At 71.5% G+C, this 50600-nt stretch carries 48 protein-coding genes and 1 pseudogene; 15 read left to right on the top strand and 34 right to left on the bottom strand.

The window, feature by feature from the left end; genetic code table 11:
• The 7 genes and pseudogenes from CCL05_RS19665 to CCL05_RS19695 form a co-directional block, all read right to left on the bottom strand.
• Nucleotides 1-1306: pseudogene (locus tag CCL05_RS19665) on the bottom strand (nicotinate-nucleotide--dimethylbenzimidazole phosphoribosyltransferase); the annotation flags it as partial.
• A gap of 367 nt (nt 1307-1673) precedes the next feature.
• On the bottom strand, nt 1674-2891 hold the full coding sequence (cbiE, locus tag CCL05_RS19670; protein WP_086561805.1) for a precorrin-6y C5,15-methyltransferase (decarboxylating) subunit CbiE: 1218 nt from the start codon (nt 2889-2891) through the stop codon (nt 1674-1676).
• A gap of 156 nt (nt 2892-3047) precedes the next feature.
• On the bottom strand, nt 3048-3680 hold the full coding sequence (locus CCL05_RS19675; RefSeq protein WP_086561806.1) for a GNAT family N-acetyltransferase: 633 nt from the start codon (nt 3678-3680) through the stop codon (nt 3048-3050).
• A gap of 141 nt (nt 3681-3821) precedes the next feature.
• Nucleotides 3822-4640, bottom strand: a complete 819-nt coding sequence (locus tag CCL05_RS19680; protein ID WP_086561807.1) for a MetQ/NlpA family ABC transporter substrate-binding protein — start codon at nt 4638-4640, stop codon at nt 3822-3824.
• Between the two features lie 61 nt (nt 4641-4701).
• Nucleotides 4702-5409, bottom strand: coding sequence for a methionine ABC transporter permease (locus CCL05_RS19685; RefSeq protein ID WP_086561808.1), 708 nt, complete (start codon nt 5407-5409; stop codon nt 4702-4704).
• Complete coding sequence (locus CCL05_RS19690) at nt 5406-6440, bottom strand: methionine ABC transporter ATP-binding protein (RefSeq protein WP_167409586.1); 1035 nt, start codon at nt 6438-6440, stop codon at nt 5406-5408. The genes CCL05_RS19685 and CCL05_RS19690 overlap by 4 nt, the downstream gene beginning before the upstream one ends.
• 386 nt (nt 6441-6826) lie before the next feature.
• Nucleotides 6827-7477 carry an HAD-IA family hydrolase gene (locus CCL05_RS19695; protein ID WP_086561810.1) on the bottom strand — a complete coding sequence of 217 codons (651 nt, stop codon included), beginning with the start codon at nt 7475-7477 and terminating at the stop codon, nt 6827-6829.
• Nucleotides 7478-7546: 69 nt separating this feature from the next.
• On the opposite strand from CCL05_RS19695, the gene CCL05_RS19700 reads away from it, so the two are divergent.
• Together CCL05_RS19700 and CCL05_RS19705 are read left to right on the top strand one after the other, a co-directional pair.
• Nucleotides 7547-7906: a hypothetical protein gene (locus CCL05_RS19700; protein ID WP_086561811.1), complete on the top strand. Its 360-nt coding sequence runs from the start codon at nt 7547-7549 to the stop codon at nt 7904-7906.
• Nucleotides 7887-8318, top strand: coding sequence for a hypothetical protein (locus tag CCL05_RS19705; protein ID WP_086561812.1), 432 nt, complete (start codon nt 7887-7889; stop codon nt 8316-8318). Before CCL05_RS19700 ends, CCL05_RS19705 begins: the two co-directional genes overlap by 20 nt.
• Before the next feature lie 96 nt (nt 8319-8414).
• On the opposite strand, the gene CCL05_RS19710 is transcribed toward CCL05_RS19705, so the two are convergent.
• The 3 genes from CCL05_RS19710 to CCL05_RS19720 form a co-directional block, all read right to left on the bottom strand.
• Nucleotides 8415-8912 (bottom strand): GNAT family N-acetyltransferase, encoded by a 498-nt coding sequence (locus tag CCL05_RS19710; RefSeq protein WP_020269488.1) that lies wholly within the window; start codon nt 8910-8912, stop codon nt 8415-8417.
• A 57-nt stretch (nt 8913-8969) separates the two neighbouring features.
• The gene (locus tag CCL05_RS19715; RefSeq protein WP_086561813.1) at nt 8970-9464 is read right to left on the bottom strand and encodes an RNA polymerase sigma factor; all 495 of its coding nucleotides are present in this window, start codon (nt 9462-9464) and stop codon (nt 8970-8972) included.
• 105 nt (nt 9465-9569) lie between these two features.
• A complete protein-coding gene (locus CCL05_RS19720; protein WP_086561814.1) occupies nt 9570-10760 on the bottom strand; it encodes a glycerophosphodiester phosphodiesterase in 1191 nt (396 codons plus the stop codon).
• 402 nt (nt 10761-11162) lie between these two features.
• Here CCL05_RS19720 and CCL05_RS19725 point away from each other — a divergent pair, with 402 nt between their 5' ends.
• Nucleotides 11163-11837 (top strand): 1-acyl-sn-glycerol-3-phosphate acyltransferase, encoded by a 675-nt coding sequence (locus CCL05_RS19725; protein WP_086561815.1) that lies wholly within the window; start codon nt 11163-11165, stop codon nt 11835-11837.
• 24 nt (nt 11838-11861) lie between these two features.
• On the opposite strand, the gene CCL05_RS19730 is transcribed toward CCL05_RS19725, so the two are convergent.
• From CCL05_RS19730 to CCL05_RS19750, 5 genes are all read right to left on the bottom strand, one after another.
• Complete coding sequence (locus tag CCL05_RS19730) at nt 11862-13385, bottom strand: MFS transporter (protein WP_086561816.1); 1524 nt, start codon at nt 13383-13385, stop codon at nt 11862-11864.
• Nucleotides 13382-13933 carry a TetR/AcrR family transcriptional regulator gene (locus CCL05_RS19735; RefSeq protein ID WP_086561817.1) on the bottom strand — a complete coding sequence of 184 codons (552 nt, stop codon included), beginning with the start codon at nt 13931-13933 and terminating at the stop codon, nt 13382-13384. Before CCL05_RS19735 ends, CCL05_RS19730 begins: the two co-directional genes overlap by 4 nt.
• Nucleotides 13934-14025: 92 nt before the next feature.
• Nucleotides 14026-14997, bottom strand: coding sequence for an aldo/keto reductase (locus CCL05_RS19740; protein ID WP_086561818.1), 972 nt, complete (start codon nt 14995-14997; stop codon nt 14026-14028).
• A gap of 151 nt (nt 14998-15148) precedes the next feature.
• Nucleotides 15149-16582 (bottom strand): argininosuccinate lyase, encoded by a 1434-nt coding sequence (gene argH / locus CCL05_RS19745; protein WP_086561819.1) that lies wholly within the window; start codon nt 16580-16582, stop codon nt 15149-15151.
• A gap of 69 nt (nt 16583-16651) precedes the next feature.
• The gene (locus CCL05_RS19750; RefSeq protein ID WP_086561820.1) at nt 16652-17848 is read right to left on the bottom strand and encodes an argininosuccinate synthase; all 1197 of its coding nucleotides are present in this window, start codon (nt 17846-17848) and stop codon (nt 16652-16654) included.
• A 216-nt stretch (nt 17849-18064) separates the two neighbouring features.
• On the opposite strand from CCL05_RS19750, the gene CCL05_RS19755 reads away from it, so the two are divergent.
• The 6 genes from CCL05_RS19755 (at nt 18065) to CCL05_RS19780 (ending at nt 23828) form a co-directional block, all read left to right on the top strand.
• Entirely contained in the window at nt 18065-19021 is a 957-nt protein-coding gene (locus tag CCL05_RS19755) for a hypothetical protein (RefSeq protein ID WP_086561821.1), read from the top strand.
• 115 nt (nt 19022-19136) lie between these two features.
• Entirely contained in the window at nt 19137-19724 is a 588-nt protein-coding gene (locus tag CCL05_RS19760) for a pyridoxamine 5'-phosphate oxidase family protein (RefSeq protein WP_086561822.1), read from the top strand.
• Nucleotides 19725-19727: 3 nt separating this feature from the next.
• Nucleotides 19728-20426, top strand: coding sequence for a L,D-transpeptidase family protein (locus CCL05_RS19765; RefSeq protein WP_086561823.1), 699 nt, complete (start codon nt 19728-19730; stop codon nt 20424-20426).
• Nucleotides 20427-20562: 136 nt separating this feature from the next.
• Nucleotides 20563-21945 (top strand): ferredoxin reductase family protein, encoded by a 1383-nt coding sequence (locus CCL05_RS19770; protein ID WP_167409587.1) that lies wholly within the window; start codon nt 20563-20565, stop codon nt 21943-21945.
• Nucleotides 21946-21985: 40 nt separating this feature from the next.
• Nucleotides 21986-23032, top strand: coding sequence for an FMN-binding protein (locus CCL05_RS19775; RefSeq protein ID WP_086561824.1), 1047 nt, complete (start codon nt 21986-21988; stop codon nt 23030-23032).
• Complete coding sequence (locus CCL05_RS19780; RefSeq protein ID WP_244204332.1) at nt 23025-23828, top strand: FAD:protein FMN transferase; 804 nt, start codon at nt 23025-23027, stop codon at nt 23826-23828. The genes CCL05_RS19775 and CCL05_RS19780 overlap by 8 nt, the downstream gene beginning before the upstream one ends.
• 185 nt (nt 23829-24013) lie before the next feature.
• Here CCL05_RS19780 and CCL05_RS19785 read toward each other — a convergent pair whose 3' ends face one another.
• The 8 genes from CCL05_RS19785 to CCL05_RS19820 form a co-directional block, all read right to left on the bottom strand.
• On the bottom strand, nt 24014-24559 hold the full coding sequence (locus CCL05_RS19785; RefSeq protein WP_086561825.1) for an arginine repressor: 546 nt from the start codon (nt 24557-24559) through the stop codon (nt 24014-24016).
• 7 nt (nt 24560-24566) lie between these two features.
• A complete protein-coding gene (locus CCL05_RS19790; RefSeq protein WP_086561826.1) occupies nt 24567-25766 on the bottom strand; it encodes an acetylornithine transaminase in 1200 nt (399 codons plus the stop codon).
• Entirely contained in the window at nt 25763-26713 is a 951-nt protein-coding gene (gene argB, locus CCL05_RS19795; RefSeq protein WP_086561827.1) for an acetylglutamate kinase, read from the bottom strand. The genes CCL05_RS19790 and argB overlap by 4 nt, the downstream gene beginning before the upstream one ends.
• Nucleotides 26714-26875: 162 nt before the next feature.
• A complete protein-coding gene (argJ, locus tag CCL05_RS19800) occupies nt 26876-28027 on the bottom strand; it encodes a bifunctional glutamate N-acetyltransferase/amino-acid acetyltransferase ArgJ (protein ID WP_086561828.1) in 1152 nt (383 codons plus the stop codon).
• Complete coding sequence (gene argC / locus CCL05_RS19805) at nt 28024-29052, bottom strand: N-acetyl-gamma-glutamyl-phosphate reductase (RefSeq protein ID WP_086561829.1); 1029 nt, start codon at nt 29050-29052, stop codon at nt 28024-28026. Before argC ends, argJ begins: the two co-directional genes overlap by 4 nt.
• 45 nt (nt 29053-29097) lie before the next feature.
• Nucleotides 29098-30195, bottom strand: a complete 1098-nt coding sequence (locus tag CCL05_RS19810) for a sensor histidine kinase (RefSeq protein WP_086561830.1) — start codon at nt 30193-30195, stop codon at nt 29098-29100.
• Nucleotides 30188-30883, bottom strand: coding sequence for a response regulator transcription factor (locus CCL05_RS19815; RefSeq protein WP_086561831.1), 696 nt, complete (start codon nt 30881-30883; stop codon nt 30188-30190). Before CCL05_RS19815 ends, CCL05_RS19810 begins: the two co-directional genes overlap by 8 nt.
• 9 nt (nt 30884-30892) lie before the next feature.
• Nucleotides 30893-31579, bottom strand: a complete 687-nt coding sequence (locus tag CCL05_RS19820) for a VanZ family protein (protein ID WP_086561832.1) — start codon at nt 31577-31579, stop codon at nt 30893-30895.
• An 86-nt stretch (nt 31580-31665) separates the two neighbouring features.
• Here CCL05_RS19820 and CCL05_RS19825 point away from each other — a divergent pair, with 86 nt between their 5' ends.
• Nucleotides 31666-32409 carry a VOC family protein gene (locus CCL05_RS19825; protein WP_086561833.1) on the top strand — a complete coding sequence of 248 codons (744 nt, stop codon included), beginning with the start codon at nt 31666-31668 and terminating at the stop codon, nt 32407-32409.
• 75 nt (nt 32410-32484) lie between these two features.
• Here the strand turns inward: CCL05_RS19825 and CCL05_RS19830 are convergent, their stop codons facing one another.
• Nucleotides 32485-34968 (bottom strand): alpha-L-arabinofuranosidase C-terminal domain-containing protein, encoded by a 2484-nt coding sequence (locus CCL05_RS19830; RefSeq protein ID WP_086561834.1) that lies wholly within the window; start codon nt 34966-34968, stop codon nt 32485-32487.
• Nucleotides 34969-35105: 137 nt separating this feature from the next.
• Between CCL05_RS19830 and CCL05_RS19835 the strand changes: the two genes are divergently transcribed.
• On the top strand, nt 35106-35573 hold the full coding sequence (locus CCL05_RS19835) for a DUF6314 family protein (RefSeq protein WP_086561835.1): 468 nt from the start codon (nt 35106-35108) through the stop codon (nt 35571-35573).
• On the opposite strand, the gene CCL05_RS19840 is transcribed toward CCL05_RS19835, so the two are convergent.
• The 3 genes from CCL05_RS19840 to CCL05_RS19850 form a co-directional block, all read right to left on the bottom strand.
• Nucleotides 35555-36148 (bottom strand): histidine phosphatase family protein, encoded by a 594-nt coding sequence (locus CCL05_RS19840; RefSeq protein WP_086561836.1) that lies wholly within the window; start codon nt 36146-36148, stop codon nt 35555-35557. The genes CCL05_RS19835 and CCL05_RS19840 overlap by 19 nt on opposite strands.
• Nucleotides 36149-36221: 73 nt before the next feature.
• Complete coding sequence (locus tag CCL05_RS19845; protein WP_086561837.1) at nt 36222-36662, bottom strand: GNAT family N-acetyltransferase; 441 nt, start codon at nt 36660-36662, stop codon at nt 36222-36224.
• A gap of 40 nt (nt 36663-36702) precedes the next feature.
• Entirely contained in the window at nt 36703-38139 is a 1437-nt protein-coding gene (locus CCL05_RS19850; RefSeq protein WP_086561838.1) for an aminotransferase-like domain-containing protein, read from the bottom strand.
• Between CCL05_RS19850 and CCL05_RS19855 the strand changes: the two genes are divergently transcribed.
• Together CCL05_RS19855 and CCL05_RS19860 are read left to right on the top strand one after the other, a co-directional pair.
• The gene (locus CCL05_RS19855) at nt 38138-39058 is read left to right on the top strand and encodes a DMT family transporter (RefSeq protein WP_086561839.1); all 921 of its coding nucleotides are present in this window, start codon (nt 38138-38140) and stop codon (nt 39056-39058) included. The two genes, CCL05_RS19850 and CCL05_RS19855, sit on opposite strands and share 2 nt — an antisense overlap.
• Nucleotides 39059-39153: 95 nt before the next feature.
• Nucleotides 39154-39354 (top strand): DUF1918 domain-containing protein, encoded by a 201-nt coding sequence (locus tag CCL05_RS19860; RefSeq protein WP_010045242.1) that lies wholly within the window; start codon nt 39154-39156, stop codon nt 39352-39354.
• A 1-nt stretch (nt 39355) separates the two neighbouring features.
• Here CCL05_RS19860 and CCL05_RS19865 read toward each other — a convergent pair whose 3' ends face one another.
• Nucleotides 39356-40591 (bottom strand): glycoside hydrolase family 10-like protein, encoded by a 1236-nt coding sequence (locus CCL05_RS19865; RefSeq protein WP_086561848.1) that lies wholly within the window; start codon nt 40589-40591, stop codon nt 39356-39358.
• A 180-nt stretch (nt 40592-40771) separates the two neighbouring features.
• Here CCL05_RS19865 and CCL05_RS19870 point away from each other — a divergent pair, with 180 nt between their 5' ends.
• Both CCL05_RS19870 and CCL05_RS19875 read left to right on the top strand, forming a co-directional pair.
• Nucleotides 40772-41647, top strand: coding sequence for a 3-hydroxybutyryl-CoA dehydrogenase (locus CCL05_RS19870; protein ID WP_086561840.1), 876 nt, complete (start codon nt 40772-40774; stop codon nt 41645-41647).
• A gap of 219 nt (nt 41648-41866) precedes the next feature.
• Complete coding sequence (locus CCL05_RS19875) at nt 41867-42124, top strand: hypothetical protein (RefSeq protein ID WP_010045250.1); 258 nt, start codon at nt 41867-41869, stop codon at nt 42122-42124.
• 1 nt (nt 42125) lies between these two features.
• Here CCL05_RS19875 and CCL05_RS19880 read toward each other — a convergent pair whose 3' ends face one another.
• The 6 genes from CCL05_RS19880 to CCL05_RS19905 form a co-directional block, all read right to left on the bottom strand.
• Nucleotides 42126-42671 (bottom strand): NUDIX hydrolase, encoded by a 546-nt coding sequence (locus tag CCL05_RS19880; RefSeq protein ID WP_086561841.1) that lies wholly within the window; start codon nt 42669-42671, stop codon nt 42126-42128.
• 106 nt (nt 42672-42777) lie between these two features.
• Nucleotides 42778-44118 carry an NsdA family TPR-like regulatory protein gene (locus CCL05_RS19885; protein ID WP_086561842.1) on the bottom strand — a complete coding sequence of 447 codons (1341 nt, stop codon included), beginning with the start codon at nt 44116-44118 and terminating at the stop codon, nt 42778-42780.
• Nucleotides 44119-44367: 249 nt separating this feature from the next.
• Nucleotides 44368-45378 carry a PP2C family protein-serine/threonine phosphatase gene (locus tag CCL05_RS19890; RefSeq protein WP_244204334.1) on the bottom strand — a complete coding sequence of 337 codons (1011 nt, stop codon included), beginning with the start codon at nt 45376-45378 and terminating at the stop codon, nt 44368-44370.
• Between the two features lie 150 nt (nt 45379-45528).
• Nucleotides 45529-48042 carry a phenylalanine--tRNA ligase subunit beta gene (gene pheT / locus CCL05_RS19895; RefSeq protein ID WP_086561844.1) on the bottom strand — a complete coding sequence of 838 codons (2514 nt, stop codon included), beginning with the start codon at nt 48040-48042 and terminating at the stop codon, nt 45529-45531.
• Nucleotides 48042-49169, bottom strand: coding sequence for a phenylalanine--tRNA ligase subunit alpha (gene pheS / locus CCL05_RS19900; protein WP_086561845.1), 1128 nt, complete (start codon nt 49167-49169; stop codon nt 48042-48044). The genes pheT and pheS overlap by 1 nt, the downstream gene beginning before the upstream one ends.
• 329 nt (nt 49170-49498) lie before the next feature.
• Nucleotides 49499-50600, bottom strand: a 1102-nt coding sequence (locus tag CCL05_RS19905; RefSeq protein WP_244204335.1) for a sensor histidine kinase, incomplete at its 5' end; no start/stop codon positions are given.

The raw sequence follows: 50600 nt of genomic DNA on the forward strand, positions 1-50600 counted from the left end.
GTGCCTGTGCCTGTGCCTGTGCCTGTGCGGCAGCGTCGGACCCCGCCGCGTCCGGCGTCTGGGCGGCGACGGTCTCCCCCGCATCCGCCTCGGGCGCAGCTACGACGGCCGGCTCGGGCGTGGCGGCGGCCTCCGGGAGCGGGACCGCCTCGGGCACCGGTGCGGCCTCCGGGACGGGAGCGGATGCCGCGCCCTGTTCCGCGGCGGGCGCCGGGGCCTGCTCACCACCGTCGGCGGATGCGCCGACGGCACCCGGCGCGGGTACGTCGGGAACACCCTCGGCGAGCGCCGGTTCCCCCTCCTGACCAGACCCGTCCACGACCGGGCCCGGTGCCTCCCCCGGAACCGGCTCCGGAGCGGCCACGGCCTCGGCGACAGCGGCTTGGCCGGCGTCCGGTGCGACGCCCACGCCGGACGGGTCACCCGCAACGCCCGCGTCCTGCTCGGAGTGACCCTGCTCCGGATCGGCGGCGGTCACCGGCTCATCCTCCGGGCCAACGCCCGCACCAGCCGGCTCATCAGCAACCGCAGACTCGGCCGCGGCCACCGCGGGAACGGCCTGCTCCGGCTCGCCTGCAGCCACCGGGGCAACGGCGGGTTCGCCCGCCGCCGTCGCCTCCTGCGCGGGCTGCCCGGCGTAGGCACCCTGCACGGCCGGGGCCGGGGCCGCCGCTGCCTCCGGGGCCGCCTCGGGGGCGACGTGGGTGGCGACGTGGGTGGCGACGGCCTGGGCCGTGCCCGCCTGCTCCGCTGCCGGAACAACCGTTTCCGCAGGCGCCGCCCCGGCGCTCACCGGGGCCTGGGGCGGAACCTGCGCGCCCCAGGGCGCGGCAGCCGGCGCGGGCGCCTCCGGGGCGCGCGGGACGTCGAGGTACTCGGGGCCGGGCGCCGCGCCCGCGGGCTGTCGCACCGGCGCTTCCGCCGGGCCGCGGTCGGCGAGCGACCGGACCGGGCTGGCGGAGCTGTCGGGGAGGGGCGGGCCGAGGTGCAGCGGCCGGCGCGGGGTGATGGGCGGGATCGGCGGCGGGTCGGGCAGGCGGACGCCGCCGAGGTCGACCGAGCCGCTGTCGCGGCCGGAGATCTCGTGCGGGCCCGGCTGGTGCACGGCCTCGACGACCGGCTCCGGCGCGGGCGGGGCGACCTCGTTGCCCCAGGCTCCATGGGAGCCGGGCAGCAGCAGGTCTTCGTCCTCGGCGGGGTTCTCGGAGAGGTAGGCGTACGCACCGTGCGCGGAGGCGCCCGGCTGTTCCACCATGCCTGCGTTCTCCGGCAGTCCCTCGCCCGGGACCTGGCCGGTGTCGGTCATGCGTACCCCTCGCCCATCGGTTAGTGCTCCTACGACCAGCTCACCCGGAACGGCGCACCGACCGCCCCGCAGTGAAGAACGAGCGTGCGTCCCCAGCGGCACGAACGGCCCGCCCGTAAAAGGCGACAAAGCCACTCACTGGCATTGTTGCGGCCGAAGCACCGTCACGGCACCTTGATCCGCGACGGTTCCGCTGTGGACTGCGCCACGTTGCGCGTCCTCCGGTTCTGCCGTACCACACTCCCCCCAAAACGGGCGGGTTTTCCGGACATTGGCCGACGAACTGCCGGACGTCCGCGTGCGGTGCAGCGATCGGCCAGCCTACCGCGCGCAGTACGACAACCCGATCACGGGGACGGCGGCGGGGTCAGGCACTGCGCCGGGGCAGCACCCCGCTGAGCAGGAACGCGACACTCCGTTCCTTCTCCGTCCAGGCCCGGGTGTCGAGTTCGACGGACTGGAGCAGGGCGCACTCGACGCCGTATCCGTGCTCCGTCAGGTCCCGGCCGATGAGTTCGGCGGCGTCCCGGGTGGCGGCGTGCGTGACGATGCGCTGAGGGCGGCGGTCGGCGACGGCCGAGACGACGGCCGCTCCCCCGCCGCCGACGCGGACGACGTCGGGCTCGGGAAGGTTCTCCAGGACGTGCGGGGCGGTGCCGTGCACGATCTGGAGCTGGACGCCGAGGCGGCGGGCGGCCGCGTCGGTGCGGGCGCAGGCCGCCCGGTCGCTGTCGACGGCGAGGACGGCGGCGCCGGCGCGCGCGGCCTCGACGGCGAAGGCGCCGCTGCCGCAGCCGATGTCCCACACGAGGTCGCCGACGCGCGGTCCGAGACGGGCGAGTTGGGAGGCGCGCAGCAGCTGGGTCTCGCCCTCGCCGAGGTCACCGCCGTACGTCTCGGCGGGCAGGGACCAGCCGCGTGGTCCGGCGGACGGGTCGCGCCCGGCGATCCAGCCGCCGCTCTCCCCCGTGGTGCCGGGTCCGGCCGGGCCGAGGACGATGACGACGTTGGGGTCGCGCCAGGTGTAGTCGGCGGCCTTGTCGGAGGTGACGACGCTGACCCGCTCGTGTGCGGTGCCGAGTTCCTCGCAGATGACGAAGGAGCGGTGGACTCCTTCGAGGAGCAGTCCGAGTTCGGCGGGGCCGGCGCCGGGTGAGGTGAGAACCGCCACCTTGGTGTGGGCGCGGCACACGTTCACCGCGCGGCGCAGGGTGCGTCGGTGTGCGACGACCACCTGTGCGTCGTCCCAGGGCATGCCGGCGCGGGCGAAGGCGGCGGCGACCGAGGAGACGGCGGGGACGACCTCCACTTCGAGGCCGAACTCCGGGGCGCGCAGGGTGCGTACGACACCGAAATAGCCGGGGTCGCCGTCGGCGAGCACGACGGCCGTGCCGCGGTGGGCGGCGATGCGGCGGGCGGCGAGTGCGACGCTGCCGAGGCGGATGCGCTCGGCGCCGGGGGGTACCTCGGGGAGCGCGAGGTGGTGGGCGGCACCCGCCACGAGCGTGGCGGCACCGAGGGCGGCGCGTGCCGCGGCGGTCAGCGGCGAACCGTCCCAGCCGATCACCGTGACCCGGTCGGCCATCGTCGTCAGTCTCCTGGGTTTGCGCAGGTCGTCTGTGTCAGGTCGGGTGTGTCGTGTGATGAGCTGCCCGCGGGCGGGCTCCGTGAGAGTACCCGGTGCAGCCGGTGAAGGGGGCCGCGGTGCCGTCGCGCACCGTGTCCGTTCCGGTCGCCTGCGTCAGTTCCAGTCGCCGAAGGACGTGAAGCCGCCGGGCAGCTGGTCGCCGACGCCTTCGAGGTCCTCGGGGAGCAGGCTCCAGACGATCAGGTCGGTGCGTACCTCCATCCACGCGCCGTCGTCCCTCCTGGCCCGGGCTATCCAGGCGCCGCGCAGCACTCCCTCGCTGATGCAGCCGATCTTCTGGGCCACCTGCTGGGAGGCGGTGTTGTCGGCCGGGGTGCGCAGTTCGAGGCGCTCGAACTTCTGGTCGTTGAAGAGCCACTGTGCGGTGATGAGCGCCGCCTCGGAGGCGTAGCCCTCGCCGCGGGCCCAGGGGGCGATGACGTAGGAGATCTCGCTGGAGCGGATCCTCCAGTCGGTGTTCCGCAGGTGGACGATGCCGACGAGGCGCTGGGTGAGGAACTCGGTGACGGCGAAGACGATGCCGCGGCCCTCGGCCCGTTCGGCGGGGGCCTGTTCGGTGATCCAGGAGCGCGCGTGGGCCTGGGTGTAGGGGTGCGGGACGGTGGTCCAGGCGGTGACGAGCTCGTCGTTCATCATGTCGGCGAACGACTGGATGTCCGGCTCCTCAAGGGGGCGCAGGACCAACCGCTCCGTGCTGATGGAGACGTTGGGAAAGGTGCTCGTCATGCGCCGCTCCGTAACCTTCGGTGAACCTTCAGGGCCTGCTGAACTGCCCAGCATGCAGCATGAAAGCACTGATCCGCACCACGGGGTCCTCCCCCACCCGGTGAGGGAGGACCCCGTGCGGGACGGGTGCCGTGCGGGTGCTCAGAAGGAGGCGAGCACGGAGCCGGCGTACTTGTCCTGGATGAACTTCTTCACCTGGGGCGAGGTGAGGAGCTTCGCGAGCTTCTTCACGCGCGGGTCGTTCTCCTGGCCCTTCTTCACGGCGAGGAAGTTGCCGTACGGGTTGTTCTTCGGGGACTCCAGGACGAGGGCGTCCTTCGAGGGCTTGAGGTCGGACTCGATGGCGTAGTTGCCGTTGACGACGGCGGCGTCCACGTCGTCGAGGGAGCGCGGCGTCTGGGCCGCCTCCAGCTCCTTGAACTTGAGGTTCTTGGGGTTCTTGGAGATGTCGGAGGGGGTCGCCTCGTTGCCGACGCCCGCCTTGAGGGTGATGATCCCGTTGGCCGCGAGGAGCTTGAGGGCGCGGGCCTCGTTGACCGTGTCGTTGGGGATGGCGACGGTCGCACCGCTCTTCAGGTCGTCGGCCTTCTTGACCTTGTGGGAGTAGAGGCCGAGCGGCTCCAGGTGGACCGTGACGACGGGCACGATGTCGGTGCCGTTCTTCTTGTTGAAGTCGTCGAGGTACGGCTTGTTCTGGAAGTAGTTGGCGCCCACGGAGCCGTCCTGCGTCGCCGTGTTCGGCGTGACGTAGTCGGTGAACTCCTTGACCTGGAGGTCCAGGCCCTCCTTCTTCGCCAGGTTGTCCTTGACGTAGTTGAGGATCTCGGCGTGCGGGACGGGACTGGCGGCGACGATCAGGGGTCCGTCGGAGCCGGAGTCGCCGGCGCCGCAGGCGCTGAGCCCGAGGGTGAGGGCTCCGGCGGCGAGGACGGCGGTGGTGATCTTGGCGTTGTTACGCACGAAAAGTGCCCTTCCTTGTGACCTGGCGAACGGTGCGACCCCGTTGTGGGTGAACGGGGGTTCAGGAGGCGGCTTTGAGCAGCCGCAGTTTGGGGGCGGGACCCGAGTGGGCGCCGCGGCGGTGCAGGGACCGGGCCGCGTAGTCGCCGGCGAACTGGATGGCCGAGATGACGACGGCGAGGATCGCGACGGTGATCCACATCAGCTGGGTCTCGAAGCGCTGGTAGCCGTAGCGGATGGCGATGTCGCCGAGGCCGCCGGCGCCGACGGTGCCCGCCATCGCCGAGTAGCCGATGAGGGCGACGATCGTGGTGGTGGTGCTGGAGATCAGCGACGGCAGGGACTCGGGGACGAGGACCTTGCGGACGACGGTCCAGGTGTTGCCGCCCATGGCCTGCACGGCCTCGACGAGCCCGTGGTCCACTTCGCGGACGGCCGTCTCGACCAGGCGCGCGAAGAAGGGGATGGCGCCGATGGCGAGCGGCACGATGGCGGCCGCGCGGCCGATGGTGGTGCCGGTGATCCAGCGGGTGAAGGTCATCAGCGCGACCATCAGGATGATGAACGGCAGCGAGCGGGCGATGTTCACGATCTGCCCGATGACCTTGTTGGCGGCGAGGTTCTGGAGCAGGCCGCCGCGGTCGGTCAGGACCAGCAGGATGCCGAGCGGCAGTCCGCCGACGACGGCGATGAGCGTGGACCAGCCGACCATGTAGAGCGTGTCCCAACACGCCTGTGCCAGCAGGGGCTGCATCTCGGACCAGGTCACTTGGCGCCCTCCTTCACCAGCGCGGACTCGCGGCCCGGGACCTCGACCTGGAGGCCCTTTTCGCGCAGGAAGCCGATCGGCACGACGTTGTCCTCGTAGCGGCCGGGCAGTTCGATGCGCATCCGGCCGACCTGGAGGCCGCCGACGGTGTCGATGGCGGCACCGAGGATCGATATGTCGATGTTGTAGGTCCGGGCGAGCTGCGAGATGACGGGCTGGGTCGCGCTCTCGCCCTGGAAGGTGACGTCGAGGACGGTGCGGTCGTCGCCGGAGGCCTCGCCGTCGAGCGGGAACAGCGCGGCGGCCAGTTCGGAGCCGGGGGTGGCCAGGAGCTCGCTGACCGTGCCGGACTCGACGATGCGGCCGTTCTCCATGAGCGCGGCGGAGTCGCAGACCGACTTCACGACGTCCATCTCGTGCGTGATGAGCAGGACGGTCAGGCCGAGCTGCCGGTTCAGGTCACGCAGCAGCGCCAGGATCGAGCGGGTGGTCTCCGGGTCGAGGGCGCTGGTGGCTTCGTCGGACAGCAGCACCTTCGGGTCGCCGGCCAGGGCGCGGGCGATGCCGACGCGCTGCTTCTGGCCGCCGGAGAGCTGCGCCGGGTAGGCCCCCGCCTTGTCGGCGAGGCCGACCAGGTCGAGCAGCTCCCGTGCCTTGCGGGAGCGTTCCGTGCCGGACTTGCCGAGGATCTCCAGCGGCAGTTCGACGTTGTCCTGGACGGTCCGGGAGGACAGCAGGTTGAAGTGCTGGAAGACCATGCCGATCCGGCTGCGCGCCTGCCGCAGTTCCCTTCCTGCGCGCGGGCCGCGGCCGGCCAGGGCGGTGAGGTCCTGTCCGGCGACCGTCACGGTGCCGGAGGTGGGGCGCTCCAGGAGGTTGACGCAGCGGATGAGCGAGGACTTGCCGGCGCCGGACTGGCCGATGACGCCGTACACCTCGCCTTCGCGGACGTGCAGGTCGACGCCGTCCAGGGCGGTGACCTCGCGGCCGCGCGAACGGTAGACCTTGGTCAGGTCCGTTGTGGTGATCACGTGGGTTTCCGTCACTGTCGAGTGCGCGGGCGTGGGTGTGCCCGGGCACAGAGGCATTCGTTCAGGGACGCGACACGGTTCTCGCTGGGGCGGGGAACCGGGGAGAACATGCGCGCGGGCGGCTTGCTGTCACGCACCGCAAGGGGCGTGCGGACATGCCGCTGTCTCGCTTCGGGGCGCGAGCTCAGGGGGTGGTGCGGGGGCCCTCTAGAAGGCGCACATTCGACACATACAACGAGCACCGGGCGTCATGGTCGCCTCGGTCGCGGGAATGCGGTCGCTCGTCGTGGTCATGCCGTCAGTAAAACACGCGTACGGTCCTGACCGGCCGCCGCTGTCCGGATGCTGGACAGCGGTGGACAGGGGCCGGGATCCGCCGGCTCGCGTCAGTCGCGGAGGGAGATCTCCACACCCTGCTCGGTGACCAGTGCCGACAGGGCCGACAGGTTCCCGACGACCAGGTCGGCCTGGAGTTCGTGGGCCTGGTGGGTTGTGGTCAACGCCACGGTGGTCATGCCGGCGGCGCGGCCGGCCGCGAGACCCGCGGGGGCGTCCTCGAAGACGACGCACCGGGCGGGGTCGACGCCGAGGGTGCGGGCCGCGAGCAGATAGGGCTCGGGGTCGGGCTTGCCGCGGGTGACGTCGTCGGCGGCGACGAGCGTCTTGGGCAGGATGCCGACGGCGTCGAGCCGGGCCTCGGCCAGCCGCCGGGTGGCGGAGGTGACGACGGCCCAGCGCTCGGCGGGCAGGGCGTCGAGGAAGGCGCGGGTCCCCGGCAGCAGGTGCACCCCGCCGTTGGGTACGTCCTCCACCTCCAGGTCCTCGATCCGCGCGACGGCCTCCGGCACCAGGTCGGCGGGCAGCAGGTCGGCGGCTATCTCGGCGGCCGGCCGGCCGTGCAGCTCGACCCGGGCGAACTCCTCTGCCGTGATCCCGTACTCCGTGGCCCACCGCGTCCAGCAGCGGTCCACCGAGGCGAGGGAGGAGACCAGGGTTCCGTCGTTGTCGAACAGCAGGGCATGCGCGTGGATCTTCATGCCCTCGACCCTACGGTGCAGGCCAGGGCCGAAAGCACCGGGCCGTTTCGGCCGTAATAAGGTCGCAGCATGGTTGATGCCCTGACGCTGGTGACCGGCGTCGCCGCACTGCTGCTCGCCGCCTGGTGCGGCTGGGCCGCCTACCGTGACCAGCCGACGAAGGACTGGCACTTCATGGGGATGGCCGTGGTCACCCTGCTGACGCTGGTCCAGCTGGCGGTGGGGATCGTGCTGCTGGCGCAGGGCGAGAAGCCGGAGCAGGGTACGACGATCTTCGTGGCGTATCTGATCGGGGCGTTCGCGTGTGTCCCGGCGGCGGGATTCATGTCGCTGGCGGAGCGCACCCGGTGGGGTTCGGTGACAGTCGCCGCCGGCGGTGTGGTGCTGGCTGTGCTGGAGGTGCGGCTCTATGACATCTGGGGAGGCTGAGGTGAGCCGGCGGCGGCTGACCAGTGGGCCGGGCACGCTGCTGGTGTGGCTGTACGGCGTGATGGTCGTGGGCGCGGTGTCGCGATCGGCCTACCAGATCGCGACCGAGTTCGACCGGGCGGCGCTCGCGTACTCGCTGTCGGCGGTGGCCGGTGTGGTGTACGGGTTCATCACGTACTCGCTGGTGCGGGGTGGGGAGACGGCGCGCAAGGCCGCGCTGGCGTGCTGTGTCGCCGAGTTGGTGGGTGTGCTGACGGTCGGGACGTGGACCTTGATCGAGCCGTCGGCGTTTCCCGACGCGACCGTGTGGTCGGACTTCGGGATGGGGTACGTGTTCATCCCGATTTTGTTGCCGGTGTCTGCGATCTACTGGCTGCGGCGGTCGCGTGCGCGGAATGGGGATGCCGCCTGAGGTGATCAGGCGGCCGCGGGCCGGGTGTGGCTGGTCGCGCCCACGCGGCGGAGCCGCACATCGATACAGCCCCGCGCCCCTAAGGAAGGCCGGCCATCACGCCGTCGCCGCGTACGTACTGGCCGGCTTCTCCAGGACGATCATCGGTACGCCGTCCGCGCCCTGGGACGTGCCCACGGTCTCGTAGCCCACCTTGCGGTAGAGGCGGAGGTTGCCCTCGCTGCGGTGGCCGGTGTGGAGGCGGAAGCGGGTGGCGCCGTGCTGGTCGGCGAGGGCCGATTCGGCAGCGCGGAGGAGGCGGGCGCCGATGCCGTGCCCCTGCAGGCGGGGGTGGACGCAGAGCTTGCCGATCGCGGCGGCGCCGTCCTCGGTGACCGAGCCGCGGACCGAGCCGACGACCTCGTCGCCGAGCCGGGCCACGAAGACGCAGTCCCGGGCGACCTCCTCGCGGACCGAGTCGAGGGTTTGGACGAGCGGGTCGATGCGGTAGTTCCCGTACAGCGCCGCCTCCGACTGGAAGCACAGGTACTGCAGCCTGAAGATCTGCTCCGCGTCCTGCTCGGCCGCCGCAGAGATGGTCACGCTCATGCCCATGTGCGCACGCCTCCCGCTCATCTGATCACCTGTCGTTCCTCACTCCTATCCCCGTCCTCAGCGGGCCGCAACCTCCGACGTGAGCAATCTCCGCAGACATCCCAGGCATCTGGAACGTTCCGGGCCAAGACTGCCCTGTGAGATACCCAACTCCCCTGCGATTTCCCGGTATGTCAGGTCATCGGGAGAGAGCAGGGCCTCCATCAGGCGGGGGCACCGGCCCGGGAGGCGGCGGACGGCCGCGCGCAGGGCACGGCCGCGGGCCGCGGCGAGGGCGAGCTGCTCGGGGCCGTCGCCGCGGTCGTCGGCCGGCTCGACGGCGTACGGCCGTTCGAGGCGGCTCGCGCGGCGGGTGCGGCGCGCTTCCGAGCGGACGGCCCGGCGGAGCCATTCCTGCGGGTCGAGCGGCGGGCCCTCGGCGTGGAGACGCTCCAGCAGGCGGAGCCAGACCGCCTGTTCCAGGTCACTGGCCTCGACTCCTGCGGCATATGCCTCCGCGGAGGCCTCGGCGGTGAGCAGCGGACGCAGGGCGGTGACCAGGTCGGGCGTCATATGCGGAGCGACGCGGCCCCCGGGCCGTGGGTTGCCCGGGCGGCCGAAGCTCACTCGACCGGGGGGTGTGCGCTCACCTGTTGACGCTCAGCGCCGATGTGACGCTCAGTCGCCGACGAAGTCCTCGCGGGCCAGCACACCCGTGTCGGGCTGGTCGGTGAAGACGCCGTCGATACCGGTCGCGAAATACACCTTGTAGGCGCCGAAGACGTCGCCGTAGGCGTCCGCGTCCGTGCCCTTGCGGAAGTTCGCGGGCAGGAAGGGGTTCTCGTTGCGCATCGTCCAGGGGTGCAGGATCAGACCCGCCTGGTGCGCGTCCCGGACGAGTGCCGTCGGCTGCGTGAGATTGCCCTTGGCGTCGCGCGGGATGACCAGGTCCAGGGTCGGGCCGATGCCCTGCGCGTAGGAGGCGATCTCCCGCAGGCCGGCCGGCTTGACCAGGTCGGCGACGGTGCGCGGGTCGCCCGTCTCGACGAAGTCCCAGGGGCGGCTGTCCGCCGAGGACAGCAGGACGACCAGGGGGTTGTCGACGAGCTTGTCGAGGCGCTCGATGCTGGTCGGCTCGAAGGACTGGATGATGACCGGGGAGGTGCGTCGGTCCTTGCGGTGCCTGCGCAGCAGCTCGGCGACCCGCTCCTCCAGGGGGAGGCCCTGCTTGCGGAAGTAGGTGGGGTGCTTGAGCTCGGGGTAGATCCACACCTGCTTGCCGCGCTCGCGGGTCTGCTCGTCCTGCCACTTCAGGACCTCTTCGAAGGTGGGGATCTCCCAGCGGCCGTTGTAGAGGGTGTTGTGCGGGCGGTTGGCCGGGATGCGCTCGACCGCCCGCAGGGTCTTCAGCTCGGCGAGCGTGAAGTCCTCGGTGAACCAGCCGGTGGTCGAGACGCCGTCGAGGAGCTTGGTCTTCTTGCGGTCGGCGAACTCCGGGTGGTCGGCGACGTCCGTGGTGCCGCCGATCTCCGGCTCGTGACGGCAGACGAGGTGACCGTCCTTCGTCGGCACCAGGTCGCCCGCCTCGACGATGTCGGCGCCCAGGTCGAGGGCCAGCTGGTACGAGCCGAAGGTGTGTTCCGGGCGGTAGCCGCTGGCCCCGCGGTGGCCGACGATCGTCGGCTTGGGAAGGCTCTTCAGCCCGCCGTGCCCGCCCTGCCCCTCCTGTCCGCCGCCGGGCCGGGCGCCGTCGGCTCTCGCCGAGCCGGCCATGCCGAGGACCGCTCCCCCGGCGCCGAGGACCGCCGCGCCGAGCAGGGCCCGCCGTCCGGTTCCGCTCGCTCCCTCGTTCGGCCTCTGCGTTCCCATGAGCACCCTCCCTGCCGTGAGCTCGTCCGTGCGGGCCGATCGTACGGGCGCGTACATGACGAGCGGGAGACGCCGGGCGGAACACGCGGGTGACGACGGATGTCGTAGTGGCTGGTGGGGGCGGCGAACTGACGGCTCGTCGGCGGCGCGTCGGGTTCGTCCCGTCCCGGCGATTCGGTGCGGCGGTTCTGGGAACGCGTCCGGTGCGCCCGGGGAGCGACGTCCGTCACATGGGGCGGCCGGGTCACGCACCGTCCACGGCGCGTCACCGCAGGTAAACACGCGTCAACAGTACGTAAGGCCTCGGTTAAGTCGCCGTGCCCGATGTGCGCGATCGCCCGGGCCCCGAGTATCGTCCTCACCTGCACAGACTCATACAGAATCCTGACACCGGAGGGTCCGTTGTCCCGCTTCGCGCTCATCAAGGCAGTGCTCGGCCCGATCATGCGCCTGATGTTCCGCCCTCAGGTGGAAGGCGCGGAGCACATTCCCGGCGACGGTCCGGTCATCCTCGCCGGCAACCACCTGACGTTCATCGACTCGATGATCCTTCCGCTGGTCTGCGACCGCCAGGTCCTCTTCATCGGCAAGGACGAGTACGTGACCGGGAAGGGCTTCAAGGGCCGGCTGATGGCCTGGTTCTTCACCGGCGTCGGCATGATCCCCGTGGACCGTGACGGCGGCCGGGGCGGGGTCGCCGCGCTGATGACCGGCCGCCGGGTGCTGGAGGAGGGCAAGGTCTTCGGCATCTACCCGGAGGGCACGCGCTCGCCCGACGGCCGGCTGTACCGCGGGCGTACCGGGATCGCCCGGCTCACGCTGATGACGGGAGCCCCGGTGGTGCCGTTCGCGATGATCGGTACGGACCGGCTTCAGCCGGGCGGGGCGGGGCTGCCGCGGCCGGGGAAGGTCACGGTCCGCTTCGGTGAGGCGATGGAGTTCTCCCGGTACGAGGGGATGGACCGGGACCGGTACGTGCTGCGGGCCGTGACCGACTCGGTGATGAGCGAGGTCATGCGGTTGTCCGGTCAGGAGTACGTCGACATGTACGCCAGTAAGGCCAAAGAGGCCGCGTAGCGCCGTTCGGCGTCTCACCTCCCCTCAAGGTCGGCTGTCGAGCCGTTGGCCGCGCAGCATGAACCATGCCGCTGCGGCCGCGGCGAGCAGCACCGCCGCGCCTGCCCCCGCCGCCAGCGCCAAGCCGTCCACGAAGGACGTGCGGGCCGCGTCCAGCATCACGGCGGAGGTGTGGGCGGGCATGCTCCCGGCCGCCTCGACGGCGCCCCCCAGCGACTCGTGGGCCGCGGCCGGTGTACCCGCCGGGCCGGTGAAGTCGCTGTAGACGCCGGTCACGATGGACCCGAGCACGGCGATGCCGAGGGCCGCGCCGAGTTCGTACGCCGTCTCGGACACGGCGGACGCGGAACCCGCGTGCTCCTTGGTCACACTGGAGAGGATCACGTCGGCGGTCACGGTGAACGAGAGACCGGCTCCGACACCGACCACCAGGAGCGCGGCCCCGAGCAGCGGGTAGCCGGTGGACTGGCCGATCACCGTGAGCGCGGCCAGCGCGAGGCCGATCGCCGCGAGTCCCCCGGAGACGACGGCCCGCACCGAGAAGCGCCGGGCCGCACGCCCCGCGAGCAGACCGGCCGCCACCGCGCCGATCGCGGCGGGCAGTTCCGCCAGGCCCGCCTCGAACGGGCGCCTGCCCTGGACGAGTTGCAGGTACTGGGAGAGGAAGAACACCAGCCCGGACAGGCCGAGGATGGTCAGCAGGTCGGCCAGCACCGCCCCGCTGAAGCCGCGGTTGCGGAACAGCCGCATGTCCAGCAGCGGGGCCTGAAGCGTGAGCTGGCGGCGTACGAACCCGTAGAGGGCGGCCATGCCCAGCAGACCTGCCGCCGCAGGGCCCCACGCGAAGCCGTGCGCGGCGGCCTCCTTGACCGCGTACACGACACCGACCATGCCGACCAGCGACAGCAGGACGCTGACCAGGTCCCAGGGACCGGGGTCGGCGGTACGCGACTCGGGCAGCAGCCTGATGCCGACGAGGACCAGGACGGCCATCACGGGCAAGTTGATCAGGAAGACCGAGCCCCACCAGAAGTGCTCCAGCAGGAACCCGCCGACGATCGGGCCGACGGCCGTTCCGGCGGACGCGGTGGCGCCCCAGATGCCGACGGCGAGACTGCGTTCGCGCGGGTCGTGGAAGAGGTTGCGGATCAGGGCGAGCGTGGCCGGCATCAGGGTCGCGCCGGCGACGCCGAGCAGTGCCCGCGCCACGATCATCATCTCGGGTGTCGTGGCGTAGGCGTTGACCACGGATATCGCACCGAACGCCGTGGCCCCGACCAGCAGGATCCGCTTGCGGCCGATGCGGTCGCCGAGGCTGCCCATGGAGACGAGCAGACCGGCGATGACGAACGAGTAGACGTCGCCGATCCACAGCAGCTGCGTGCCGGAGGGCTTGAGGTCCTCGCTGATGTAGGGCGTCGCGAGACCGAGGACGGTCGCGTCGACGGCCACCAGCAGCACGGCGAGCACGAGGACGCCGAGCGCGAGCCAACGGCCCGGGCGCTGCGCCGCCTCGGCCGTCTCGGCCGGCTGCAGGGTGCTGGTCATGATTCCTCTCTCCGGAGTGCGCCGCCGAGCAGCAGCTCGACGATCATGTGCTGGAAGTCCTTGGGAGCGCCCTTGCCGCTCTGCACCATCCAGGCGCCGGAGGCCAGCAGGCCGTAGAGCGCCTCGGTGAGCCAGGCCGGCGTGAGGTCGATGCGGAACTCGCCGCTGAGCTGGCCGCGCCGGAACAGGGCGGAGATCCGGTCGTCGATCAGGGTCCAGCCCGCGTTCTGCTCCTCGCCCTCGAACAGCTGGTTCTCCGTGTAGAGGAACCCGAGCAGTCCGGCGGCGGGCTCGATGGCCCCGACCAGCCGGCGGACGGCCTCGCTCGCCGTGCCCTCGTCGAGCCGGGCGGCGTCCAGCGCGGCCTCGCATTCGGCGATGCCCAGCGACTCCAGCGCGCGGACGAGGGCGTCCCGCCCGGCGAAGTGGCGGTGCAGCGTGGCGCGGCTGATCCCGGCGGCCTTCGCGACCTCGTCCATGGTCGCGGTGGATTTGCGGGTCAGCAGGGCCGCGGCGGTGCGCAGCACATGGTCAGGATCGACAGCCATGAGACAACCATAGACCATATGAGACGTGAATGTCTCACGCTGGACATACGTGGCTCACGGCTGCCGGTACAGGTGGGAGAGGAACGGGGTGATCAGTGCCAGGGCAGCTGCCCGCGCCGCTCCCAGTACGCCTGCGGTTCCTCGGCCAGCGTGGTGAGGCGGGTCAGCTGGTCGTCGTCGAGGTCGACGACCGCAGCGTGCAGGTTGGAGGCGAGCTGGTTGGTGGTGGCCGCGCCGGAGAGGACGACGCCGGCCCAGGGCTGCCGCAGGACCACGGCCAGGGCGACGGCGTCACAGCCGAGGCCGGTCTCCTCGGCGATCCCCTTGAGGACGTCCGGCGCGTGCGGCCCGGCGAGCCGGCCGTTGGCCATGGCCTCCTTGACGATCACGGTCAGCCCGGCGTCGTGGGCCTCGGCGAGGGCGGGCGCGGCGGAGGTCTCCAGCGCGTTGTACGTCGACTGGACGGTACGGAAGAGGGGTTCGCCGTCGACCGTCACGGCGAGGGCGGCGCGGATCGCGTCCGCCTGGGCGGGACCGCTGGTGGAGAAGCCGATGGTGAGTCCCTGGGCGGCGGCCTCCGCGAGCTTCGCGTGCAGCTCCTTGTCGGTGAGGGCCGGGCTGTCCGGGGTCACCGAGTGGATCTGGTAGAGGTCGAGCCGGTCGCCGAGCAGGGCGTCGCTCTCGGCGCGCTGCCGTTCGTAGGTGGCGAGGGTGTGGTCCTTGACCTCGTGTGTCTCGGCGTCGGTGGACCAGTCGGCGGTGTAGGTATAGCCCCACTTGCTGCCGACGACGATGTCGTCGAGGCCGGGCCTTGTGTTCAGCCAGTCGGCGAGGAACTCTTCCGAGCGCCCGTAGGAGCGGGCGGCGTCGAAGTAGCGGACGCCTTGGGCGTACGCGGCGTCGAGGAGTTCGTGGGTGCGGGTGCGCAGTGTCTCGACGCTGCGGTCGTCTCCCAGGTCTTCGTCTCGGCCGAGGTTGATGTAGCCGGGGCGTCCGACGGCGGCGAGGCCGAGGCCGATGTGGCAGGTGGGGGTTGTCGCATGGGCCAGGCGGGCGAAGGGCATCCGGGGGCTCCGTTCGGTCGGCTGTGGCTTTCGACCAACGTAACCCTCGGGATGACCTTCGCCTCAGAGCGCGGGGCCTGATCTGCGTTTGCGAGTGCGGGTTGCGTGTGGTTGCTCGCGCAGTTCCCCGCGCCCCTTGGGTACGTTCCCCTCATCCCTGATTCTTGGCCACGGCCCAATCGTGCTGGGCCGCCACGTCCGCCTTCACTTCGGCCAGCTGCACTGCGACCGCGCTCGGGGCCGTGCCGCCCCTGCCGTTGCGGGAAGCCAGGGCGCCCGGGACGTTCAGGACCGTGCGGACCTCGGGAGTCAGGTGGGACGAGATCTTCGCGAACTGCTCGTCCGTCAGCTCGTCCAGTTCCTTGCCCTCGCCCTCGGCGACCTTCACGCACTCGCCCGCCACCTCGTGGGCGACGCGGAACGGGACGCCCTGCTTGACCAGCCACTCGGCGATGTCCGTCGCGAGGGAGAAGCCGGCGGGGGCCAGTTCCTCCATGCGCTCGCGGTGGACCGTGAGCGTGGCCATCATGCCGGTGAAGGCCGGGAGCAGGATCTCCAGCTGGTCGATGGAGTCGAACACCGGCTCCTTGTCCTCCTGGAGGTCGCGGTTGTACGCGAGCGGGAGGGCCTTGAGCGTGGCCAGCAGGCCCGTCAGGTTGCCGATCAGGCGGCCGGACTTGCCCCGGGCCAGCTCGGCGATGTCCGGGTTCTTCTTCTGCGGCATGATCGACGAGCCCGTCGAGAACGCGTCGTGCAGGGTCACGAAGGAGAACTCCTTCGTGTTCCAGAGGATGACCTCCTCGGCGATCCGGGAGAGGTTGACGCCGATCATCGCCGTGATGAAGGCGAACTCGGCGACGAAGTCCCGCGACGCCGTGCCGTCGATGGAGTTGCCGACGCTGCCGTGCTCGAAGCCGAGGTCCTTCGCGACCGCCTCCGGGTCCAGGCCCAGGGAGGAGCCCGCCAGCGCGCCCGAGCCGTAGGGCGACACCGCCGTGCGCGCGTCCCACTGGCGCAGCCGCTCCGCGTCCCGGGACAGCGACTGGACATGGGCGAGGACGTGGTGCGCGAAGAGGACCGGCTGGGCGTGCTGGAGGTGCGTGCGGCCGGGCATCGCCACGTCCGGGTGGGCCTCGGCCAGGCCGATCAGCGCGTCCTGGAGCTCGGCGATCAGGCCGCCGATGATCCGGGCGTGGTCGCGCAGATACATGCGGAACAGGGTGGCGACCTGGTCGTTGCGGGAGCGGCCCGCGCGCAGCTTGCCGCCGAGGTCGGGGCCGAGCCGCTCCAGCAGGCCGCGCTCCAGGGCGGTGTGCACGTCCTCGTCGGCGATGGTCCCCACGAAGGAGCCGTCGGCGACGTCCGCCTCCAGCTGGTCGAGCCCCGCGATCATCCGGGTCAGCTCGTCCTCGGTGAGCAGGCCGGCCTTGTGGAGCACGCGCGCGTGCGCACGCGAACCGGCGATGTCGTACGGCGCGAGCCGCCAGTCGAAGTGGACGGACGCGGACAGCTTGGCCAGGGCCTCGGCGGGACCGTCGGCGAAACGGCCGCCCCAGAGCCGTACGTCACCGCTGTTGCTGCTCACTTGCGTTGCTCCTAGAGAGGTGTGGATGTGACGCGGACCTTTATATGCCCACGCCGGGTTCCCGTCGTGCTACGCCCGCGGCTGACGCTGTGCCGCGATCTTCGACGACAGGCTGTAGATGTCGATGAAGCCCTTGGCGGCGGACTGGTCGAACGTGTCGCCCGTGTCGTACGTGGCGAGGTCGAAGTCGTACAGCGACTGCTCGGAGCGCCGGCCGGTGACGACCGCGCGGCCGCCGTGGAGGGTCATCCGGATGTCGCCGGTGACGTGCTGGTTCGCCTCGTTGACGAAGCCGTCCAGGGCGCGCTTGAGCGGGGAGAACCACAGGCCGTCGTAGACCAGCTCGCTCCAGCGCTGCTCGACGCCCCGCTTGTAGCGGGCGAGTTCGCGCTCGACGGTGACGTTCTCCAGCTCCTGGTGGGCGGTGATCAGGGCGATCGCGCCCGGAGCCTCGTAGACCTCGCGCGACTTGATGCCGACGAGCCGGTCCTCGACCATGTCGATCCGGCCGATGCCCTGGGCCCCGGCGCGCTCGTTGAGCTGCTGGACGGCCTGGAGGACCGTGACGGGCCTGCCGTCGATGGCGACCGGGGTGCCCTCCTCGAAGGAGATGATCACCTCGTCGGGCTCGCGGGCGGCGGCCGGGTTCCGGGTGTACTCGTAGATGTCCTCGATCGGCGCGTTCCAGATGTCCTCCAGGAAGCCGGTCTCGATGGCGCGGCCGAAGACGTTCTGGTCGATGGAGTACGGCGACTTCTTGGTGGTCGCGATCGGCAGGCCCTTGTCCTCGCAGAAGGCGATGGCCTTGTCGCGGGTCATGGCGTAGTCGCGGACCGGGGCGATGCACTTCAGGTCGGGGGCGAGGGCGGCGATGCCGGCTTCGAAGCGGACCTGGTCGTTTCCCTTGCCGGTGCAGCCGTGGGCGACGGTCGTGGCGCCGTGCTTGTGGGCGGCGGCGACGAGGTGCTGGACGATCGCCGGCCGGGACAGGGCGGAGACCAGCGGGTAGCGGTCCATGTAGAGGGCGTTGGCCTTGATCGCCGGGAGGCAGTACTCCTCGGCGAACTCGTCCCTGGCGTCGGCCACTTCGGCCTCCACCGCGCCGCACGCGAGGGCGCGCTTGCGGATGACGTCCAGGTCCTCGCCGCCCTGGCCGACGTCCACCGCGACCGCGATGACCTCGGCGCCCGTCTCCTCGGCGATCCAGCCGATGGCGACGGAGGTGTCAAGACCGCCGGAGTAGGCGAGTACGACGCGCTCGGTCACGGGTTCTTCCCCTCATAGCGCAAACACTGACCTGCATGATTATGCAGAGCTCTGCATGATTCGTCAATCGGTCTCGGGTCGAGGGCTGATTCCGGCCATGCCTAGATGACTTTGAAGATCTTTTGAACGCGCGAAACCGCTTACCCGTACCTCTCGCCGAACGCAGGCGCCGCGTTTTGACACCGACGATCCCCCGACCCCTAGTGAGGCATCCGCATGTCCAGGGCTCTTCCGAAGTACAACAAGCGTCGCGTCGGCTTCATCGGCGGCGCCGCCGCGGTGGCACTGTCCGGCACGGTGATCGCCGGCTTCGCGCTCGCCGGGGAGACGCCCGACAGCGGCGGGACGAACGCCCGGACGCTGGCGGGTCCCGGCACGATCACGTGCCCGGACGTCACCGGCCAGCTGCCGGACATCCCCGCCTCGGCGCAGGCGGAGGTCGACCGCAATCTCGGCGATCTGGCCACCCAGATCGAGGAGGCCAACAAGCGCCTCGTCGACACCGTCGGCCAGGGCGGACCCAACTTCGTCCAGAACGCCATCCTCGGCCCGCTGGAGGACAAGCGCGTCGCCGCCCTGAACCGCATCGAGACCGCGATCGGGCGTGCCGCCGAGAAGCCGGAGGGGCTGGAGGCCTTCGCCGCCTGCCAGCTCAACGCCGACGGCGGCGCCGGAGCGGGCGAGGCGGCGGGCGGCGAGGCGGGCGCCGGCGAGGAGGCCGGCGCGGGCGCTGAAGCCGGTGCGGGTGCCGAGGCCGGTGCCGAAGCGGGCGCGGGTGCCGAGGCCGGTGCCGAAGCCGGTGCCGAGGCGGGCGCGGGTGCCGAAGCCGGTGCGGGCGCCGGAGAGGACGCGGGTGCGGGCGAGGCGGGCAACGCCGGGGCCGGCACGATCAGCTGCCCGGACGTCGCTTCCCAGCTCCCGGCGATCCCGGCCTCCGCCCAGGCCGAGGTCGACCGCAACCTGGCGCTGCTGGACACGCAGGTCGCCGAGGCCAACAAGCGTCTGGTCGACACCGTCGGCCAGGGCGGACCGAACTTCGTCCAGAACGCCATCCTGGGCCCGCTGGAGGACAAGCGGATCTCGACCGTCAACCGCATCGCCACGGCCATCGGCCGCACGGCCGAGAAGCCGGCCGGTCTGGACTCCCTGGCCGCCTGCACGCTCACCAAGTGAGGTGACAGGCGCTGTGGCCGCCCCGCGCGCCGGCCGGGGCGGCCACGGGTCCGGCAACTCCTTGGACACGCCATTCTTTAGACAGTCGAAAGACTTGCGCGCCATAATCGGCGGCATGGGAAAAACTCATGAGCGCATAGAAGGCCGGCTCCGCTCGTTCATCGAGGCGCAGCCGGTCTTCTTCACCGCCACCGCTCCCCTGTCCGCCGACGGCACGGTCAACCTCTCCCCCAAGGGCCTCAAGGGCTCCTTCGCGGTGCTCGACGACCACACCGTCGCCTACCTCGACTTCGCCGGCTCCAACGCCGAGACCATCGCCCATCTGCGGGAGAACGGGCGGATCACCCTGATGTGGTGCGCCTTCCAGGGCCCGCCGAACATCGTCCGGGTGCACGGCCGCGGGGAGCCGGTCTTCCGGGACGACCCTCGTTTCGGGGAGCTGCTCGGTCACTTCCCGGACATCGACCCGGCCCAGCACGGGCTGCGCGCGATCATCGTCGTCACGGCCGAACTCGTCCGCGACACCTGCGGCTACGCCGTGCCCTTCATGGCGTACGAGGCGGAGCGCGACCTGCACGGCAAGCGTTTCGCCCGGGAGGACGACGCCTCGCTCAGCGAGTACTTCACCAAGAAGGAACACATCGCGACCAGCCTGGACGGACTACCCGGGCTGCCGTTGCCGCTTCCCCCCTCTACCGTCTGAGGCATGCGCCCCGGTGCCGTCGCCCTAGCCGTCTCCTCCCTCGTCGTGCTCGGCGCGGGGCCGCCCGCCCCCTCGCCCCCGCTGCCGGCCCGGATGACGGACACCGGCGGCGGCACCCAGCTGATCACCGCGGTGGCCCCGGGGGCGGCCTCGACGAGGGGCACGGTCACCTGGTGGGACCGCAAGGACGGGCGGTGGCTGCGGGCGGGTTCGGCGCCGGCGCGTTTCGGAGCGAACGGCCTGGTGGAGGGCGTATCCCGCGCGCAGGGCACGAACACGACACCCACGGGTCTGTACGGCCTGCCGTACGCCTTCGGCATCAAGGCGGCGCCGCGCGGGACGGCGTACAGGTACCGCCGGGTGCACCGGGACTCCTGGTGGTGCCAGGACAACGGCTCCCGCTCCTACAACCGCTGGACCGAGCCCCGCCCGGCCGACTGCCGGGCCGCCGAGTCCGAGCATCTGATCACCTACGGCGAGCGGTACGCGCACGCGCTCGTCATCGGCTTCAACTACGAGCGTCCGGTGCGGAGACGCGGCGCGGGCATCTTCCTCCATGTCAACGGGCGTGGGGCGACGGCCGGTTGCGTGTCCGTGCCGAAGCGCGCGATGCGCGCGATCCTCACCTGGGCCGACCCGGCGAAGCGCCCCCACATCGCCGTCGGGACGGCGAGCGGGACCACCGCCGTCACGCGCTACTAGAGCCGGGAGGCCGCTCCGGCGCGCGTCCGGGTTACCGCTGGTCACCCTCGTGCGCCCACGACTCGGTACGCGGCTGAACACTCCCGTGTCCCGGCACGTATCTGTGGGCCAAGGGTCAAGTCCCCACGGAGGAACCGTGACCACCACGCTCGCAGGCGGCCGTGCCGCCCGTCGCCAGACGATGCGCCGCATCCGCCCGCGCCGCTCCCCGGCCGTACCGCTGCTGATCGCCCTGTGGGCGGGTGCGGCGGCCGTGCTGTGGCTGTGGTGGGACAACACACCGTCCCTCGCGGACACCACGAGCAAGATCCTGGCCGCGGGCCGGATCACCGGCCTGCTCGCCGGCTACCTCATGGCGTTGGTGGTGCTCCAGATGGCCCGGGTGCCCGCGCTGGAGCGGCGGGTGGGCACCGACCGGGTCGCCCGCTGGCACGCCATGACCGGCCGCTACACGCTCTGTCTGGTCCTCGCGCACGTCTTCCTCACCATGTGGGGCTACGCCCTTCAGGCGGGCAAGGGACTCGGCGACATCGTCCAGCAGACGATCGACTCGATCAACCAGCTGCCGGACATGGGCAAGGCCGCCATCGGCACGGGTCTGCTGTTCGTCATCGGGATCCTCTCGATCGGCGGCGTCCGCCGTCTGATCGGGTACGACACCTGGTACCACGTGCACCTGCTCACCTACGCGTCGGTGTACATGACGTTCTGGCACCAGATCGCGACCGGCAACGAGTTCGCCGTCGAGCCCACCGCGAAGACCTTCTGGTACGGGCTGTACGGCGTGGTGACCGCGCTCGTCCTCTGGTACCGGATCCTCACGCCGATCCGGCTGAACCTGCGGCACCGGATGCGGGTCGAGGCGGTCATCGAGGAGACCCCGGGCATCGTGTCCGTGCTGATCGGCGGGCGCAAGCTGCACCGGATGGGCGCGGAGGCGGGCCAGTTCTTCCGCTGGCGGTTCAAGGCGCCCGGAATGCGCTTCAGTTCGCACCCGTACTCGCTGTCGGCCGCGCCCCGCCCGGACATGCTGCGGATCACCGTCAAGGCGATCGGTGACCACACCTCCCGGCTGCGCGAGCTCGAGCCCGGCACCAAGGTGTGGGCGGAGGGTCCGTACGGCGCGATGACCGCGCAGCGCCGCAGCCGCGGCAAGGTGCTGCTGGTCGCGGGCGGCGTCGGCATCACCCCGATGCGGGCCCTGTTCGAGACCCTGCCGGGCGCGTCCGGGGACATCACGCTGCTCTACCGGGCCAACAGCACCCAGGACCTGGCGCTGTGGGGCGAGCTCGCCAAGATCGCCGACGAGCGCGGTGCCCGGCTGATGTACGCGGTCAACAGCCCCGACGGTGAACGCCCGGACATCTCCGCGGAGTCCCTCCAGCGGAAGATCCCGGACGTCCGCGACCACGACGTCTTCATGTGCGGGCCGCCCGGCTTCGCGCAGTCGGTGTACGAGGCACTGCGCGGTGCGGGAGTCCCCGCCCGCCGTATCCATCACGAGTCGTTCGAGATGTGAGCGACGGGACATCAACGGCCCTTCAGGAGCTTGAGAAACGATGAGGAAGTCTCACCCCGTCCGGCGTGCCGTGCTCGCCGGCGCAGCCACCGTCTCCGGGATCGTGCTGCTGCTGTCACTGAAGCCGGCCTCCGACCCGGGGTCCGCCCAGGCCGCGGGCGGTCAGCTCCCGCCCGCGGCCGCCGGGCAGGCCCCGCAGGGCGGCGTGAACGGCGCGGTCACCGGTGACGCGGCGCAGACGCAGTACGGCGCGGTCCAGGTCCGCCTGACCATGAGCAACGGCAAGATCACTCAGGCCGAGGCGGTCCAGGCCCCCAAGGGCGGCCGCAGCGACCAGATCACCGCCGGCTCCGTGCCGCGCCTCAACCAGGCGGTGGTCGCCGCCCAGAGCGCGGACATCGACGCCGTGTCCGGGGCGACGTACACCAGCGCCGGCTACAAGCAGTCCCTCCAGTCCGCCCTGGACAAGGCCAAGGCCTCGGCCGGCGCCGCGCAGGGCTCGGGCAGCGCCCAGACCCTGACCGGCGACGTGGCGCAGACGCAGTACGGGCCGGTTCAGGTCCGCATCACCGTCGCCGGCGGCAAGATCACTAAGGCCGAGGTGGTCCAGGCCCCCAAGGGCGGCCGCAGCGACCAGGTCACCTCCGCCTCCGTCCCCCGCCTCAACCAGGCGGCCGTCGCGGCGGGCAGCGCGGACATCGACGCGGTCTCGGGCGCCACCTACACCAGCGCCGGCTACAAGAAGTCCCTCCAGTCCGCCCTGGACAAGGCCAAGGCCTCGGCCGGCGCCGCGCAGGGCTCGGGCAGCGCCCAGGCCAAGACCGTCACCGGCAGCGTCGCGCAGACGCAGTACGGGCCGGTGCAGGTCCGGATCACCGTCGCCGGCGGGAAAGTCACCAAGGCCGAAGCCGTCCAGGCCCCCAAGGGCGGCCGCAGCGACCAGGTCACCTCCGCCTCCGTCCCCCGCCTCAACCAGGCGGCCGTCGCGGCGGGCAGCGCGGACATCGACGCGGTCTCGGGTGCCACCTACACCAGCGCCGGCTACAAGCAGTCCCTCCAGTCGGCGCTGGACCAGGCCGGTGGCTGACACGGTGGCCGACTCCGCACAGGCTCCCGCCGCGGTACGTCACGCGGAGGAGACGATGGGGACCGTCTTCTCCTTCGACGTCCGCGGCGGGGATCCCGGCGCCGTGCGCGCGGCGGTGGACGAGGCCGTCGCCGGACTGCACCGGGTCGACGAGGTGTTCAGCACCTATCGCGAGGACAGCCAGATCGCCCTGCTGCAACGCGGTGAGCTGACGGTCGAGGAGTGCGATCCCGAGGTCGCCGAGGTCCTGGAGCTGGCGGCCGAGGCGGAGCGGCTGAGCAACGGCTGGTTCAGCACGTCGTACGGGGGCCGGCTCGATCCGACCGGCATCGTGAAGGGCTGGGCGGTCGAGCGGGCGGCGCGGCGGCTGGCCGCGGTGCCCGGGGTGAGCGGGGTGAGCGTCAACGGCGGCGGTGATGTGCAGCTGCTCGGCGTTCCGGGGGCGCAGCGGCCGTGGCGGGTCGGGGTGTCGGATCCCCTGCGGCCGGGGGGTCTCGCGGCGGTGATCTCCGCGGCGGGGGTGGACGAACTGGCCGTGGCCACGTCCGGGACCGCGGAGCGGGGGGCGCACATCGTCGACCCGCGGACCGGGCGTTCGGCCGTGACCGACCTGGTCGCCGTGACCGTGGTGGGGCCTCGGCTGACGTGGGCGGACTGCTGGGCCACGGCGGCGTTCGCGATGGGCTCGCGGGAGGGGCTGGCGTGGCTGGAGTCGCTGCCGGGGGTTGAGGCGCTGCTTATCACTGCCGGTGATGAGGTGCGCTGTACCGGGGGTTTGGCGGCGCGGCTGGGGTGAGCGGGGGCTGAGGGCGGGGCGTTGCGCAGCCCGGCGCTGCGGGGTGCCGCTTTCTTTGGGACGGGTGCCGCCCCAGCGGCACGACTGCCCGCAGCTAAGCGGACCTTTTTGGGGGCGCGGGGAACTGCGCGACCAGCCACAGCTCACCCGCACCATGACCACCACCGGCACCCCCCACGGCGTGCTCAGTGCCCGTTCTGCGCCAACCGCAGCAAATGGTCGGCCAACGCCTGCCCCCCGTCAGGGTTCCGGCTGATCAACAGCAACGTGTCGTCCCCGGCGATCGTCCCCAGAATGTCGTGCAGCTCGGCCTGATCAATGGCAGAGGCCAAGAACTGCGCAGCCCCCGGAGGGGTACGCAGGACCACGAGGTTCGCCGAAGCCTCCGCGGAGATCAGCAGCTCCTGCGAGAGCCGCCGCATCCGCTCCTCCTTCGCCGACCCGCCCAGCGGAGCGCGCGGCGTGCGGAACCCGCCCTCGCTCGGCACCGCGTAGATCAGGTCGCCGTCGGCGTTGCGGATCTTCACCGCGTTCAGCTCGTCCAGGTCCCGGGAGAGCGTCGCCTGCGTGACGCTCAGCCCGTCGTCGGCGAGCAGCTTCGCCAGTTGGCTCTGCGACCGCACGGGCTGCCGGTTGAGGATGTCCACGATCCGGCGGTGGCGTGCGGTGCGCGTCTGCGGCACGGCGGGCCCGTTCGCCCCCGGCTGCTCGTGGTCCTGCGCCTGGCTCATCGTCGTCTCATTCCCCGGATCGTCCGTCCCCGTCGGCACTTGCGTCGAGGACGCCGGGCAGCGCCCGGAGGAAGGCGTCCACCTCGTCGTCGCCGATGTTCAGCGGCGGCATGAGCCGTACGACGTCGGGGGCGGGCGCGTTCACCAGGAGGCCGGCGTCCTGAGCCGCCTGCTGCACCTGGGGCGCGAGCGGCTCGGTGAGCACGATACCCAGGAGGAGCCCCGCGCCCCGGACGAAGTCGATCAACTCGTGACCGAGTCCCTCGATCCCGTTCCGCAGCTTCTCGCTCTGCCGCTTGACGTTCTGCAGCAGCCCCTCGTTCTCGATGGTGTCGAGGACGGCGAGCCCGGCGGCGCAGGCGACGGGGTTGCCGCCGAAGGTCGTGCCGTGGTGGCCGGGCTGGAGCAGGTCGGCGGCGCGCCCGAAGGCGACGGTCGCGCCGAGCGGCAGTCCGCCGCCGAGGCCCTTGGCGAGGGTGACGACGTCGGGCAGCACGCCCTCGTGGGCCTGGTACTCGAACCAGTGCCCGGTCCGGCCGATGCCCGTCTGCACCTCGTCGAGGACGAGCAGCGCGCCGGTGGCGGCGGTGATGGCCCGGGCGGCCTTGAGGTAGCCGGCGGGCGGGACCACGGCCCCGTTCTCGCCCTGGACCGGCTCGATGACGACGAGGGCCGTCTCCTCGGTCACCGCGGCGGCCAGCGCCTGGGCGTCGCCGTAGGGGACGTGTGTGACGTCGCCGGGCAGCGGCAGGAAGGGTTCCCGTTTGCCGGGCTGGCCGGTGAGCGCGAGGGCGCCCATGGTGCGGCCGTGGAAGCCGCCGTCGGTCGCGACCATGTGGGTCCGCCCGGTGAGCCGGCCGATCTTGAAGGCGCCCTCGTTGGCCTCGGCACCGGAGTTGCAGAAGTAGACCTTGCCGTCGCGGCCGAAGAGCTGGATCAGCCGTTCGGCGAGCGCGACCGGCGGCTCGGCGACGAACAGGTTGGAGACGTGGCCGAGGGAGGCGATCTGCCGGCTCACGGCCTCGACGATCGCCGGGTGGGCGTGGCCGAGCGCGTTGACCGCGATGCCGCCGACGAAGTCCAGGTACTGCTTGCCGTCGGCGTCCCACAGCTTGGTGCCCTCGCCGCGCACGAGCGGGAGCCTCGGGGTGCCGTAGTTGTTCATGAGCGCGTTCTGCCACCGCGCGGTCAGTTCCTGGTTGCTCACGACTCCCCCTGTCCGCCCGGTCCTTCGGGCTTCTCGTCGGGCACGACCATCGTGCCGACTCCCTCGTCGGTGAAGATCTCCAGCAGGATCGAGTGCTGGACCCGGCCGTCGATGACCCGGGCGGTGGTGACACCGTTGCGCACGGCGTGCAGGCAGCCCTCCATCTTCGGCACCATGCCGGAGGAGAGGTCCGGCAGCAGCCGCTCCAGCTCGGCGGCGGTGAGGCGGCTGATCACCTCGTCGCTGTTCGGCCAGTCCTCGTAGAGTCCCTCGACGTCGGTGAGGACCATGAGGGTTTCGGCGCCCAGGGCAGCAGCGAGTGCCGCAGCCGCCGTATCAGCATTGACGTTGTAGACATGTCCGTCGTCCTGGGAGCGGGCGATCGAGGAGACGACCGGGATGCGGCCGTCGGCGAGCAGGGCCTCGATCGCGCCCGTGTCGATCGCGGTGATCTCGCCGACCCGCCCGATGTCGACCAGTTCGCCGTCGATCTCGGGCTGGTGCTTGGTGGCGGTGATGGTGTGCGCGTCCTCGCCCGTCAGGCCGACGGCGAGCGGGCCGTGCTGGTTGAGCAGCCCGACGAGCTCGCGCTGCACCTGGCCGGCCAGCACCATCCGGACGACGTCCATGGCTTCCTCGGTGGTCACCCTGAGGCCCGCCTTGAACTCGCTGACGATGCCGTGCTGGTCGAGGGCGGCGCTGATCTGCGGGCCGCCGCCGTGCACGACGACGGGCTTGAGGCCGGCGTGGTGCAGGAAGACGACATCCTGGGCGAAGGCGGCCTTCAGGTCCTCGTCGATCATGGCGTTGCCGCCGAACTTGATGACGACGGTCTTGCCGTTGTGCCGGACCAGCCAGGGCAGCGCCTCGATGAGGATCTGGGCCTTGGGCAATGCCGTGTGTTTACGGGTCGTGGAATGTCGCTCGTCTGAGTGATTGACCGTCATAGCCGACTTTCGGAAAGATCTCGGATCAGCCGCCGGGCGGGCGGTGCTGGCCTGCGGAGGCGACGTGAGACTCATCGCGGACTTGTCCGGGGCGAGCTGTCGCCGGTGAAACAGGAACCCTCGTCGGCGACGACGAGGACCCGCGACAACCAAGCGGGCACGTCAAGACGAGTACGCGCTGTTCTCGTGGACATAGTCGGCCGTCAGGTCGTTGGTCCAGATCACCGCAGACTCACTGCCTGCCGCGAGGTCCGCTGTGATGCGGACCTCGCGGTAGCGCATGTCGACCCTGTCGCGGTCCTCGCCGACACCGCCGTTCTTGCACACCCAGACCCCGTTGATGGCGACGTTGAGCCGGTCGGGCTCGAAGGCGGCCTTCGTCGTGCCGATGGCGGACAGGACGCGGCCCCAGTTGGGGTCCTCGCCGTGGATCGCGCACTTGAGGAGGTTGTTGCGGGCGATGGAGCGGCCCACCTCGACGGCGTCGTCCTCGGTCGCGGCGTTGATCACCTCGACCTTGATGTCCTTGCTGGCGCCCTCCGCGTCCCGGATGAGCTGCTGACCGAGGTCGTCGCAGACCTGCCGTACGGCCTCGGCGAACTCCGCGTACTCCGGGGTGACTCCGGCCGAGCCGGAGGCCAGCAGCAGCACGGTGTCGTTGGTGGACATGCAGCCGTCGGAGTCGACCCGGTCGAAGGTCGTGCGGGTGGCCGCCCGCAGGGCCTTGTCGAGTACGTCGTCGTCCACGTCGGCGTCGGTGGTGAGGACGACGAGCATGGTGGCGAGGCCGGGGGCGAGCATGCCCGCGCCCTTGGCCATGCCGCCGACGGTCCAGCCGTCCTTGGTGACGACGGACGTCTTGTGGACCGTGTCGGTGGTCTTGATGGCGATGGCGGCCTTCTCACCGCCGTGCTCGGAGAGCTGGGCGGCGGCCGTCTCGACGCCCGGCAGCAGCTTGTCCATCGGCAGGAGGATGCCGATCAGGCCGGTCGAGCAGACGGCGACCTCGATGGCGCCCCGCCCCAGGACCTCGGCGACCTTCTCGGCCGTGGCGTGCGCGTCCTGGAAGCCCTTGGGGCCCGTGCAGGCGTTGGCGCCGCCGGAGTTGAGGACGACGGCGGACACCTGGCCGCTCTTGAGGACCTGCTCGGACCACAGCACCGGGGCGGCCTTCACGCGGTTGGAGGTGAAGACGCCGGCGGCGGCGCGGCGGGGCCCGGTGTTGACCACGAGGGCCAGGTCGGGGTTGCCGTTCTCCTTGATCCCGGCGGCGATGCCCGCCGCCGTGAATCCCTTCGCTGCCGTCACACTCACGGCGCAACTCCGATCGTCGTCAGTCCGGTGGTCTCGTCGAGTCCCAAGGCGATGTTCATGCTCTGGACGGCACCGCCCGCGGTGCCCTTGGTGAGGTTGTCGATGGCGCTGATCACGATGATCCGTCCGGCGGCCGCGTCGTGCGCAACCTGCACCTGAACGGCGTTCGAACCGTAGACGGACGCCGTGGCGGGCCACTGGCCCTCGGGCAGCAGGTGCACGAAGGGCTCGTCGGCGAAGGCCTTCTCGTAGGCGGCGCGCAGGGACTCGGCGGTGACCCCGTCCTTCGCCTTCGCGCTGCACGTGGCGAGGATGCCGCGGGGCATCGGCGCGAGGGTCGGTGTGAAGGAGACGGAGACGGGCTCGCCGGCGGCCGCGCTGAGGTTCTGGGTGATCTCGGGGGTGTGCCGGTGGCCGCCGCCGACGCCGTACGGGGACATCGAGCCCATGACCTCGCTGCCCAGCAGGTGCGGCTTGGGTGCCTTGCCCGCGCCGGAGGTGCCGGACGCGGCGACGATCACGGCCTCGGCCTCGGCGAGCCCGGCGGCGTACGCCGGGAAGAGCGCCAGCGAGACGGCCGTGGGGTAGCAGCCGGGCACCGCGACGCGCTTGGACCCCTCCAGCGCGGCGCGGGCACCCGGCAGTTCGGGAAGGCCGTAGGGCCAGGTTCCGGCGTGCGGCGAGCCGTAGAACCGCTCCCAGGCGGCGGCGTCCGTGAGCCGGAAGTCGGCGCCCATGTCGATCACCAGCACGTCCGGCCCGAGCCGCTCGGCGACGGCGGCGGACTGCCCGTGGGGCAGCGCGAGAAACACGACGTCGTGGCCGTCGAGCACCTCCGGCGTGGTCTCCTGGAGCACTCGGCCGGCCAGGGGCAGCAGGTGCGGCTGGAGCGCACCGAGCTTCTGCCCCGCGTTGGAGTTGCCGGTCAGGGCGCCGATCTCGACCTCGGGGTGCGCCAGGAGCAGACGCAGCAGTTCCCCGCCCGCGTATCCACTCGCTCCGGCCACTGCCGCACGTACCGCCATGGAACCTCCTCCTTAGAGGGCATGACTATACGTTTCTCTGCAGTTTTATGCAATCGCGCGGGCCTGCGGTGTGCCGGGAAGCCGGACGGTGACCAGGAGGCCGCCGGCGGGGCGGGGGACGAGGCCGAGGGTGCCGTCGTGGGCGCGGACGACACTGTCCACTATGGCCAGGCCGAGGCCGACGCCGGCGTGCTCGTCGGTCCGGGCGCGTTCCGTTCCGCGCTGGAAGGGTTCCGTGAGGGTCGGTACCAGGTCCGGCGGGAGTCTGCGGCCCGTGTTCTCGACCCGCAGCACGCTCGTGCCGCCGTGCGCCTCGGTGTGGACCGTCACGGTGCCGCCGGCGGGGAGGTTGTGGACGACGGCGTTCTGGACGAGGTTCGTCACCATCCGCAGCAGGAGTTCCGCGGAGCCGCTCGCCCGGGCCGCCCCGCCGGTGACGTCGAGCGTGATCCCGCGCTGTTCGGCGAGGGGGAGCAGGGTTTCGGCGGCCTCTTCGGCGATGAGGGAGAGGTCGACGCTCTCCCGGGTGAAGGTCCCGCGGTCGCTGCGGCTGAGCAGCAGAAGGGCCTCGGTGAGGCCGATCGCGCGCGCGTTGACCGCGTGCAGGCGTTCGATGAGTTCGCCCCGGTCCCGCGTGGGGTCCTTGCGGGCGACGTCGAGCAGCGTCTGCGAGACGGCCAGCGGGGTGCGCAGTTCGTGGGAGGCGTTCGCGGCGAACCTCTGTTGCTCGGCGACGTGCGACTCGAGTTGTTCGAGCATGGTGTCGAAGGTGTCGGCGAGTTCACGGAATTCGTCCTGGCGGCCCGCCATGCGGATGCGGTGGGACAGCGATCCCTTCCCGGCCCTCCGTGCCGCGGCCGTGATCTGTGCGAGCGGTGCGAGCATCCGGCCGGCGAGGATCCATCCCCCGACGAGGCCGAACACGAGCAGGAAGAGCATCGCCACGGCCGCGGCGGGGGCGAAGGTGTGCACCAGGAGGTAGCGGTTGGGCGAGGTCCAGAGCAGGCCCTGGGAGTTGTCGGGTACGTAGCGCAGGATGTACATCCACACCACGGCCAGCAGGAGAGCGCCGGCGACGGCGAGGAATCCGGCGTAGCTGAGGGTGAGTTTCAGCCGGGCGCTGAGTCCGGCGCGTCTACGCATGCGTCCTGCCTGGGTCGGCGGTGTCCCCGCCGGTGTCGATCCGGTAGCCGACGCCGGGCACCGTGGCGATGACCCAGGGTTCGCCGAGCCGTTTGCGCAGTGCGGAGACGGTGATGCGCACGGCGTTGGTGAGGGGGTCGGCGTTCTCGTCCCAGGCCCGTTCCAGCAGTTCCTCGGCGCTGACGACCCCGCCCTCGGCGGCGACGAGGACCTCCAGCACCGCGAACTGCTTGCGGGTGAGCGGGACGTAGCGTCCGTCGCGGAAGACCTCCCGGCGGAAGGGGTCCAGCCGCAGGCCCGCGATCTCGCGGACCGGGGGCCGGGCGTGGGCGCGTCTGCGGTCGAGCGCCCGCAGCCGCAGGACGAGCTCCCGCAGCTCGAACGGTTTGGTGAGGTAGTCGTCGGCGCCGAGCTCGAACCCGGAGGCCTTGTCGTCGATCCGGTCGGCGGCGGTGAGCATGAGGATCGGCATGCCGCTGCCGGAGGCGACGATGCGCCGGGCGACCTCGTCGCCGGAGGGGCCCGGGATGTCGCGGTCGAGGACCGCGAGGTCGTAGGAGTGGACGCTGAGCAGTTCCAGGGCGGTGTCGCCGTCACCGGCGATGTCGGCGGCGATCGCCTCCAGCCGCAGACCGTCACGGACGGCTTCGGCCAGGTAGGGCTCGTCCTCCACGATCAGTACGCGCATGCCCGAAGCCTAGGCAGCACGGCATATCGCGGACGTATGCGAGGACGTCTGCCACCAGCGGCGCGACGCCAGCGCGGCCAGCACGGCGCCGGTGGTGTTGATCAGGACGTCGTCCACGGAGGACACCCGGTCCAGCCGCAGCACGTACTGCGCGGTTTCGACCAGGACCGAGCAGCCCGCCGCGAGCGCCAGGATCCGCGGCAGGGACGCCGACGCCGCGAACCGCATCGGGGCGAAGAAGCCCAGCGACGCGAAGACCAGCAGGTTCCCGGCGATCCCGAGCGGCCCCATCGTGACCAGGTCCCGCAGCGGTACCAGGCTCAGCCGGCCGGGGACGACGCCGGCACCGGCGCCCGGCATCATCGTCAGCCACAGGAACGGCACGGTCCCGTGGACCATGCCCACCTCGGCCAGCGACATCCGCCAGGCCCCCGAGACGCCGGCGGCACGCCGACGGCGCGCCAGGGCCCACACCACCAGCGCGGCGAGCGGCAGCGCGACCAGGGTCATGAGCACCACGCCGTTGAACGTGTCGAAACAGCCGTGCCACCGCCCGGCCATGCACACCGGAGCGGACATCATGAGCGGCCGCCGTAATACGAACACGGCGCCCGCCAGGGCGAGAACGGCCAGGCCGAGGAGCACGAACCCGCGCGTGCGGCGGGGCGGCGGCGACAGGGATGTGTGGGGAGTCATGGCCTCCATGGGAGGCGAAGGGCCGTTGCGACGGCGTATGCGATTTTCGATACGCCCGCGATACATGCGGAAATAAGATCGCCGGTATGGCACTGCGACCTGTTCAGGTGAACATCAAGGCCCTTGACGATGCGGCGGTCGGCCGCTTCTGGGCGGACGCGCTCGGCTGGAGTGTCTCCAGCGAGGGGCCCGGCGTGACCAACGTGGAACCCGGCGACGGCTTCGTCTGGCCGGACCCGGTCGCCGTGTGCATCGACGTCGTCACCGTCCCGGAGCCCAAGACAGCGACGAAGAACCGTGTGCATCTCGATCTCGCCACCGCCTCCGCGGCGCATCAGGCGGAGTTGGTCGCGCGTCTGAAGGCTCTCGGTGCGACGCCCGCCGACGTGGGCCAGGGCGATGTGCCGTGGACGGTCCTCGCCGACCCCGAGGGCAACGAGTTCTGTGTGCTGGAGCCCCGGGAGAGCTACCGGGACACCGGGCCGATCGCCCGGGTGGTGGTCGACTGCGCCGATCCGCGGGCCATGGCCCGGTTCTGGGGCGAGGCGACGGACTGGACCGTGCACGAGGTGACCGGCGAACACGCGGTGCTGCGCTCCGCCCGGGGTGTCGGCCCGTATATCGAGTTCCGCCGCTCGTCCGAAGCGAAGACCGTGCCGGACCGCGTCCATCTCGACCTGCTGCCGTACCCCGGTGACGACAAGGCGGCGGAGGTGGCCCGGCTGAAAACCCTCGGCGCCACGGACCTCGACCTCGGCCAGGGCGATGTCCCGTGGACGTGCCTGTCCGACCCGGAGGGCCATGAGTTCTGCGTCCTGGGCTCGTCCTGACGCGGATCCCCGACGACACCCGGGCACGTGCGTGGGCCCCCACCCCAGGAGGCAGCGGCCCACGCGAGGTGCCTGCTACCTCTGCTTGATCCGCAGGAACGTGACGGAGTTCGCCGGGAAGGTGTAGGTGAACGTCCGGTCCACCCCCCGGAACGTGGACGTCACCGGCGTCACCGGCGTGTCCGTCTCGGTGTTCACCGCGTCCTCGTCGGCGGCCAGCGTGGTCACGCGGGCCGTGGAGGCGACCTTGGCGCCCCCCAGATCGACGGCCGTACGGGCCTCGGCGGACTGGGCGTTGACGACCTTGACGATCAGGTCACCGGTCTTCGCGTCCTTGGTGACGACCTGGCGGAACGGCTCGGCCGGCTTGTCGTCCTTGAAGCTGCCCCATTCCTTGCCGTCGAGGAACAGGGTGACCTGACGGCCTCGCACCTTGATGTCGATGTCGTAGGCGCGGCCCGTCTCGATCGACCCGGCCTTCGTCATCAGCGTGCCCTTGCCGCCGTCCACGGCCTGCTCGATCGCGGACTGGGTGTTGTTCCAGCCGCCCAGGTTCCACCAGTAGTAGTTGCCGGTGTCCTTGACGCCGAAGGCGACGAGGAAGCCCTCCTTGCCGGACTTCTTGGTGGCCTTCACATGCAGGTCGTAGTCCTTCCAGGCCGGGTCGCCCGCCGTGACCATGGTGTTCTCGGCGGCGGTGTCGGTCTGGACGTACTGCCCGTCCTGGATGCTCCAGCTGCCCCGGCCGCTGGTGGTCCACTTCGAGGCGTCACCGGAGAAGTCGTCGCTGAGCAGCGTCGAGCCGTCCGCCGAAGTGACCTTCACGTCGTCGTACGCGGCGTTGGTCGCCCACGTGGACAGGCCGACGGCACCCGTGATCGGGCCGCTGACGTTCGGCGTGGTCGTGGCCTTCGACGGGACGACGCGGTCGCCGACGTTGGTCATGAACAGCTTCTGGACCTCGTAGTTGGCCGAGTTCCAGGAGGCCCGGTTGTTGAACCAGATCATGTCCGGCCGCCACTGGACGTAGTCCTCGTTGGCGAGCAGCGGGGCGTAGGAGGCGAGCTTGACGATGTCCGCGTTGCGCTCCAGGCCGGTCATGTACGCGGCTTCGGAGAGGCCGTTCTTCCAGGCGTTGCCCTGGGAGGCGTACTCGCCGAGGAAGACCTTGGGGCCCTTGCGGTCGTAGGAGTCGTAGCGGTCGTTGTTCTGGAGGAACCAGTTCGGGCTGTTGTAGTAGTGCTCGTCGACCATGTCGACGTTCGCCTCGCGGTTGAGCTTCCAGGCGGTGTCGAAGGTGGTGCCGGCGTCGTCGGGGCCCGAGTTGGAGATGACGGTGATGTCCGGGTACTTCGCCTCGATGGCGGCCCGGAACTTCTGGAAGCGGGCGAAGAACTCGTTCGGGAGGTTCTCCTCGTTGCCGACCTCGAGGTGGGTGAGGTGGAACGGCTTGGGGTGGCCCATCTCGGCGCGGACCTTGCCCCACTTGGAGGTCGCCGGGCCGTTGGCGAACTCGATGAGGTCGAGGGTGTCCTGGATGTGCCGCTTGAGCAGGGCGTCGTCGTCGGTGGCCTTGTTCTGGCCGCAGCCGGTGACCAGGGCGGGGACGACGGGCAGCGGCATGGCGCCGATGTCCTCGGCGAAGCGGAAGTACTCGTAGTAGCCGAGGCCGTAGCTCTGGTTGTAGCCCCAGAAGTTGGCGTTGGTGGCGCGCTGCTCGACCGGACCGACGGTGTCCTTCCACTGGTAGCTGCGCTTGCGCTGCCAGCCGCTCGCCTCGCTGTAGTCCTCCATGGAGCCGGTGTTGACCAGGCAGCCGCCGGGGAAGCGCACGAAGCCCGGCTTCAGGGCGGCGATCTTCTCGGCGAGGTCCTTGCGCAGGCCGTTCGGCTGGTTCTTGTACGTGTCGCGCGGGAAGAGCGAGATCTCGTCGAGCGCGGCGGCGTTCGCCGAGGCCACGGCGAGGCGGCCGCGGTTGCTGGTGCGGGTCGCGGTGAAGGTGGCCTTGTACTTGGCCCAGCCGCCCTTGACGGCCACCTGCCGGGCGGTCGCCAGCGTGCCCGCCGTGTCCTTGAGGGAGACGGTGAGCGTGCTGCCGCTCTCCGCGCGGGCCCACACGGAGAAGTCGTACTTCTTGCCCTGCTCGACCCGGATGCCGGTGTTGTAGCCGGCGTTCGTCACGGAGGAACCGGCGCCCAGGGAGAGGTAGTTGCGGTTGCGCTCGTTGAGGCGGCCCGAGTCGTTCACGACCTCGGCCGTGCCGCCCACCGTCCAGGAGGTCAGGGGCGTGTAGGAGCCGTTGTCGGCGGTGGAGTACTCGAAGGATCGGTTCTGCACGAGCTCGGCGTACAGACCGCCGTCGGCGGCCCGGTTGATGTCCTCGAAGAAGACGCCGTACATCGTGTCGTCGATCTTCGCGCCCTGGGCGGACGGGTCGACGGTGATCGCGTAGTCGGTGACGTCCTCGGCGTGCGCGGGGGCCGGTACGAGGGCTGCTGCCGTCAGGAGGGCGGTGGTCGTGAGACCGATTCTCCATCGGGTGCGGGCGGTGCGTGGCATGGATACTCCGCGGCTCTCTGGTAGAGGAGTGTTCGAAATATCAGACATTGATCAGCACTTCGAACGGCAAGATAGGGAGGGGGCTGATGCGCGTCAATGGGTCGCGCGACAACGGTTGTTACGGAGAGCGGGACGGAATGGGCGAGTTCTGGCCAGTGCCGGACGTACTGGCGTATCTGGCGGGGCGCTGGCGCGTGACCCGGTCGGTGCGGGATCTCGCGAGCGGCGAGCAGGGGGAGTTCACCGGGACCACCGTGTTCACCGTGTTCACCGCGGAAGAGAGCGGCAGGCTGCCGGAGGACGGCGGGCTGCTGCACCACGAGTCCGGCACCTTCGTCTGGCAGGGCGTCGCCCGGCCCGCCGAGCGGACGCTGCGGTTCCTGCCCGGCCCGGGCGGCACGGCGGACGTGCGGTTCGCGGACGGCCGGCCTTTCCACGACCTGGACCTGACGTCCGGGCGGCACGTGGCCGACCACCCCTGTGCGGCGGACCTCTACCGCGGCGAGTTCACCGTGCGCGACCCGGACCACTGGCGGACAGTGTGGCACGTGCGCGGCCCGGCCAAGGACCTGGTGCTGCGCACGGACTACGCGCGCGACGCCTGAGCCGGCACTCCGTCGAAACGCAGGTTCCAGCGCCCTGCCCGGCCCGTCACGGCGGTGGTCGACAGCGGGCGGACGTCGATGTTCCAGTACGTCGAGGGCGGCGCCTTCAGCGCGTATACCAGAGCGGCCCGGATCACGGACGGCTCGGCCACCGCAACCACCCGGCAGCCGTCCTCGACGGGCCGGGTGTCCAGCCAGCCGCCGACGCGGGTGATGAAGTCCACCAGCGACTCACCGCCGTGCGGTGTGGAGCGCGGGTCGGCGAGCCAGGCGTCCACGGCCTCCGGCTCCCGGGCCATCGCTTCCCCGAGGGTCAGCCCGCGCCACCGGCCCATGTCGCAGTCCCGCAGGCCGAGTTGCACGAGCGGCGCGTACCCGAGCCCCTCCCCCGTGGCACGGCTGCGCGGGGTCGGCGAGCAGTAGCGCAGCTCGGCCGCGGCGAGCGGCAGCAGTTCGTGGGCGACGCGCTCCACCTCACCCCAGCCGGCCTGGTCCAGCGGCCGCTCGTCCTCGAAGCGCTCGGCGAGCAGCGGGGAGCTGCGCGCGGCGGCGACGAACGTGACCCGAAGTGGCATGCGGCGATGGTGGTGGCCGAAAGTAGGCAGGTCAAGGGGTGTTACCAGGGAGTTACCCAGGGTGCACCGGCCCTCACGGGCCGAAGATGAGCGCCATCCAGTGCTCGGGCCGCTCCAGTGCCGCGAACCCGAGTTTCTCGTAGACCCCGTGCGCGTCGTGCGTGGCGAGCAGGAGCCGGCGCACCCCGTACTGCCGCAGTTCCTCCCGTGCGGCCGCCACGAGCGCGGTGCCGACCCCCTTGCCGCGCACCGACGGGTCGACGTACACGTCACACAGCCACCCGAAGGTCGCCCGGTCCGTGATCACCCGGGCATAGGCCACCTGCTCGCCCGACACCGTCTCGTAGACACCGAAGTTGAGCGACCCCTCGATCGCCCGGTCCTGCTTCTCGCGGGGGCGGCCCAGCGCCCAGTACGCGTCGGTGGACAGCCAGTGGTGGACGCGCTCGGCGTCGACGCGGGCGGGGTCGGTGGAGATCTCGTAGCCCTCGGGCAGGCTCGGCGTGTCGGTCATGACGGGATGCTGGCAGGCCGGCGGCCCGTGCGTCGAACTCTTATCCCAGCACCTCGTCGCAGGCCGTGCGCAGCCGCCGTACGCCCTCGGCGATCTCCCCGGTCCCCGCGACCGCCGCGAAACTCAGCCGGATGTGCGCGGCCGGCGGCTCGGCGCTGAAGTAGGGGCGGCCGGGGGTGATCGCGACGCCCGCGCGCAGGGCGGCCGTCACGAGGGCCGGCTCGTCCGTGCCGTCCGGCAGGCGCGGCCACAGGTGGTAGCCGCCGGACGGCACGTGCGCCAGGGCGAGTTCCGGCAGGTGCAGCGCGAGCGCGGCGGTCAGCGCGTCCCGGCGCGCCTTCAACGCGGCGGCGACCGCTCGCAGATGGCGCGGCCAGGCGGGCGAGCCGACGAGTTCGAGTGCGGCTTCCTGGAGGGGGCGGGGCACGAAGAAGGTGTCGACGACCTGGATCGCGCGCAGCCGCTCCAGGACCGGGCCGCGCGCGGCCAGGGCGCTCACCCGGAAGCTCGGCGAGGTCGCCTTGGTGAGCGAGCAGACGTGGACGACGACACCGTCGGGGTCGTCGGCGGCCAGCGGGCGCGGCAGCGGTCCCGCGTCCTCGTGCACGAGCCGCCGTACGAAGTCGTCCTCGACGACGAACGCGCCCGCCTCACGGGCGATGCGCAGCACCTCCCGGCGCCGCTCGGGGGCGAGCACGGCACCGGTGGGGTTCTGGAAGAGCGGCTGGCAGACGAAGGCCGGGGCACCGGTGGCCCGGAAGGCGTCGGCGAGCAGCGCCGGTTTCACCCCGTCCGGGTCGACCGGGACGGGCACCGGGCGCAGGCCCGCGGCACGGGCGATGGCGAGCATGCCCGGATAGGTCGGCGACTCCACGAGGACGGGGGCGCCGGGCGGGGCGAGGGCGCGCAGGGCGGTGGTGAGCGCCGACTGTCCGCCCGCGGTGACCAGCACCTCGGCGGCCGTGAACGACCCGCCGATGCCCCGCGCGAACCACTCGCGCAGCTCCGGCAGCCCCTCCACGGGCGGGCGTCCCCAGGCGCCGGGGCGGCGTCCGGCGCGCGACAGGGCGGCGGCCATCGCGCGCTCCGGCTGCAACGAGGGGTGCAGATAGCCGCCGTTGAACTCGATCACGCCGGGCGGCGGCGCGGCCAGCGAGACGAGCACCCCGGAGGCGTCCACCGAGCGCGGCACGAGATCGGCGGCACCGTCCGCGCTGAGCGCGACCTCCTGCCAGGAGGTGTCCCCGGCGGGGGCCGGTGCCGTCCGGGCCTGCGCGCGGAACGCGCCCGCGCCGGGCCGGGTGACGACCAGTCCCTCGGCGGCGAGCTGCGCCAGCGCCCGCGACACGGTCACGGGACTCACCCGGAACCGCTCGACCAGGGCTCGGCTCGACGGCAGCTTTCCACCCGGCGAGTAGCGGTCCAGCTCCCGCCGCAGCTGTTCCGCCAGGTCACTGACGCTGCTACGCTCTTGCATGAGAGTACAGAGTAGCGCTACTACCGCTTCCCGGATAGCAGTCGCCGCAGAGCGAGAGCGGCAGCCCGGCCTCGGCACCCTCCAGGCCGCCCTGGGCGTCATCGCCTTCTCCCTCACCTTCCCGGCCACCGCCTGGGGCCTTGAGGGGTTCGGGCCCTGGTCGCTGGTCGCCGTCCGCAGCGTCCTGGCCGCGGTGATCGCCGGCGGTGCGCTGCTGGCACTGCGCGTCCCGCTGCCCGCCCGCCGTCACTGGTCCGGCCTCGCGGTCGTGGCGGCCGGTGTCGTCCTCGGTTTCCCGCTGCTGACCACGCTCGCGCTGGAGACCTCCACCACCGCGCACGCCGCCGTCGTGGTCGGACTGCTCCCCCTGACCACCGCGCTCCTGTCCGCCCTGCGCGTCGGCACCCGCCCCTCGCGCACGTTCTGGGCGGCGGCCCTCGCCGGCGCGGCGGCGGTCCTGGCCTTCACCGTGCAGCAGAGCGGCGGCGCCCTGAACACGGCCGACCTGTACCTCTTCGCGGCGCTGCTGGTGTGCGCGGCCGGCTACACCGAGGGCGGCCGGCTGGCCCGGATCATGCCGGGCTGGCACGTCATCGGCTGGGCGCTGGTGCTGTGCCTGCCGCTGACCGTGCCCGTCGCCGCGTTCGCCCTGGCGCAGGAACCCGTGCGGCTGACCGCGCACAGCGTCACCGGCCTGCTGTGGGTCGCGGCGGGCTCGCAGTTCCTCGGACTGGTCGTCTGGTACCGGGGCATGGCGGCCATCGGCATCCCCAAGGCCAGCCAGTTGCAGCTCGCCCAGCCCCTGCTCACACTGGTGTGGTCGGTGCTGCTGCTGGGCGAGCACCTGCCCGTGGCCGCCCCGCTGACAGCCGTGGCGGTGCTGGTCTGCATCGCCGTCACACAACGGGCGCGCGGCTGAGCGGGGCACACGCGGCCCCTGCCGCGTGTGCCCCCGGCCGTAGACTCGAAAGGCCACGGACCACCGCTGCTCCGCAGATCCCGAGGAGGCCCCAGATGCGCGCAACCGTGGGCGACCAGCTTGTCCAGCACGGCAGGGTGGTCGGTCAGCACGACAAGGTCGGCGAGATCGTCGAAGTGCTGGGCCAGGAGGGCAACCCCCCGTACCGCGTCCGGTTCGAGGACGGGCACGAGGGCGTGTGCTCGCCGGGACCCGACACCGAGATCCGGCACCGGGAGACCACCACCGGGCCGTGATTCAGCGCGGCGGCGGCGCCGGCTGCCCGTAGTGGTCGGCGACCACCCTCGCCATCGCCCCGATCCGATCGGTCGCCACGTCCTTGGCGGCGAAGAAGACGTGCCCGCGCACCTGCGCGTGATCCCCGGCCAGCGTCAGGTGCCGGGACAGCTCGGCCGGGTCCTGCCAGGCCGCGGGCTGCGCCGGGTCACCGGCCTTGTACAGCGCCTCCCCCGCGTACAGCCGGGTCGAGCTGCCGCGCGCGACCTCCGCCCACCAGGGCAGGAGTTTCGCGTAGTCGGCGGCGGCGAACCCGATGTTCCAGTACAGCTGCGGGACGATGTAGTCGATCCAGCCCTCGCGCACCCACTTACGCGTGTCCGCGTGCAGATCGTCGTACGTCTGCACACCCGCCCGGGTGTCCGAGCCGCGCGAGTCGGTGGCGGCGTTGCGCCACACTCCGAACGGGCTGACGCCGAAGGGGGTGCCGGGCCGGACCTGCTTGACGCGCTCGGCCGTCTCCCGCACCAGCTTGTCGATGTTGTCCCGCCGCCACGCCGCCCGGTTCGGGAAGCCGGCGCCGTACTCGTCGTAGGCCTCGTCGTCGTCGAAGCTCTGGCCCGCCACCGGGTACGGGTAGAAGTAGTCGTCGAAGTGGACGCCGTCCACGGGGTACTTCTCCACCGCGTCGAGCATCGCTTCCTGTACGAAGCTCCGGACCTCCGGCAGGCCGGGGTTGTAGTAGAGCTTCCCGCCGTACGTCACCACCCAGTCCGGGTTGTCACGGGCGGGGTGGCCGGCTGCCAGCCGGGTCGGGTCGGCGTGCCCGGCCACCCGGTACGGGTTGAACCAGGCGTGCAGCTTCAGACCGCGGGCGTGGGCCTCCTCCACGGCCGTGCCCAGCGGGTCCCAGCCTGGGTCCTTGCCCTGGGTGCCGGTGAGGTACTGCGACCACGGCTCGTACGGCGAGGGCCACAGGGCGTCCGCCGTGGGCCGGACCTGGAAGATCACGGTGTTGAGCCGGTCGCGGACCGCCCTGTCGAGGTGGGCGATCAGCTCGGCCCGCTGCCGCGCGGCCGTCAGCCCCGGCTTCGACGGCCAGTCGCGGTTGGCCACGGTGGCCAGCCATACGCCCCGCATCTCGGAGGCCGCCCCGTCGCCCCTGCCGTTTCGCTCGGGCGCGGCCGACGCCGGAGGCACCATCGTGAAAGCCGACAGCGCCGCCACCGCGAACGCCCTGCGTGACACTCGTCCCATCCGCATGCCCCAAAAAGCCGCGGATCCGCCCGGTCGCGGATCGCTCCGCGCCCAGCATGCCCGAAGCGGGCGCGACCCCCGCGATCGATCATCGATACTTGGGAGTAACGTGCTCGAACGGAGCAGGCACCGGGACCCGGAGCACCTGCCCGGAAGTGGATCAGCAGCGAAAGGGACGATGTGACGGACATCCCAGCGGGAGACATTGCACGCGTCGGGGTCGTGGGCTGCGGTCAGATGGGTGCGGGGATCGCCGAGGTGTGCGCCCGGGCCGGTCTGGACGTCATGGTCGCCGAGACCACCGGGGAGGCCCTGGAGATCGGCCGGACCCGGCTGTTCAACTCCCTGGCCAAGGCAGCCGAGCGCGGCAAGATCACCGAGGAGGAGCTGGAGGCCACCCAGGCCCGACTGAGCTTCACCACGGACCTCGGCGAGTTCGCCGACCGCGACCTGGTGATCGAGGCGGTCGTCGAGAACGAGCAGGTCAAGACCGAGATCTTCCAGGTGCTCGACCAGGTCGTGACCCGGCCCGACGCCATCCTGGCCTCCAACACCTCCTCCATCCCGCTGGTGAAGCTGGCCGTGGCGACCTCGCGGCCCGACCAGGTCATCGGCATCCACTTCTTCAACCCGGCCCCCGTGCAGAAGCTCGTCGAGCTGATCCCGGCCCTCACCACGTCCGAGGGCACGCTGAGCCGGGCCCAGCTGTTCACCGAGAAGGTGCTGGGCAAGCACGCGATCCGCGCCCAGGACCGCTCCGGCTTCGTGGTGAACGCGCTGCTGATCCCGTACCTGCTCTCCGCGATCCGGATGTTCGAGACGGGCATCGCCAGCCGCGAGGACATCGACAACGGCATGGAGATGGGCTGCGCCCACCCGATGGGCCCGCTGAAGCTCTCCGACCTCATCGGCCTGGACACGGTCGCCTCGGTGGCCCAGTCGATGTACGAGGAGTACAAGGAGCCGCTGTACGCCGCTCCCCCGCTCCTCCAGCGCATGGTCGACGCGGGCCGGCTGGGCCGCAAGACGGGGTCGGGCTTCTACACGTACGACTGACCTCGCGCACCCCCTCCCGCGGCTGATTACGGACGGTCATATTTCGGCCAACCCACGGGCCCGGCACCAGAGTTGGTGCCGGGCCCGTGGCATTCACACACCGTGTGCGCGCCGGGCTCGCATATGCCCGTCGCACACTCTCCCCAGCCGCCCACCAGGCGAGTTGACTCCTCATGCGCATGCAAGGGATGCGCAACGACTACGGAAAGGAACGGACTCGTGACCGTCGATCCCGAGCATCCGGTCGTTCACGGAGAACTCGCAGAGTTACGACGCCGCCTCGATGTGGCGTACGCCCGAGTCGAGGGCGGGCTGGCACTGCTCAGCCACCGCACCGAGGAGACCGCCAAGGAACTCGACGAGCTCAACACCCGGATCAACTCACTGGAACACGCGCGCTGGCCGCTGCCCGCGGTCGCCGCCCTCACCGCCGTGGGTGCCCTCGTCGTGGCGATCTGGCAGGCACTGGGACGTTAGCTCAGGGCAAGGTGTCCTGCCCGAGCCTGAGATGGTGCAGCAGCAGTAACGCGGCCGCCATGTTGGCGGCCGGGACCTCCCCACGGGCGACCATGTCGGGGACGAGCTTGAGGGGAACCCATTCCCGGCGGTCCGACTCGAAGTCGTCCACGGGGTGCCCGACGTACTCGCCCTCGTCGGCCCAGTACACGTGGTGCCGGGCGTCGGTGAGCCCGTTGGACGGCTCCACGCTCATGAGGTGGTGCAGGGGTCCCGGCCGCCAGCCGGTCTCCTCCTCCAGTTCCCTGGCGGCCGCGCGGGCGACGTCCTCGCCGTCCTCGACGACCCCCGCCGCGAGTTCCCAGCCCCAGCTGTCGGTGATGAAGCGGTGCCTCCAGAGCAGCAGCACCTCGTTGGCCTCGTTCACGACCGTGGCCATGGCAACGGGCCGCAGCCGTATGAGGAAGTGGTCGAGATGCCGGCCGTCCGGCAGTTCGACATCCGCGAGATTGACGCTGAACCAGCGGTTTGAGTACACACCTTGTTCGTTGTGTTTCGTCCACTGCACGGTTCTGCCACCTTCCGTCGAGTAAGTGGCAATATCGCAGGAGGGACGTACGGACAGCAGGCGCACAGGACGTCGCTCGGGATGACGCGGGCGACGGCGCCCGGGTCTACAACGGTACGCGCAGGGCTCCGTCGATGAGTTCGGCCGCCTCGGCCGTGCCGGCGCAGCCGCTGCGCACCAGGTGCTCCCGCACCGCGCGCAGCCGGTCGCGCAACCGCTGGGACTCCATGCCGCGGGCCTGCTCGGCCATCTGCACGGCGATGGCCACGGCCTTGTCCGCGTTGCCCTGCCGCAGCTCGATGGTGCTGAGCATGGCCAGCCGGTGCACCCGGCCGCGGTCGTGCGCCGGGTTGTCGACCGCGGCCGCGGCGTGCTCGCCGGCGGCCGCGATCTCCCCGAGGCTCAGCAGCGCCTCCGCCACCTGGACGTTGACCAGTCCCGGCTGGACGTAACCGGTCTCGTCGGGCTCATGGCCACGCCGGATGCGGGCCGCGGCCTGCTCGGCCCGCCGGATGCAGGACAGGGCGCTCGTGCCGTCGCCGAGATGCGCGTACGCCTTGGCCTGCATCGCGTACAGGTCGGAGGCGAGAGCCGGGGTGATGTGCTTGCCGGCGGCCCGCAGCGCGGCCTCCGCGAAGGCCACGGCCTGCCGGTACTCCCGCATGAACAGCGACTGGTTGACCAGCAGCGCGATGACGTAGGCGCCGAGCCCCCGGTCCCCGCTGGCCTTGGCGAGTCGCAGGGCCTGGTGGAAGTAGCGCTGCGCGAGGCCGTGCGCGTCGGAGTCGTAGGCGCAGATCCCGGCGACGGCCACCAGTCCGCCCGTGGCGCGGTGGAGCTGACGGCCCGTCTCGTCGGTGTAGCTGCCGCGCAGCAGCGGCGCGGCCTCGGAGTTGAGGAAGCCGACGATACGGGCCCGCGTCGCGATGCCCCCGGCCTTGCGGTACAGCTGCTCGTAGTGCGTGCGGGCGGCCCGCAGCATGTCGAGGTCGCCCGGGGTGACCCGGTGCCGGCCGCCGCGCGAGACGTCCACGTCCTCGGGCGGGTTCTCCCACTCCCACACCGGCATGACGGCGGGCGTGCCGGTGAGCGCGGGCGCGCCCAGGATGTGCGGGCGCTGCTGCTGGTCGGAGCGCCACAGGGCGGTGGCCCGTTCGACGAAGCCGGAGAGCGAGCCGGTGTGCGGAGCGGACGGCTCTCCGGGCACGCCCAGGCCGATGTCGTCGAGGGTCACCTGCCGCCGCAACCGGGCAGCGAGCACCTCGCAGATCAGGTCGGGCACCTGGCCCCGGGGACGCTGCCCCTTCAACCACCGGGCGACGGCGGTGTGTTCGTATCTCAGGGACAGACCACGTGCCCGTCCCGCCTGGTTGACGTGTGCGGCCAGCCCCGCGTGCGAGATCCCGGCCTCGTCCAGGATCGCGTCGAGCAGAGTGTTGGGCTGCATGTGGGCCCCCCGGTGGCTCGGTGCGGCCAGATTAGTGGCTCCCCCTTCACACGGGGTGTGAACGGAGTGCTCGAATCCGCGCTGTGTGCGCACTGTCGCGGAGAGTCGTCAGCCGGTTGACTGAAATGCCTCGCAAGAGGCCGGCCGGGCCGCCGGCTCCCCCTCGTACAGTGCGGCGGCCCGCTTCCGCCGTCCGCCCGGCTGCCTGCCCGACACTCCGTGGCGGGGCGGACGGCTCCGCCGGGTGCGTCATCGCCGGTGGGGCAGGGGTACGTCGTCGGCTGCGGGCGCATTGTGGCTGGTCGCGCAGTTCCCCGCGCCCCTGAGGGACCTATCCCGACCGTTCGTGAGAACCATCAGGGCAATGTCGTCCGACGAGGTGCCCCCGGTGTGGTGCTGGAGGGCGGTGAGAATCCCGCGCAGAACGGTCTGCGAGGAAAGGGCCTGCTCCCGCGCGACGCCCTTCACCACACTCGACAGGGGAAAGAACCGGCCACGCGCATCCCTCGCGTCCTGCGCACCGTCCGTGAAGAGGAACAGGGCGTCACCGTGCTCCAGATACCCCAGTCCTTCGGTGGACAGGTCGGCCGGAAGCGGGAACAGGCCCAGGGGCGGGTGCGGATCGGCCGGGGCGAGTTGGTCGACGTCCGTGCCGCTCAGCCGGTACGGCCACGGGTGCCCGCAGTTCAGGGCGGTCATCTCCCCGTCGGCGCGGATCTCCACGAGCAGCAGGGTCACGAACTCCTCGGCGGCGCCCACCGGTTGTTCCTGGCGCAGATGCCGGGCCAGGGCGCGTTCCAGCCGGTGCAGCACACTGCCGAGATCCTTCTCGTCGTGCGCGGCCTCACGGAAACAGCCGAGCACGGCGGCGACGGTCCCGAACGTCTCGACCCCGTGCCCGCGGACGTCACCCATCACGGCCCGTACGCCGTACTCGGTGGCGGCGACCTCGTACAGGTCACCGCCCATGGCCGCCCCACGCTCCGAGGACAACTGGGCGGCGGCGACGTCCAGTCCGTCGACGCACGAGGGCGGCGGCCTCAGCAGCGCGCTCTGCGCGGCACCCGCGACGCGCCGCAACTGCCGCAGTTCGCGCATCAGCGTCTGCCGCACATGGAGGATCAGCCCGGTGCCGACCGCGAAGAACACGGCACTGGTGACGATCCGCGCTTCGAGGCCGGTGTCCTGGGCGAGCGGACAGGCCAGCTTGTACGTGACGGCCGCCGCGCCCCACACCGTCGGCAGACCGAGACTTCGCACCCGACCCCTGATGCGGATCATGCCGATGGCCCCCCAATAGGCCCTGACACAGAATCGGACCGGCCCGTATAAGGCCGGTCCGATTCTGTCGACAGCACGCCCGGAAGGGCAGGCTTACCTACCTTTACCACTCAAACGAGTGAGGCGACGCTAACTCCGCAGCTCAGCCCCGACAAGCTCACCGGCAAGGACCACCGCCGCATCCCGAGCCGCGGAAGCCTCATCGACGGTCAGCGTCCGGTCAGGCGCCCGGAACCGCAGCGCGTACGCCAGCGACTTGCGCCCCTCCCCCAACTGCTCGGCGTTCTCGTACACGTCGAACAAGCGGATCGACTCCAGCAGTTCCCCGGCGCCCTCACGCAGGGCCTCCTCGACCTCCGCCGCCGGAACGACCGCGTCGACGACCAGGGCGACATCCTGCGTGGCGACGGGGAACGTGGAGATCCGCGGCGCCCGCGCCGTGGCGTCACCCGCCGACTCCACCGCGTCCAGGTCGATCTCCATCGCGCAGGTGCGCTCCGGCAGCCCCAGCGCCTGCACCACGCGCGGGTGCAACTCCCCCGCGTGGCCCACGACCCGCTCGGCACCGTCCACGGTGAGCGCCAGCTCGGCGCACCGCCCGGGGTGCCAGGGCCCGTACTGTCCCTTGCGGATGATCAGCTCGGCACCGGCCTCACGGGCGACGGACCGCGCCGCCTCCACCGCGTCGGCCCAGTCGGCCGGACGGCCCTTGCCCCACCAGCCGGCCTGTTCCCGCGCACCGGCGAGGACGACGGCGGCGTGCCGCGGCTGCTCGGGCAGCGCCGCGTTCAGCTCGGCGAGCTCCTCGTCCGTCGGGCGGCGGTCGACGGGCAGCACGGCGGCGATCCGCTGCTCCTCGCGCGGCCGGAAGACCAGGCCGGTCTCGAACAGCGCGAGGTCGTGCGAGCCCCGGCCGTCGTTGCGCCGCAGAGCGGTGAGCAGGCCCGGCAGCAGCGTCGTGCGCAGCGCCGGCTCCTCGTCGCTCAGCGGGTTGCTGAGCTTGACGACGCGGCGGGCCGGGTCGTCCGCTTCGAGGCCGAGCTGGTCGAAGACCTGCTCGCCGATGAACGGGTAGTTCAGCGCCTCGACGTACCCGGCACCGGCCAGGGCCCGGCCGACGCGGCGGTGCAGCCGCTGCCGGCTGGTCAGGCCGAGACCGGCCGGCGGCTTGGGCAGCGTGGAGGGCAGGTTCTCGTAGCCCTCCAGGCGGATGACCTCTTCGGCCAGGTCGTTCGGGTCGGTGAGGTCGGGGCGCCAGGACGGCACGGTGACGATCAGCTCGTCCTGCCCGTACACGTCGCAGCCGATCTCCTGGAGCCGGCGTACGACGGTCTCGCGGCCGTAGGTGACGCCCGCGACCCTGTCCGGGTGGTCGGCCGGGATCGTGATGGTGCGGGGCGCGGTCGGGGCGAGGACCTCGGTGACGCCGGCCTCGGCGGTGCCGCCCGCGAGCAGGACCAGCAGGTCCACCGTGCGCTGCGCGGCGGCAGCGGCGGCCTGCGGGTCGACGCCGCGCTCGAAGCGCCGGGACGCCTCGGAGGACAGCTTGTGCCGGCGGGCCGTGCGCGCGATCGACACCGCGTCGAAGTGCGCGGCCTCGATGACGACGTCGGCCGTGGCGTTCTCGACGTTGTCGTGGTCGGCGATCTCCGTGTTGGCGCCGCCCATGACGCCGGCGAGCCCGATGGGGCCGCGGTCGTCGGTGATCACCAGGTCCTCGGCGTCCAGCGTGCGCTCGACACCGTCGAGGGTGGTGAGCTTCTCGCCCGGCTCGGCCCGGCGCACGCCGATCGTGCCCTGGACCAGGCCGCGGTCGTAGGCGTGCAGCGGCTGGCCGAGCTCCATCATCACGTAGTTGGTGACGTCGACGGCGAGCGAGATCGGGCGCATGCCGACCTTCTGGAGCCGGCGCTGGAGCCAGATCGGCGAGCGGGCCTCGGCGCTCAGGCCGGTCACCGTGCGGGCCGTGAAGCGGTCGCAGCCGGTGGGGTCGGAGATCCGCACCGGGTAGCCGTACGCGTTCGGGCCGGGCACGTCGAGCAGGGCCGGGTCGCGCAGCGGCAGGCCGTAGGCGATGGCGGTCTCGCGGGCGACGCCGCGCAGCGACAGGCAGTAGCCGCGGTCGGGCGTGACGGCGATGTCGAGGACCTCGTCGACCAGCTCCAGCAGCTCGATCGCGTCCTTGCCGACCTCGGTCTCCGGGGGCAGCACGATGATGCCCTTGGTGCCATCGTCGCCCATGTTCAGCTCGTCGCTGGAGCAGATCATGCCGCGGGACATCTTGCCGTAGGTCTTGCGCTCGGCGATCTGGAAGTCACCGGGCAGGACGGCGCCGGGCAGCGCCACGACGACCTTGTCGCCGACGGCGAAGTTGCGGGCGCCGCAGACGATCTCCTGGGGCTCGCCCGTGCCGTTGGCCTGACCGACGTCGACGGTGCAGAAGCGGATCGGCTTCTTGAACTCCGTCAGCTCCTCGATGGTCGCGACCTGGCCGACCACCAGCGGTCCCTTGAGGTCGGCGCCGAGCTGCTCGACGGTCTCGACCTCCAGACCGGCCGAAATGAGCTTGGCCTGGACGTCGCGGCCGGTCTCGGTGGCCGGCAGGTCGACGTACTCCCGCAGCCAAGAAAGCGGGACCCGCATCAGATCTCCATCCCGAACGGCCGGGTGAACCGGACGTCACCCTCGACCATGTCTCGCATGTCCTCGACGTTGTGGCGGAACATCAGCATCCGTTCGATGCCGAACCCGAAGGCGAAACCGCTGTACTTCTCGGGGTCGACGCCGCAGGCGGTGAGCACCCGGGGGTTGACCATGCCGCAGCCGCCGAGCTCGATCCAGCCCTCGGACGAGCAGGTGCGGCAGGGCCGGTCGGGGTTGCCGGCGGACTCGCCCTTGCACACGTAGCAGAGCATGTCCATCTCGGCGCTCGGCTCGGTGAACGGGAAGTAGGCCGGCCGCAGCCGCGTCTTCATGTCCGCGCCGAACAGGGACTGGACCATGTGGTCCATCGTGCCCTTGAGGTCCGCCATGGTCAGGCCCTCGTCGATCGCGAGCAGCTCGATCTGGTGGAAGACGGGCGTGTGCGTGGCGTCCAGCTCGTCGGTGCGGAACACCCGGCCGGGGCAGACGATGTAGACCGGCAGCTCACGGTCGAGCAGCGCGCGGGCCTGCACCGGGGAGGTATGGGTGCGCAGCACGACGCCGGAGCCGGACTCCTCGGTGCCCTCGGGACCCTGCACGAAGAAGGTGTCCTGCATCTGCCGGGCCGGGTGGTCGGGCAGGAAGTTCAGGGCGTCGAAGTTGAACCACTCCGCCTCGGCCTCCGGCCCTTCGGCGATCTCGTAGCCCATGGCCACGAAGACGTCCGCGACCCGCTCCATCATCGTGGTGAGCGGGTGCCGGGCGCCGGCCGGTACGCGGTCGTAGGGCAGTGTGACGTCCACCGCCTCCTCGACCAGCACACGGGCGTCCCGCTCGGCTTCCAGCTCGGCCTGGCGGGCGGCGAGGCCCTTGTTCACGGCGCCGCGGGCCTGCCCGACGCGCTTGCCGGCGTCGGCCTTGGCGTGCGGGGGCAGGGCGCCGATCTCGCGGTTGGCGAGGGCCAGCGGGGAGGCGGGGCCGGTGTGGGCGACCTTGGCCTCGTGGAGCGCGTCGAGGGAGTCCGCGGCGGCGAAGGCGGCGAGCGCCTCGTCCCGCATGCGCTCGATCTCTTCCGGTTTCAACGCCTCGACCTCTACAGGGTCGTACGACTTATTCGGTGCCGACATCTCTTCCCGTGCTTCCGATTGGCTGGCTGGAGGTCCCCGTCACCGACTCCGACGGCCGTCTGCGGGACACAAAGGTGCCAAGGGCCGAGTCTAACGGGGTGGAGGGCCCCTCTCGGACCGGGCGTCCGACAGCGGGCGGCGTCTGGTGCCGTGCATCGCAAGGCGCCGGAAGGTCCTCGATGGGGGTGCCCCCGCGCGAGCGAAGCCGAGCGTGGGGGAGGAGCTACCAGGGCCTTTCGGCAACGCGGCGAGGTGCGGTGCCAGACGCCGCACGCCGGGCGCCCGGTCCGAGAGGGGCCCTCAGGTGTACGAATGCGCCCGCGGGCTGCTCAGGCGAGATAGGCCGGAGCGCTCACGGGCAACGTAAATCGGAACTCGGCACCGGCGCCGGGTGCGCGGCCGACCGTGATGGTGCCGCCGTGGGCCTCGACGATGCCCTTGACGATGTAGAGCCCGAGGCCCGTGCCACCGCGCTTGCTGCCCCGCCAGAAGCGGGTGAAGACGCGGTTCATGGACTCCTCCGGGATGCCGGGCCCCTCGTCGCTCACCGTGACCGACGTGGCTGCGTGCTCGGCGTTCTCGCCCTCGCGGGGGGACGCCGTGGCCGTGACGTCGATCGTGACAGTTCCCTCGCCGTGCCGCACGGCATTTTCCAGGAGGTTGCTGAGCACCTGGTCGATCTTGTCGGGGTCGGCCCACAGGTCGGGCAGCGGCTGCTGGACGCGCAGCAGGAACCGGTCGGCGGGCTGCCCGGCGGCGACGTAGGCCTGGATGTGACGGCCGACGGCGGCGCCGATGTCGACGGGCTGGCGCCGCACCTCCAGCCGGCCGGAGTCGATCCGGGAGATGTCGAGCAGCTCGGCGATGAGCCGGGTGACCCGGTCGGCGTCGGCGTCGACGGTCTCCAGCATCAGCCGCTTCTGGTCGTCGGTGAAGCGTTCCCACTTGGCGAGCAGCGTGGCGGTGAAGCCCTTGACGGAGGTGAGCGGGGAGCGCAGTTCGTGGGCGACGGTGGCGATCAGCTCGGCATGGCTGCGCTCGGTGCGGCGGCGGGCCTCGGTGTCGCGCAGGGTGACGACGAGGCGCCGGAGGGGTCCGGTGGGCCGGGTGCGGACGTAGCGCGCGGAGACCAGCACCTCACGGCCGCCGGGGAGGAGGAGGTTCCGCTCGGGCTGTCCGACCCGGATCGCGAGGCCGCCGTACGGGTCGGTCAGCTGCCACCAGCGTCGCCCCTCCAGATCCTCTAATGGCAGGGCCTTCTCCAAGGGCTGTCCGAGGGCGTCCCGGGCGGGGACGGCGGTGATGCGCTCGGCGGCGGCGTTGAAGCAGACGACCCGGCCCCGCTCGTCGGCGACGACGAGTCCGTCGGGCAGCATGTCGGGGTCGATGCCGAGGTCGGCGCGATCACCGGGCGGCCGGGACGCGGCGGGC

It is taken from the genome of Streptomyces africanus (assembly GCF_002150735.1).
Lineage (GTDB): Bacteria > Actinomycetota > Actinomycetes > Streptomycetales > Streptomycetaceae > Streptomyces > Streptomyces africanus.

What these genes read in the sequence shown, in the direction of transcription:
- cbiE (WP_086561805.1), bottom strand. Translation starts at nt 2,891, where the DNA reads ATGGCCGACCGGGTCACGGTGATCGGCTGGGACGGTTCGCCGCTGACC.
- CCL05_RS19675 (WP_086561806.1), bottom strand. Translation starts at nt 3,680, where the DNA reads ATGACGAGCACCTTTCCCAACGTCTCCATCAGCACGGAGCGGTTGGTC.
- CCL05_RS19695 (WP_086561810.1), bottom strand. Translation starts at nt 7,477, where the DNA reads ATGAAGATCCACGCGCATGCCCTGCTGTTCGACAACGACGGAACCCTG.
- CCL05_RS19700 (WP_086561811.1), top strand. Translation starts at nt 7,547, where the DNA reads ATGGTTGATGCCCTGACGCTGGTGACCGGCGTCGCCGCACTGCTGCTC.
- CCL05_RS19705 (WP_086561812.1), top strand. Translation starts at nt 7,887, where the DNA reads ATGACATCTGGGGAGGCTGAGGTGAGCCGGCGGCGGCTGACCAGTGGG.
- CCL05_RS19710 (WP_020269488.1), bottom strand. Translation starts at nt 8,912, where the DNA reads ATGGGCATGAGCGTGACCATCTCTGCGGCGGCCGAGCAGGACGCGGAG.
- CCL05_RS19715 (WP_086561813.1), bottom strand. Translation starts at nt 9,464, where the DNA reads ATGACGCCCGACCTGGTCACCGCCCTGCGTCCGCTGCTCACCGCCGAG.
- CCL05_RS19720 (WP_086561814.1), bottom strand. Translation starts at nt 10,760, where the DNA reads ATGGGAACGCAGAGGCCGAACGAGGGAGCGAGCGGAACCGGACGGCGG.
- CCL05_RS19730 (WP_086561816.1), bottom strand. Translation starts at nt 13,385, where the DNA reads ATGACCAGCACCCTGCAGCCGGCCGAGACGGCCGAGGCGGCGCAGCGC.
- CCL05_RS19735 (WP_086561817.1), bottom strand. Translation starts at nt 13,933, where the DNA reads ATGGCTGTCGATCCTGACCATGTGCTGCGCACCGCCGCGGCCCTGCTG.
- CCL05_RS19740 (WP_086561818.1), bottom strand. Translation starts at nt 14,997, where the DNA reads ATGCCCTTCGCCCGCCTGGCCCATGCGACAACCCCCACCTGCCACATC.
- CCL05_RS19755 (WP_086561821.1), top strand. Translation starts at nt 18,065, where the DNA reads ATGTCCAGGGCTCTTCCGAAGTACAACAAGCGTCGCGTCGGCTTCATC.
- CCL05_RS19760 (WP_086561822.1), top strand. Translation starts at nt 19,137, where the DNA reads ATGGGAAAAACTCATGAGCGCATAGAAGGCCGGCTCCGCTCGTTCATC.
- CCL05_RS19765 (WP_086561823.1), top strand. Translation starts at nt 19,728, where the DNA reads ATGCGCCCCGGTGCCGTCGCCCTAGCCGTCTCCTCCCTCGTCGTGCTC.
- CCL05_RS19775 (WP_086561824.1), top strand. Translation starts at nt 21,986, where the DNA reads ATGAGGAAGTCTCACCCCGTCCGGCGTGCCGTGCTCGCCGGCGCAGCC.
- CCL05_RS19785 (WP_086561825.1), bottom strand. Translation starts at nt 24,559, where the DNA reads ATGAGCCAGGCGCAGGACCACGAGCAGCCGGGGGCGAACGGGCCCGCC.
- argB (WP_086561827.1), bottom strand. Translation starts at nt 26,713, where the DNA reads ATGACGGTCAATCACTCAGACGAGCGACATTCCACGACCCGTAAACAC.
- argC (WP_086561829.1), bottom strand. Translation starts at nt 29,052, where the DNA reads ATGGCGGTACGTGCGGCAGTGGCCGGAGCGAGTGGATACGCGGGCGGG.
- CCL05_RS19810 (WP_086561830.1), bottom strand. Translation starts at nt 30,195, where the DNA reads ATGCGTAGACGCGCCGGACTCAGCGCCCGGCTGAAACTCACCCTCAGC.
- CCL05_RS19815 (WP_086561831.1), bottom strand. Translation starts at nt 30,883, where the DNA reads ATGCGCGTACTGATCGTGGAGGACGAGCCCTACCTGGCCGAAGCCGTC.
- CCL05_RS19820 (WP_086561832.1), bottom strand. Translation starts at nt 31,579, where the DNA reads ATGACTCCCCACACATCCCTGTCGCCGCCGCCCCGCCGCACGCGCGGG.
- CCL05_RS19825 (WP_086561833.1), top strand. Translation starts at nt 31,666, where the DNA reads ATGGCACTGCGACCTGTTCAGGTGAACATCAAGGCCCTTGACGATGCG.
- CCL05_RS19830 (WP_086561834.1), bottom strand. Translation starts at nt 34,968, where the DNA reads ATGCCACGCACCGCCCGCACCCGATGGAGAATCGGTCTCACGACCACC.
- CCL05_RS19835 (WP_086561835.1), top strand. Translation starts at nt 35,106, where the DNA reads ATGGGCGAGTTCTGGCCAGTGCCGGACGTACTGGCGTATCTGGCGGGG.
- CCL05_RS19840 (WP_086561836.1), bottom strand. Translation starts at nt 36,148, where the DNA reads ATGCCACTTCGGGTCACGTTCGTCGCCGCCGCGCGCAGCTCCCCGCTG.
- CCL05_RS19845 (WP_086561837.1), bottom strand. Translation starts at nt 36,662, where the DNA reads ATGACCGACACGCCGAGCCTGCCCGAGGGCTACGAGATCTCCACCGAC.
- CCL05_RS19855 (WP_086561839.1), top strand. Translation starts at nt 38,138, where the DNA reads ATGAGAGTACAGAGTAGCGCTACTACCGCTTCCCGGATAGCAGTCGCC.
- CCL05_RS19850 (WP_086561838.1), bottom strand. Translation starts at nt 38,139, where the DNA reads ATGCAAGAGCGTAGCAGCGTCAGTGACCTGGCGGAACAGCTGCGGCGG.
- CCL05_RS19860 (WP_010045242.1), top strand. Translation starts at nt 39,154, where the DNA reads ATGCGCGCAACCGTGGGCGACCAGCTTGTCCAGCACGGCAGGGTGGTC.
- CCL05_RS19865 (WP_086561848.1), bottom strand. Translation starts at nt 40,591, where the DNA reads ATGGGACGAGTGTCACGCAGGGCGTTCGCGGTGGCGGCGCTGTCGGCT.
- CCL05_RS19885 (WP_086561842.1), bottom strand. Translation starts at nt 44,118, where the DNA reads ATGCAGCCCAACACTCTGCTCGACGCGATCCTGGACGAGGCCGGGATC.
- pheT (WP_086561844.1), bottom strand. Translation starts at nt 48,042, where the DNA reads ATGCGGGTCCCGCTTTCTTGGCTGCGGGAGTACGTCGACCTGCCGGCC.
- pheS (WP_086561845.1), bottom strand. Translation starts at nt 49,169, where the DNA reads ATGTCGGCACCGAATAAGTCGTACGACCCTGTAGAGGTCGAGGCGTTG.